This is a genomic window from Rhizobium sp. 01L410, assembly GCF_056400165.1.
In genome coordinates, this window is record NZ_JBFTST010000010.1 from 112,338 (window position 1) to 167,157 (window position 54,820).

Sequence of the window (54,820 nt, forward strand, 5' to 3'; positions counted from 1 at the left end):
GTGCTCATATATTCTTGAAGACCCGCGCTTTCCGAGCGCGGGTTTTTTCGTGCCCATTGCCTATGGCATCGCAAGCGATATGGTTGATTCCAGTCATACCGGAGGGCGTCGGGTGTTGGGTTCAAGGTTCGTGAGGGGGAGCCTCTGGGCTTGCCTGTTTTCGTTGACGATTTTTCTCGGCACTTCCGATGGCGCATACGCGCAGACCGCGCCGGCGCCACCCGCAGCCGATGCCGCCACGCCGCCCGACAAGGTGCGGCAGATGATGCAGCTGATGCAGGCGCCCGAGGTGCAGACATGGATGGCATCGCAGATGAAGATGGCGCCCGCGGCGGCGGCCGATGACGGCGGACAGATGTCGGTGCTGTCAGACCTGCTCGCCCATGCGCGCCACCATGTCGAGATGGTCTCGGATGCGGCCATGGAACTGCCAGAAGAGGTCGAGGCGGCCGATGGCATTGTCGATCGCGAGGTCGAGCCGACAGGGCCTGGCTGGATCGCCGTTCAGGGGCTGACACTGTTGCTGATCGGCACTTTGGCCGAACTGCTGTTTCGCGCCGCGACGCCGCGGCCGCGCGTCCGCCGCTCCGATGTTGAGGAGCCTGCCGCGCTGCATCACGCTGGCGCCAATCTCTTCTATCGCGTCATCCCGGCCATCGTGTTTGCCATGGCGACGATCGTGCCGCTGGTTGCCTTCAGCTGGCCGCCGGTGAGCCAGGCGATCGCGATTGCCGTTGCGATCGCGCTGATCGCGACCCGCTTCACCATTTCCATCGGCCGGATGCTGGTCGTGCTGGTGACGCTGCCGCGCGCCGACGGCGAGCGCGATATTTCCCGCGCCAAGGCGCTGTACTGGTTCCGGCGCTCGGCCATATTCGCCATCTACTTCGCCTTCGGCTGGGTGGTGATCCAGATCATGGAGCCGCTCGGCTTTTCAGTCGGTTCCCGCTTGTTCGTCGCCTACATCCTCGGGATCGGGCTTTTCCTGATCGCTGTCGAGGCGGTCTGGTCGCGCCCCAGCGATGGCATCAGGCACAGTACGGCAGCAGCCTGGTTTCTGACGATCTACTTCCTCGCGCTCTGGCTCCTGTGGGTTACCGGCTTCATGCTGCTGCTCTGGCTCGGCATCTATGCCCTGCTTCTGCCCAAGGTGCTGCGTGTCGCGACGGCTGCGGTCCGTTCGCTGCATCAGGCGGAAGCGGGTTTTCTCGCCAACCGCCGGATGGCGACCGTGCTGCTGGACCGCGGCGTTCGCGCCATCATCATCGCGGCAGCGGCGGTCTGGATGGGGCGGATCATGGGCTTTGCGGCAGACAGAATGGCGGCGGGCGACACCATGGTCGATCGCATCACTCGCGGCGCCATTGGCGGCATCGTCATCCTGCTTGCGGCCGATCTGCTCTGGCATATCGTCAAAGCCTATATCAACGGCAAGCTTATCGATTCGCCGCTCGACGCTTCGGCCTCGGACGAGGAGAAAGCCAGACGGGCCCGGCTGCAGACGTTGCTGCCGATCTTCCGCAATATCTTCGCGGTGGTCATCGCCGTTATTGCCGTTTTGATGGTCCTGTCCGGTCTGGGCATCGAGATCGGGCCGCTGATTGCCGGCGCCGGTGTCGTCGGTGTCGCGGTCGGCTTTGGCGCGCAGACCATCGTCAAGGACGTGATCAGCGGCATGTTCTATCTCTGGGACGATGCTTTCCGTGTCGGTGAATATATCGAGAGCGGCAGCCACAAGGGGGTGGTCGAGGCCTTCAGCCTGCGCTCCGTGAAGCTGCGCCATCACCGCGGACCGCTGACGACCGTTCCCTTCGGCGAGCTCGGCGCTGTCAAGAACCTCAACCGTGACTGGACGATCGATAAGATCAGCCTCAACGTCACCTATGACACCGATCTGGTGAAGGCCAAGAAGGTCGTCAAGCAGATCGGTCAGCAACTGCTCGACAATCCCGATTTCGGCCCGCACATCATCGAGACGCTGAAGATGAAGGGCGTCGAGCAGTTCGGAGAATTCGCGATCGAGATCCGGCTGTCGATGATGACCAAGCCGGGGGAGCAGTTCGTCATCCGTCGCAATGCGCTGGCGATGATCCGCAACGCCTTCAAGGAAAACGGCATCGAGTTCGCGGTGCCGACGGTGCAGGTTTCCGGCGACGGGCGGGACCATGAGGCGATGGCCGCTGCCGCACGCTATGCGGCCCAGGCACGGGCAGGCGGCGAACCTGCCGCCTGAGGGTGGAGCGGGTGCGACGGAATGCTACAAAAGCGCTGTGGAGGACTATGTCACCCAGCGCTAATTTTGCCCCAATTCAGGCCGATGAGGCGCGCTTGGCGGTAGCGGGGTAGCGCTGTCGGGGGCCGATAGAGCTTGCCTGCAGCATATGCTAGTTCTTTGCCGAACGACTCACGCCAAGCTGGCAGTCGGCAGGGGTAAAATGGCGAATCAAGGCAGTCTGGAAGAAATGGAAAGCGAGGAAGCCGGTGGCTTTCGGGGCTTTATCCGGCGTTACCGCACGCAGCTTGTCGCCGCAGCGACGCTTATCCTGTTTTGCATGGTCGGTTATGCGATCATGCAGCTTACCAACGAAGTCCGCTATGACGACGTCGTCCAGGCGCTTGCCGACACGCGCGTCAGCTCGATCCTGCTGGCCTTGCTCTTTACCGGCCTCAGCTTCTTCGCGCTGATCTTCTACGATCTCAATGCGATCGAATACATCGGCAAGAAGCTGCCCTTTCCGCATGTCGCACTGACGGCGTTCAGCGCCTATGCGGTCGGCAATACGGCGGGCTTCGGCGCGCTCAGCGGTGGCGCTATCCGCTACCGCGCCTATTCGCGCCTCGGCTTGACGCCCGAGGATATCGGCCGAGTCATCGCCTTCGTCACACTGTCCTTCGGTCTCGGTCTTGCCAGCGTCGCGGCGATCGCGCTGATGATCATCGCCGATGAAATCGGGCCGCTGATCAATACCAATGCGCTGCTGCTGCGGATCATCGCCGGGGCGATCCTGGCGGGTCTCGGCGTCATGGTCTATCTCGGGCGTGATGGCCGGGCGGTCGCTCTCGGCCCGATCGCCGTCCGCCTGCCGGATTCGCGTACCTGGTCGCGGCAGTTCCTAGTCACCGCCTTCGATATCGCCGCGTCGGCCACCGTGCTTTATGTGCTGCTGCCGCAGACGGCGATCAGCTGGCCGGTCTTCCTGGCGGTCTATGCGATTGCCGTCGGCCTCGGCGTTCTCAGCCATGTTCCGGCCGGTCTCGGCGTCTTTGAGACTGTCATCATCGCCTCGCTCGGTAGCGCGGTGAATATCGATGCAGTTCTTGGCTCGCTGGTCCTCTACCGACTGATCTATCACGTCCTGCCGCTGTTGATCGCCGTTCTGGCAGTGTCCTTGACCGAGCTTCGCCGGTTCGTCGACCATCCGGCCGCTTCCAGCATCCGCCGCATCGGTGGGCGTCTGACGCCACAGCTGTTGTCGGCCTTTGCGCTGATCCTCGGCGTCATGCTGATCTTCTCGAGCGTCACGCCGACGCCGGACGAGAATCTCGAATTCCTCGCCAATTATCTGCCGCTGCCGATCGTCGAAGGTGCCCACTTTCTGTCGAGCCTGCTCGGTCTGGCGCTCGTGGTTGCCGCTCGGGGTCTTGGCCAGCGTCTCGATGGCGCATGGTTGGTATCGGTGGTATCCGCCGTTCTGGCGCTCACCCTGTCGCTGCTGAAGGCGATTGCGCTGGTCGAAGCGATCTTCCTCGCGATCCTGATCTTTAGCCTGTTCGTCAGCCGCCGACTGTTCACGCGCCACGCCTCGCTCTTGAACCAGACGCTGACGGCCGCCTGGCTCATGGCGATTGCGGTCATCTGTGTCGGCGCCGTCGTTATCCTGCTCTTCGTCTATCGCGACGTCGAATACAGTAACGAGCTCTGGTGGCAGTTCGAATTCGCGGCTGAAGCACCGCGCGGTCTGCGCGCCGTGCTTGGGATCACCATCATCTCCTCGGCGATCGCCATTTTCAGCCTGCTGCGTCCGGCGGCCTTCCGCCCGGAACCGGCAAGCGACGAGGCGCTGCAGCGCGCCGTCGATATCGTCAAGGCGCAGGATTATGCCGACGCCAATCTGGTGCGCATGGCCGACAAGAGCATCATGTTCTCCGAGAAGGGCGATGCCTTCATCATGTATGGCCGCCAGGGGCGCTCATGGATCGCGCTGTTCGATCCGGTCGGCGAGCGGCATGCCATTCCGGAGCTCGTCTGGAGCTTCGTCGAGGCGGCGCGGGCTGCCGGATGCCGCGCGGTCTTCTACCAGATTTCGCCGGCGCTACTGTCCCATTGTGCCGACGCGGGTCTGCGCGCCTTCAAGCTGGGCGAGCTCGCCGTCGCCGATCTCGGCGCCTTCGAGATGAAGGGCGGCAAGTGGGCGAACCTGCGCCAGACGGCCAGCCGCGCCCAGCGCGATGGCCTGAGCTTCGAGGTCATACCCGCCGAAGACGTGCCTGCCATTCTCACCGATCTGGCCGCGGTTTCCAGCTCCTGGCTTGAAGACCATAATGCCAAGGAGAAGGGTTTCTCGCTCGGCGCCTTCGAGCCTGACTATGTCAATTCGCAGCCGGTCGGCGTGTTGAAGAAGGACGGCAAGATCGTCGCCTTCGCCAATATCCTCGTCACCGAAACTAAATCGGAAGGCACGATCGACCTGATGCGCTTCTCGCCAGAGGCACCAAAGGGGTCGATGGACTTTCTATTCGTGCAGATCATGGAATATCTGCGCGAGGAGGGATACCGCCACTTCAACCTCGGCATGGCACCGCTCTCGGGCATGTCGAAGCGCGAAACGGCGCCCGTCTGGGACCGCATCGGCAGCACCGTTTTCGAACACGGCGAGCGCTTCTACAATTTCAAAGGCCTTCGGGCATTCAAATCAAAGTTTCATCCGCACTGGCAACCGCGCTATCTTGCGGTTTCCGGAGGGGGCAATCCGATGATCGCGTTGATGGACGCGACCTTTCTCATCGGTGGCGGATTGAAGGGAGTCGTCAGGAAATGATCAGAAAATATATCCTCGCCGCAGCATGCGCCACGGCGCTTGCGTTTCCGGCCTATGCCGCCGACGAGAGCACGCAGGACTTCGAAACCGGGCTCATCCCATCTCCGCACATCTTTCTGCCGAAGGGTGATGTGAAGGGCGCGGTGATGCTGATTTCGGACGCCGCCGGCTGGGGCGACAACGAAAAGGCCGAGACGGATAAGCTGGTGGATGCCGGTGCCGTGGTGATCGGCGTCGACTTTCCGTCCTACATAGATGCTCTGCGCAAATACGATGCCAGTGACAATGACGGCTGCATCTACCTGGTCTCCGACATCGAGGCGTTGAGCCAGCAGGTTCAGCGCGCCGCCGGCAACAGCGCCTATCATCTGCCTATCATCGCCGGTGTCGGCGAGGGCGGCGCCCTGGCGCTGGCGATTGCCGCGCAGACGCCGGATGCGACGATCGGCCAGACGCTGGCGATCGATCCCGCGGCAGGCATTCCGCTGACGCAGCAGCTCTGCACGCCGGCCAGCAAGAAGACCGTTGGCGACCGGATGATCTATGGCCTGACCGAGGGCAATCTGCCGGATCCCGTCGTGGTGGCCCTGACGTCGAATGCACCGAAGGATGGGCGCGAGCATGTTGCGGAGCTGAAGAAGACGCATCCGGCGATCGATGTCCGCGATGCCGATGACGACGCGCAGACGACGCTGTCCGATACGCTCGACGACATGATCGACGCGTCCGGCAATGCCGACAATCCGCTCGGCCTGCCGCTTGCCGTGCTCGATGCCAAGCCGGCGATGGATACGATGGCGATCGTCTATTCCGGCGATGGCGGCTGGCGGGATATCGACAAGGAAGTTGGCAGCAAGCTGCAGAAGGAGGGGATTCCCGTCGTCGGCATCGACTCGCTGCATTACTTCTGGTCGGAACGGAAGCCGCAGGAGACCGCCGACGATCTCGGCAAGATCATCGACCTCTACCGGAAGCAGTGGAAGGTCAAGCATGTGCTTCTGATCGGCTACTCGTTCGGTGCCGACGTGGTGCCGGCAACCTACAAGCTGCTGAAACCGGCCGAGAAGGCGTCGATCGTCCAGATCTCGCTGCTGTCGCTGTCGCATGAGGTTGACTACGTGATCTCCGTCATGGGTTGGCTCGGCCAGAAGACCGACGGGGCCGGTGGCGATCCGGTCGCGGATCTGAAGGACGTCGATCCGAAGCTGATCCAGTGCATCTACGGCAAGGAAGACGATGATGAAGTCGCCTGCCCGGATCTCAAGCAGAGCGGCGCTGCCGTCGTTGAACTCGCCGGCGACCACCACTTCGACGAAAACTACGATCTGCTGACCAAGACCATCGTCGATGCGCTGAAGTCGCGCCTGAACGATTGAGCCCGGCTTTCAGCGCATCAGCTTTTCTTCGTTCCAGCCGAGGGCGGCGATCTCGCCGCCCCGGAAACGGGCATCGTCGTTGACAATGAATTCGTCGAGTTGCGGCGGGCGGACACTGGATTCCGCCAGCATCGCATGTACTTGGCCCCAGTGATGGGTCTGGTGCTGGAAGAGGTGATTGAGGATATCGTCCGCACGCTCCTCTTGAAACCGGCCGCCGCGATCCAGCCTGACGGTGGCCGCCAAGGTCTCCGGCGTCAGCGCTTCGCATAGCGCAACGAGGCGCGCATCGACAGTCCGCTGCTCGGGGATCAGCGCTTCGAGCGTATCGAACGGCTCTTCGATCTTCCATGCATCGGGTCCGAGGCTGCCGCCTTCCAGCCCATCCACGTAGAACCAGTCGACGGTGATGATGTGATTCAGCGTCATCTTGATCGAAGGGAAGAAGCTGGTGCGATGCGCTTCGAATTCGCCCGGCTGCAGCCGGAAGCAGGCATCGAGCAATCTGACATTGGCGAGCGCATTGTTGTAGGCGAGCTTGCGGAAAACCCGGCAGGGATCGAAAACCGTCATGTCATCTCCTGTCGGGCCGGTCATCGCCCATCAATGAACCTTCCTGATTTCCGAGTGGCTCTTCAAGACCTTGCCGCCATCTTCCTGCTCGATCAGATAGGCGGGTTCCTCGTTGGTCGCCTTCCGCTTGATGTCGGCGCCCTCGATGGTGCGCTCGACGTCTTCGGTGAAGCTCTCAGCGATCCTGCCCGTTCCCTTGCCTCTGCCCCATGTCCACTCGACGCTCGTGCCCGTCCTGTATTTCTGCATGGCGATGCTCCTTGTTCAGGATGCAATGCGCGGAGAAGGGGACAGTTCCCTCAATCGTCCCGGTCGAGGTCGCCGTCGCGCCAGACGACGTGGCGCGGTGCCGGAGGAAGCGCCTCGATCTCGTCAGCAATGAAATAGGGCGGAATATCGAGCGCCTTCAGCGCTTCGCGGGTGGCGGGCACCCATTTGAACTCTAGAATGCTCTTGCCGTCCTCGATCTGATGGACGATCTCGTTTGGCCGGAAAGGGAAGCTTTCGGGGACTTCCATCAGATAATAGAGCCCAAGTTCGTGCCAGTCGCGCTTCTCGAAATGAAAGAAATTCTCGACGATCCAGAGCAGGCGGCCGACCTCGACTGTCACACCGAGCTCTTCCACCATCTCGCGCCGCAGCGTTTCTTCCGAGGTCTCGCCAATCTCGGCGCGGCCACCCGGAAATGTCCAGAAAGGCTCATGGACGGCCCGGTGAACGAGGACATGGCCATCGCGGAAGCCGAGCCCGGCAATGCGGTAGTTGAAGCGTCCGGCACTGCCATCCAGCCGGATCATCGTTCTCTTCGGCATCGGCGCGCTCAGTCGTCTTGCTGGAAGAGCCGGAACTGTGCGGCTTCCAGGTCTTTCGGCGGCTGCATGCCGAGGTGCTTCCAGGCGGTTGCGGTGAGTACACGGCCGCGCGGCGTGCGCTGGATGAAGCCCTGCTGGATCATGTAGGGCTCGATGATGTCCTCGATCGCATCGCGCGGCTCGGAAAGGCCGGCGGCGATGGTCTCGATGCCGACAGGGCCGCCGCCGAAATTGACGGCAATCATGTTGAGGTAGCGCTTGTCGAGCTGGTCGAGGCCCATATTGTCGACGAGCAGCCGGGTCAGCGCCTCGTCTGCGATCTCGCGGGTGACGGCCTCGGCCCTAGCGACTTCGGCAAAATCACGGACGCGGCGCAGCAAGCGCCCGGCGATGCGCGGCGTGCCGCGGGCGCGGCGGGCGATTTCCTTGGCACCCTCGTCGGTCATCGGCAGGTTCATCAGCCGCGCGCCGCGGCGGACGATCAGCTCCAGTTCCTCGACGGTGTAGAAGGAGAGACGCACCGGAATGCCGAAGCGGTCGCGCAGCGGCGTGGTCAGCAGGCCAAGGCGGGTAGTGGCGGCGACGAGGGTGAATTTCGACAGGTCGATCTTCACAGAACGGGCGGCCGGGCCTTCGCCGATGATCAGGTCGAGCTGGAAGTCTTCCATCGCCGGATAGAGGATTTCCTCGACAGCCGGGCTCAGGCGGTGGATTTCGTCGATGAAGAGCACGTCACGTTCTTCGAGATTGGTGAGCAGCGCCGCAAGGTCGCCGGCCTTGGCGATAACGGGACCAGAGGTGGAGCGGAAATTGACGCCGAGTTCCTTCGCCATGATCTGCGCCAGCGTCGTCTTGCCGAGACCGGGCGGGCCGACGAACAGGACGTGATCCAGCGCCTCGCCACGGTTCTTGGCGGCCTCGATGAAGATCTTCAGGTTTGCGCGTGCTTCGGCCTGGCCGGTGAACTCATCCAGCGACTGTGGACGCAGCGTCGCATCAAAATCTTCGCCCTTCTTTTCCGGCGATATCAGGCGGGCGGGGTCGCTCATGTCAGTAGTTCCATTCCAGGGACGCCTCTGGCAGCTCGCTGATCGAAAGTTTTCGTAACAGAGCAGCCGGCATCTCGATTCCTAAGAGCTATGAAAACATCGGCAAATTCGGCTGTCGTTTGCGCCATCACATCAAGCGTCTCTTCAACGATGTTTTCGTCCTCCAGAATGAGGTCGGCGGCATCCAGCAGATCGGAAACTGCTTCCATGATCTCTTCACGCTTTAGCTTGATGCGCTGTCGCAGAAACCAAGTCACCTCCATCAGGGTAATACAGCTTATATAGCCCGGCCCTGCCTCAGGAAGCGACGCGAAAAGAAGCTCGACCTTCTTAGCCTGCTCTGCATCATCCTTGAGAAAAAGGCGCAGCAAAATATTTGTGTCGACGCCGATCATTTTGCCGCGGCGACCCTTTGCGCGATAGAGTCTCCGACAGCCTGATCCATGTCATCGAGCGAGAAGGTCGTGCGATATGGATCGTGAAACTTTCCCGCGAGATCGATCGCGCGCTTGTTCTTCGCCTTGATGAAAACCTTACCATCGCTGTGGATGTAGCGAATTTTATCGCCAGGCTTCAGGTGCAAGAGTTCGCGAACTTCTGCGGGAACAGTTGTCTGGCCCTTTGATGTCAATGTACCGTAATAGATATTCATCTAAACCTCCTTACGTTTTAAATATAGTAAGGAATAAGTGATTTCGCAAGGAAATCATCGCGCCAACTCCATCAGCCCCAGCCGGATCAGCTTGGCGCTATCGGCACCTTCGCCGGCGGTCTTCATGGCGGCGGCGACGGCGTTGGCGGCCTGATCACGGGAATAGCCGAGATTGGTCAGCGCCGAGACGGCATCGGCAACCGGGGCCGAAGCCACGCCTTCGCCGAGTTCCTGCTTGAGGCCGATATTCATCGCCTCGCCGGCGTAGGCGGGTGCCTTGTTCTTCAGTTCGGTGACGATACGGACCGCGACCTTCGGCCCAACCCCTTGAGCGCGTGAGACGACGGTCTTGTCCTGGAGGGCAATGGCATTGGCGAGTTCCGGCGGCGTCAGGGTCGAAAGCACGGCGAGCGCCACCTTGGCGCCGACGCCCTGAACGCTCTGCAGCAGGTTGAACCACTCGCGCTCAAGCACGCTCATGAAGCCGAAAAGCTTCAGCTGGTCCTCGCGGACATAGGTCTCGATGAAGAGGACGCAGGCCTCTCCGACGGAACCGAGCTTCGACAGGGTGCGGCCGGAGCAATGGGCGACGTAACAGACACCATGCACATCGACGAGCACATAGTCTTCGCCGATTTCCTCGATGGTGCCTTTGAGCTTGCCGATCATGATATGTCCGTCAGGGGTGGGTTTCGGGAGTGATGAGGTCGAGCGACGGGAAGTAGGCGCGGTAGCCCTTCACATCGCGTGTCAGCAGTGAATAGCCGCGTATGGCGGCATGCGCGCCGATCAGAAAATCCGGCAGCACACGTTCGCGCTGGCCGCCGGCCTTGCGATAGATGCGGAATGCGGCTGCGGCCGCAAAAGCCGCTGGCCAAGGGAGGTTTTCCCGGCGGAAGGCGTCTTCCGGCAGTGCGTCATCGACTTCATCGATATCGCGGTAGCGTACTGAAAACTCGGCATAGATGATCGGGTTGATGAGCACCGGCCCCTGATCGAACGCTTCGATCGTCCGTTGCCTTGACCAGCCATGCCAATTGGACGACGGGACGGCGAGATCGACCAGCACGTTGGTGTCAATCAAGGTCGCCATATCAGCGGTCACGTGTGATGGACATGAGCACGTCGGCATCGATCGCCTGATCACCGGTCCCTTCAAGCTTGGAGATCGCCCTGAGGACTTGATCAAGACGGTTTCGATCTTCGATGGCGCGACGACCAGCCTTCGGGGAGACAACCAGCTTGCCGCCTTCCATGGAGAACACGACTTCGCTGTTTGGCTCTATACCGGCCAGCTCGCGGAGATCGCGGGGAATCGTGACCTGACCTTTCGAGGTAACGCGCATGACTTGCTCCTTCAAAGTAAGAATAATCCCTACCTAGAGAACAAGTCAAGAACAAACTATCCCGCCAGCGCTGCCAGGCGCATGCGGTTGCTGCCGCGATTGTGGGCGTGGCAGATGGCGATCGCCAGCGCATCCGCGGCGTCGTCGCCCTTGAATTCCACCTTCGGCATCAGAATCTTCAGCATCATGTGGATCTGCTTCTTTTCCCCGTGGCCGACACCGATGACAGCTTTCTTGACAGCGTTCGGCGCATATTCGGAAACCTGCAGGCCGGCGCGGGCCGGAACCAGCATGGCGATGCCTCGGGCCTGGCCGAGCTTCAGTGTCGCGACCGCGTCCTTGTTGACGAAGGTCTGTTCGACGGCAGCTTCATCGGGTGTGTAGCTGTGGACGATCTCGGCAAGGCCGTCATGCAGCTGGCAGAGGCGGGAGGCAAGATCCATGTCACCGTCCGAGGTGACGGTCCCCGATGCGACGAAGCGCAGCGAATTGCCCAGCGTGTCGATGACGCCCCATCCCGTGCGGCGCAGGCCGGGATCGATGCCGATGATGCGAATCGTGTTTTGCATGGCTCACCATATTGCAGTTGCAAAATAACTGCCATTGATATGTGAACAAAACAAAAACATCCCTTGTTTTTGTGTCGCGCCGTTTACTGCGAATTAAATCAGTTGTCTGAAATCTAATCCATCAAATGTGAGAGGGGCTCCTTTTTCGGAAGGTTAAGGCCCCCAGTGTTCTGTTTTCGGTCAAGCCAGCTGCGAAAAGCCAGGCAAGCCGCTCCGGAAGGGTTCTAGTTTATGGCTCAGAGATTTCAGTCTCTATCGTTTAAAGTGATTGCGACTTTCATTCTGCTCACGGCACTTGCCGTCAGTACCATCAGCGTGCTCGGCTATTTCGCCAGCAGCCGCATTTCCGACGAGCAGGCGCTGAAGGCGAAGGAGAGCGTGCTCATCTTCCGCGGCGACATGCTGCAGGATCAGCTGGAGCAGCTTGAAAACCAGGCGAATTCGATTGCGCGTATCGAAGCGCTGCAGATGTCGATCACCAGCCTGAAGAGCGGCTGGAAGACCATCGAGAAATCCTCGGGCGATGCCCGTGCGGAACTGAAGAAGGTCTTCATCACCAACAATCCGAACCCGGCCGATCAGCGCGAAAAGCTGATGAAGCCGGAGGGGCCGAGCGGTTTCTACTATTCCAACCATGAGAAGACCCAGGGCGAGGTCGCCCGCGACCTCGAGAACACGGCCTTCAGCGATCTGCTGATCGCCGACATGGATGGTTTCGTCCTCTATTCCTACAAGAAGGACGACAATTTCGCCGAAAACCTGAAGGCCGATGCCTGGAAGGCGACCGGTGCCGGTCTCGCCTATGCGAAGGCTGTCGAGAACACCGCAAAGGCGACCGACGATTCCGCGCCGACAGGCTTCTCGGGTCTGCGCGTCGATGCGGGCAAGTCGGGGATCTTCTATGCCGTTCCGATCGTCAAGCTCGGTCTGGCGAAGGGCATCATTCTGTTCAAGGTTCGTGATGATATCGTCACCGGTATCCTGTCGAAGGGCATTGTCTCCGGCAGCACGGCGCAGGCGGCGATCATTTCCAGCGATGGTTCGGCGGTCGGTCTTGCAGACGGCAAGCTGGCGACGCTCGATACTGCGTCCTTCACTTTCATTCCGGATGCGCTCGCCAACAATCAGGGCATGACGGTCGATGACTTCGACCGCGCTGATGGCTCGGCCCGCGCCTATGTTCGCGGCATCGATTATCACGGCGACCGCTTTCTGGTGGTCGAGAGCGTCCGTCTCAGCGAGCTCAATGCCGGCTCGATCGAGATCGCCACGCTGCTGACGATGATCGGCCTCGGTGCACTCGTCGTTATGGCGATTGCTACCGGCCTGATCACCAAGCTCCTGTTCTCGCCGCTCGCCCGTCTTGCCGGCAACACCCGCGACGTGGCCGACGGCAAGCTCGATACCGAGATCGGCAGCCAGAACCGCCACGACGAAATCGGCACGATGGCCAAGGCTCTTGCCCGTTTCAAGCAGTCGCTGCTCGAAAGCCGCGAGCTCGAAGCCGCAAGTGCCGAGACCCGCACCCGCGCCGAGCGCGATCGCCAGGAAAACATGGCGCTGCGCGAAGCCGAGGCGAAGAGCCTGCAGGATGTCGTCCAGGCGCTCGACGAGGGTCTGCATCATCTGGCCAGCGGAAATCTCGCTTATCAGATCGAGACGCGCTTCCCGCGCGAGCTTGAGGGCCTACGCGTCAACTTCAACGAGGCGCTGGCAACGCTCAGCGAAACGATGACGGCGATCGGCGGAAACTCGATGGCCGTCCGTTCCGGCTCGGAAGAGATGCGCAACGGCGCCGACGATCTGGCCGGCCGCACCGAGCGTCAGGCCGCCTCGATCACCGAGACCGCCAATGCGATCGATGCCATTACGCAGTCGGTCCGTATCCAGATCGAGCGCGCCGAGCAGGCCGAGCGGATCGCCCGTGACGCGAAGAAAGAAACGGCGGGATCGAGCGATATCATGCGCGAGACGATCGCCGCGATGGAGGCGATCCAGTCGTCTTCGCGCCAGATCAACTCGATCATCTCGGTCATCGACGAAATCGCCTTCCAGACGAACCTGCTGGCGCTGAATGCCGGTGTCGAGGCAGCGCGTGCCGGTGAATCCGGCAAGGGCTTTGCCGTCGTCGCGATGGAAGTCCGTGAACTGGCACAGCGCTCCTCGAGCGCTGCCAAAGAAATCGCCAGTCTGCTGCAGAAGTCGACACATGAGGTTGAAAGCGGCGTGTCGCTAGTCGAGCGGGCAGGGGTTGCGCTGACCGGTATCGGCAGCCGCGTCGAAGCGATCAACGGCCAGATCCATGAGATCATGGAATCGACCCGCGAAGAGGCCGACACGCTGCGCCAGATCAACAGCGCGGTTTCCGAACTGGATTCGATGACGCAGCAGAACGCGGCGATGGTCGAGGAAAGCACGGCGGCGATCCACCGTCTCGCCAGCGAGGCGCTGGAGATGGACCGCCAGCTCGGCAACTTCACGCTGCCGCAGGGCCATCACCACCAAAGCGCGGAAGTGCATGTGCTCAGGCACCGCCGCGCTTCGTAACGCCTTCAAAGTGTCAGGCGACTCCGCCATCAGTTGGATCTGGAGTCGCTTGAAACAGCTGCCTCATCAGAGGCTCAGGTCCAGACCGAGCTTCCTGCTCAGCAGGAAGGCGGCAAGCCCCACGCCGAGTACCGCCAGCGCGAAGACGGCGGCCATCATGCCGCCCGATCGCAGTAGCGCTCGCCTGTCGCTTTTCTCGGCACGGTCATAATGCCACTTGATGGCGAAGAACATCGCTATTCCCAAGGCAAGAACCTTGAATGTAACGAAGACGACAGGGACCCAATCCATCTCAAACACTCTCGTATGCATAAGCTGCGCTCCTTATGATCCCATCGCGGGCAAGCGCCTACTTCTGATTATGCAACGCAGATATGTCATAGTAGGTGGTGGTTATTTAGCCCGTACTGCTGGCTCAGGAATGACCGCCTAGGGCCTGCGATGACAACGACATGCGGAATGCCGGAATTTGGTTTCCACATCTACGTTGATGGCAGGCGGCCGATCGGCCCTTTTTCTTTGCTCGGGGTTTGGATGCGGCGGCGTTACCACCTACATAGCCGGTAGCCCCACATTCCCGACCGGCAGGTTTTCATGATTCCCTTTTCCATCCTCGATCTTTCGCCCGTTCCAGAGGGCACGACCGTCAGCCAATCTCTCGCGGGTTCCGCGCGGATGGCGCAGAAGGCGGAAGAATATGGCTACAAGCGTTTCTGGCTTGCCGAGCATCACGGCATGCCGGGGATTGCCAGTGCCGCGACGGCGGTGGTTATCGGCCATGTTGGTGCGGCGACGAAGACGATCCGCATCGGATCGGGCGGCGTCATGCTGCCGAACCATTCGCCGCTTGTGATCGCCGAGCAGTTCGGCACGCTCGCCGCACTCTTCCCCGGCCGCGTCGATCTCGGTCTCGGCCGCGCGCCGGGAACGGATATGCGCACCGCCCAGGCGCTGCGCCGTAACCTTGATGCCGGCGCCCAGAGCTTCCCTCATGATGTCGTCGAACTGCAGCAGCTGCTCGGAGAGCCGGTCGAGAACCAGGCAATCCTCGCGGTGCCCGGCAACCGGACGCATGTGCCGATCTGGCTGCTTGGCTCCAGCCTCTACAGCGCCCAGCTCGCCGCCATGCTCGGTCTTCCCTATGCCTTCGCTTCGCATTTCGCGCCGGATTCGCTGCTCGATGCGATCGATATCTACCGCAGCAAGTTCCAGCCCTCCGCCGTCCTCGACCAGCCCTATGTGATGGCTGGTGTGATGGGGTCGGTGGCGCCGACCGATGAGGAGGCCGAGTATCACTTCACTTCGGCGCAGCAGCAGTTCGTCAATCTCCGGCGCAATGTTCGTGGCCAGTTCCCGAAGCCTGTGAAGGATATGGAGAGCTTCTGGTCTCCGATGGAAAAGCTCAATGTCGAGCATACGCTGCGCTATGCCGTCGTCGGCTCGCCGCAGACGGCTGAAGCCAAGCTCAAGGAGTTTCTGAAAGAGACGGAGGCCGACGAGCTGATCATCTCCATGCCGATCCACGATATCGAGGCGCGGCTGAAGTCGGTCGAGCTGTTCGCGGGGCTCGGCAGCTTTGTGAGCGCCGCCGCCTAATCGGCGATTGTCTCGCCGGGATAGACACCCCAGAGGGCCGATTGCTCGACGAAGCCGGTGAGGTTCTCGTGTGGCAGGCCGATGCTGCACCAGGCTCCGTCGCAGCTTCCGACATGGACGAGGACGCGGGCCATCAACGCCGCCGAGATAGCCGCACTTTCCCGGGCTCCGGTGTGAAGTGCGGCGGGCTCTCTCAGCCAGGGGCCGATCACCGCGGTCCGGCGCGAGGAGAGCAGGGCGCGATGCATCCAGCCGGTGATGCCATCGCTATCGCGCACCTGACGCCAATTGTCGTATTCGGCGGTGATCTCCAGCGGCAGGCCTGATTTCACGTAAATCCACTTGGTCCCGTAATCCAGCGACGGGCCGATGCGCATCCGTGCGTTGGCCGATTTGAGCGAGACGAAACGGGGAACCGGCAGACCGGTTTCCCGGCCTTTTGGTGCGCTTGTCTCAACCGGGATTGCCGATGCCGGGCTGGCCAGGCAGGCGGCAAACAGGCCGCAGAGGGCAAGCAGCCCCATCGTCCGGCGCAGAAGAGAAAAACGGCGCATGTCAGCTACAGCTGGTGACCTGTTTCAAGGCGGCGGTGATGCCATCGAGCGAATAGGTGTAGCTGGTATCCGTCCCCCGGCTGGAGGTCGCCTCGATCACCATCTCGCTGCCACCGCGCATGGCGCGGATCATTTCCGGTTCACGCTCCTCATGCTGCATCCAGGCGGCGTTCTCGCGGGTGAACATCCAGAAAGTCTGGTCGCCGATGCGCACCTTCACGCGCGATCCCTGCTTCAACTCGTAGCCCATTCGCGCCTGTGGTTCGTATTTCGCAGAGGCGCCGGGGCCGACCATGAAGAAATTCTTGCCGTGATCGACGCTGGCCGGCGTCTGGCCTGTCGGTACGGTCAGCAGATAGCAGACCGTCTGGCCATCGGCCTTGTAGGAATAGACGCCCCAATCGTTGAAGCGCTTGACCATTGTGGGCTGTGCTTGGGCGGCGAAGGCGTAAAGCAGCGAAATGGAGAGAGTGAGAGCAAGTTTCTTCATGGCATTTTCCCCGCCGATGGTGTGAGAGACGCTGGCCTGAGACAGACCGGCTGGAGGCAGGGACATTGAAGGGTTGCAGCGTTACCGCTTTCTTAAAATCAGGCTGCGGCTCACGGAGCTGTGAACCGCTTTGATCCAGATCATCGCGGAAGTTAGAAGAGGGCAGCCACCGGCGCCGGGACGATGCGCTTCAGGACCGCATCGACAGATAGCGATCCGGCACCCGAGATCGCCAGCACAAACATGCCGCCGGCGATCGCAAGGTCCTTCTCGAAATGCAGCAGTTCGTTCTGGCTGGTGAAATCGGTGTGGAAGAGCAGGGCCGTCATCAGGCAAAAGATGCCGAGTGCAACAGCGCCCAGCCGTGTGGCCATGCCTGCCGCGACCGAGAAGCCCGCCGCAAGCTGCAGCAGGATGACGCCGACAGCGACCGGCAGTTCGAGACCGAGCCTTTCGAAGGCCGCTGCCGTGGCGTTGAAGTTCAGCGCCAGCGTTGCGCCTTCATGCAGGAAGATGGCCGAGAGCAGCAGACGTCCGGCGAGAAGTGCTGCATTGCTGCCGGCGGATCGGATAGGGGAATGTTCCATGATCATCTCCAATGGGTGAGCAGGGCGAGCGGCATCTGCCGCCCGCCCCGGGGCAATCACCGTCAGTTGCCGCCCCGTGCGGCGATCGCCTCTTGTAGGTCTTCCAGCTCCTCGCAGCCTGCAGGGCACAGCTGCTTCAGCGAAGCGAGCTGCTCGTTTGCCTTGTCGGGCTTGCCGGTCTGCAGATAGAGCTCGCCGAGATATTCATGGGCCGCCTTGTGATCGGGCTGCAGTTCGAGAGCCTTGGTGTAGTAGGTCAGCGACGTGTCGTAGTCGCCGGTCATGCGCAGCGTGTAGCCGAGCAGGTTGTAGACATCGGCCTGCTGGTTATCCTCGGCGAGGCCGCGCAATTCCTCGAGTGCGCCCTGATAGTCCTTGGCGGCGATCTTGGCGCGGACGGAAGTGAGGTCCGGGCCGTCGCCGGTTTCCATGTTGTCGACGGCAAAGGCCGGCATCGCTGTCAGCGCCGAGATGGCCGAGCCGCCTGCCGACAGCGCGCAGAAGCTGATGACGCCGAGAACGGCGTAGCGGGTGAATGATCTTTTCATGGTAATTGTCTCCTAAGGCGTCAGACCTGGCTGGTAGGCGTGAAGGCATAGGCATTTCCGTCCTTGACGAAGCTGCCGGAGCCGGGGAAGGGGAAGTGCGAGCCGCAGATGGCGATCTTGTCCGATATGACGCGATCGATCAGCTTGCGGCGGCTGGTGATGGCAAGCGGTCCGTCCTGATCGTAGCTGCCCTGCCATTCCGGGTGCGGCGCCAGCAGCGCCGGGACGTACATGATGTCGGCCGAAACCAGCAGCTGGCTTTTTCCGGAGTTGACCAGATAGGTCGAATGACCCGGCGTATGGCCTGGCGCCGAAATCAGCTCGATGCCGGGCGCCACCTGCGCACCGTCCTCCACCAGTTTCCAGTTCTTCCATTTCGGGAAGACTTCAGCAATGCGCTTTCCGGCAGGCTTGCGGCCCTCGGCGAGTTTCGAGAGGCGGCCGGGGTCGGTCCACCAGTTGTATTCGGCCGAATGGACGATAAGTTCGGCATTCGGGAAGACAGGCGCATTGGTGCCCTTTTCCATTAGGCCCCAGACGTGGTCAGGGTGGAAATGCGAGATCATGACCGTGTCGATCTTGCGGTAGTCGATGCCGGCGGCTGCCATGTTGCCGGGAAGGTTGGTTGCATTGGCCTGCCACTGGCCGACGCCGGAGCCGGCATCCATCATGATCAGCCGTCCGCCGACCTTGAGGACGACCACCGTCAGCGGGATCGGCATGAAATCGGTCGGCAGATGCGCCTTGGCGAGCGCATCCTTGGTCTCGTCGACCGTGGCGTTCTTGATGAAGGCGGGATCGTGCGGCTTGCGCCAGATGCCGTCATAGATTGCTGTCACTTCGATATCGCCGACATTGTAGCGGTAGAAGCCGGTTGCCGGTTCGTCCGGCGATGCGGCGAAGGCCGGGGGTACGAATTCGAGCTTCGATGCGAGGCCGAATGCGGCTGCCGCGGCGGCCGAACCAAGCAGTGTACGGCGTGACATTTCAAACATTGGGATGCCTCTTCTGGCTTGTCCTGTGTCTCAGCGGAGACGGGATGGGTTCGACGCCGCCGCTGAATAACTAGACCGGAGAGGCCTGCTGCTTATTCCGAGCCTGTCGTAATTTTCCATGCAAGTCATTGAGAATGAACGGCTAATTTTTTCACCCCGGCAAAGCGGTCAAAAAAATCTCAGTCGGCAGGGAATAAAACCGGGCGCTTGGCGATCTAGGCAATAAAGGGTCGCATTGCGCTAACGGCGGCCCGAGGACTAGAGTCGGCTGCGCTGCAGCCGCAGAGGGTGCGATGACCGAAGCCTGTATTGCTTTCCCCACATCGTTCGACGACCAGCTGGCCGAGGCTGTGCTGCGCTGGCACCGCCGCACGCGATCGTTTTCGCAGCTCGCAAGCAACTTTCTTACCGAGGCAGCGTCCATCCTTGTCGGCTACATGGAAATGGCACGGGCGAAGGGTGGACAGCAGGCCTCTGCCGCCTTCGAGCAGCCTGATCACACGCTGCGTTTTCAGCAGAACATTCTTCCACACATGGATGCCGCTTATAACTTTGCGCGCTTTCTCAGCCGCGATCAGGATGCGGCGCAGGATATCGTCCAGGACGCCTTCCTGCGCGCCTATCGCAGCTTCGAGACCTATCGCGGCTGCGATTCACGGGCCTGGATTTTTGCCATCGTCCGGAACTGCTATCTCGCCTGGCAGCAGCAGGGACGGCGTAAGGCACGTTTCGAAACGCCGCTGGATGCCGATGCCGGAAGCGACAGTCCGGCGCATGAGATCGCATCGGATGACGAGACAGCGGAGACAGCGATGATCCGCGAGAGCGAGACATCGCGCGTACGCCATGTCATCGGCCTGCTTCCGGAGGCGATGCGGGAAATTCTGGTACTGCGCGAACTCGAGGAGCTTTCCTATAAACAGATCGCCGAGGTCATCGATGTGCCAATCGGTACCGTGATGTCGCGCATCGCCCGGGCGCGGCGCGAATTCGGCGAAGCCTGGGATGCGTTTGAGAATGGCGGGGTACGGGTATGACCGAGGCGCCGAAGCAGGGCTGCAACCAGTGGGGGCCGGTGGTGCATGCCTTCATCGACGGCGAGCTGGATCTGGTGCGCGCGGCCGAGCTGGAAAGTCATCTGGCGGGGTGCCCGGATTGCCGGGCGGAGATCGAAAGGGTGCGCGGGGTGCGGCAACGGATCGGACAGGACGGCGTGCGCTTCAAGCTTCCGGACGAGGTCCGGTCGCAGGTTCTTTCCGCGCTGTCGCGCGAGCAGGCCATCTCCTCATCCGCTCTTCAGCTGCGCCAGAAGCCTGCTTCGCCGTGGGACCGTTTCTTTCGTTTCGTTCGCGACTGGAGCTTCGTGCCGTCACTGGCGGCGCTGGCGGCGAGCGCAATGCTGTTCGCCACCGCGCCGGTGCCGGATCTCGGCATCGAGGACCAGCTGCTGGCGAGCCATGTCCATTCGATGCTCGCCGATCACCTCGTCGATGTGCAGACCTCGAACCAGCATACGGTAAAGCCCTGGTTCAACGGCCGCATCGATTTCTCGCCGCCCGTCAACGATCTCGCCAAGGATGGTTTCCCGCTGGTCGGCGGCCGGGTCGATTATATCGGCGGCCGGGTGGTGGCGGCACTCGTCTACCGGCGCAACGGTCACGTCATCAACCTGTTCATCTGGCCGCAGACGGCCGGCCGGCAGGCGACGCGAGAGCATGACGGCTACAACATGACGGACTGGTCGTCCGATGGACTGGTCTTCTGGGCGGTCTCCGATGTCAGTGCTGGCGATCTCGCCGCCTTCCGCGACAGCTTCATCCGGGCGGCCGCACCCTGATCCAACGAAAAAGGCGGGCATCAAGCCCGCCTTTGAAAACGGTTCCGGAAGAGGCGATCAGGCCGAAAGCTTGGCCATCACTTCTTCGGAGACTTCGAAGTTCGAATAGACGTTCTGGACGTCGTCATCGTCTTCGAGGTTGTCGATCATCTTCAGCAGCGACTGAGCCTTTTCCTCGTCAACCGGCACGTTGTTCTGGGCGCGCCAGACGGCCTTGACGGTTTCGGCTTCGCCGAGCGTCGCTTCGAGCGCCTTGGCGACTTCGCCGAGCGATTCAAAAGCGCAGGTGACGTAGTGGCCGTCTTCGTCGGTCTCGACATCGTCGGCACCGGCTTCGATGGCGGCTTCCATCATCTTGTCGGCATCACCGGCTGCGAGCTTGTAGGTGATTTCTCCCACGTGATCGAAAGAGAAGGATACCGAGCCGGTTTCACCGAGTGCACCGCCGGCCTTGGTGAAGATCGAGCGGACATTCGAGGCGGTACGGTTGCGGTTGTCGGTCAGCGCCTCGACGATGACGGCTGTGCCGCCCGGGCCATAGCCTTCGTAGCGGATCTGCTCGTAGTTCTCGCCATCGCTGCCGGCTGCCTTCTTGATGGCGCGGTCGATATTGTCCTTCGGCATGGACTGGGCCTTGGCGTTCTGGATGGCCAGGCGCAGGCTCGCGTTCATCGACGGGTCGGGCAGACCGGCCTTGGCGGCGACAGTGATTTCGCGCGCGAGCTTGGAGAACATTTTCGATCGCACGGCGTCCTGACGGCCCTTGCGATGCATGATGTTTTTAAACTGTGAATGGCCAGCCATGGCACCCCTGTTCACGTCTCATTATTCGGAATGGGCCGCCTTATAAGAGCGAAACGGGCCGTATTCAAGCGGAAAGCGCCTTTTCACGCAGGCGGTTGGCTTGTGCAGCGCGGGGGAACAAAGGCGGCAGACCTGACGTTTTGAACCGGAAACTGAAAACGGAAGGGAATGGCCATGGCAAGCTTCAGCGAAGCCCGCGAACATCCGGCGCAGCAGCTCTGGGATCAGGTGAACGGCATTCATGCCGGCATGCTCGGTGTCGATGGCGCCGACATGCATATGCAGCCCATGGCGCCGCATGCCGATCCGAAGACCAACACGATCTGGTTCTACACCAAATCGGACGCGGATATCGTTCGCGCCGTGAAACCGGGAACACGCGCGCATTTCTGCGTGGTCGGCAAGGATCACGACTATCACGCCTGCCTGGCGGGCAAGATCGAGCTGAAAGCCGATCCGTCGAAGATCGAAGAATACTGGAACTCGGTGGTTGCTGCCTGGTACGAGAACGGCAAGAAGGACCCGAAGCTGACGATGCTCGCCATGCATGTCGATGATGCCGAAATCTGGGTCTCGACTGGCAGCAAGCTGAAATTCGGCTGGGAGATCGCCAAGGCCAATCTCGATGACGACAAGATGCCGGATGTGGGGATAAAGCGGCATTTGCAGTTTGCTTGAACAGATTCCCGTTTTACCGCGCGGCCCCCTCATCCGGCCCGTTGGGCCACCTTCTCCCCGCTGGGGAGAAGGGATGCTGGAGCCGCGGCGTTTACTTCCCCTCTCCCCCTCGGGGAGAGGGTAGGGTGAGGGGGCTACGGGCACAGAGCACGCGCTACTGCACGTCCCTCATCACATAAATTTGCGGCTTCCTTGGCAGCGTCCGCAGCGACACTGTCAACGTGTTATTCTGCGCCATCTGAATATCGAATTCCTTGCCGATCATCGACAGGAAGCGTTCCACCGGCGGTCCGCGGCGGTGCATCGGCAGGACTATGGAGGCGCGCAGGCGCTTGATCACCCGGCTCATGCTGTCGGGGCCCATCGTCAGCCCTCCATCGACGGGAACCATCACAACGTCGAGGCGGCCGATCTCCGTGTAATGCGCATCCGTCAGTTCGTAATGCAGGTGGCCGAGATGGCCGATGCAGAGGCCGGCGATCTCGAAGATGAAGATCGAATTGCCGTCCTGCTGCGATCCGCCGAGGCCGTAGCTGAAGCGGATGTCCGTCGTGACGTTGCGGATATAGGCGTCGCCGACGACGAGATCGACCTTGGCCTTTTCACCGGGGATATCGCTCCAGCCGTGCAGCACATGCTTGATCGCCGGATCGGGCCTCAGCGTGTAGTGCGTCTGGTGCGCCTTGTTCATGGTGACGACATCGGGCGTCACTGATGGTTGGTAGATGCCGTTGTAATCGGTGGCGATGACGATGCCGCCGGGCGTGTCGATCTCGAAGGTGGAGTGGCCGAGAAAGGTGAAGGTGACGTCCTCGCCTTCCGACACCGCGGGAATCGCGGGTGCGGTGGGCGAGAAGCTGGCGAACTGCGCTTTCGGAATGCCTTGGGCAATTGCCTGGCACTGGCTGACGTTCTTGCGCTGCTCCTGGGCGCTCGCGGCCTGCGGCAGAGCGAGGGAGGCAACGCATGCGATAGCGAGGACAAGCAATTGCGGCTTCATGCCACCCCTCCGGCGCTTTCACGAAGCCGGGAGGATGCGGCAAGGCGCCGCAGGGGTCCAGATGCGGGGCGCTCACAAATGCGTGTTGGGGTAGGTTTAGGTTGGTGGGTGTCAGCCCCCCCCTCTGCCCTGCCGGGCATCTCCCCCACAGGTGGGGAGATTACAAGTGGTGGGCTCCCCGCTTTAAATTAAGACTGCGGTTTGTAGGACGGTATTTGTGAGGCAAGCGGGCGCGCCCAGCCAATCTCCCCACCTGTGGGGGAGATGCCCGGCAGGGCAGAGGGGGGCTGACGCCCGCCGAACTTACTTCCAGAACTCCGGAATCGTCTCCGCCAGTCTCGGCCCCAGCCGCAATGGCGCAATCTTCTCCGCCAAGCCCGTCGCGTCCGAAATTTCAACCCCGACGCCGCAGATCGTCGCGGGCCCGGTCGCCGCTTCCATCCGGCCCTTCGGCATCTTGGAGATGAACCGGTTGAGCGGCTCTTCCTTGTCCATGCCGAGGGACGAGTCGTAGTCTCCGCACATCCCGGCGTCCGACATATAGGCGGTGCCACCGTTCAGGATCTGGTGGTCGGCGGTCGGCACATGCGTGTGGGTGCCGACGACGAAGCTGGCGCGGCCGTCGACGAAATGGCCGAAGCACTGCTTTTCGCTGGTCGCCTCGGCGTGGAAGTCGAAGATGATCGCGTCGGCCTGTTCCTTCAGCGGGCAGGCGGAAAGGATCGCCTCGGCCGACTTGAAGGGGTCGTCCAGCTCCGGATGCATGAAGACGCGGCCCATGATGTTGGCGACCAGAACGCGGGCGCCGTTGCGGGCGTAAAACAGGCCGGAGCCGCGGCCGGGCGTGCCCTGCGGATAATTGGCCGGGCGGAGGAACTGGTCGTGGCGGCCGGCGAAAGCGACGGCGTCCTTCTGGTCCCAGACGTGATTGCCTGTCGTCACGACATCGGCGCCGGCATTGATCGTCTCGAGGAAGATGTCTTCGGTGATGCCGAAGCCGCCAGCAGCGTTTTCGCCGTTGACGATGACGAAGTCGAGTTTCAGGTCGGAGACCAGTCCGGGCAGGCGATCCCAAACCGCGGTGCGTCCCGTCTTGCCGACCATGTCACCCAGAAAAAGCAGTCGCATTCACTATCCAATCCACGAGGCAAAAAAGCGAAGGCCGCTTTCTGTCAGGATGGCATCCAGGCTTATGTCATGCGGCTCGTCGGGCACATGTGCCACTTCCTGGCAGTCGAATGCAATGCCGATGAGCTTCGGTTTCAGGCCTTTTTGCCGCAAAAGGCTAATGGCACGGTCATAATAGCCGGCGCCGTAGCCAATCCGGTGGCCACGGGCGTCGAAGGCCGAGAGCGGTACCAGCATGATATCGGGGTCGAGAACAGGTGCATCCGGCCCAGGGCCCGACGTGCCGAAACCCGTCGCGATCAATGGCGCGCCGCGCACCAGCTCGCGAAACACGATCGTCTGCTTGTCGATAATGGCGGGCACGCAAAGGCGGGCGCCGCGGGCTTGAAACCTTGCCATCAGCGGCCGCAGATCGGCCTCCGAGCGGATCGGCAGGAAGCCTGAAATGACGGTGCCGGGATCGAAGGCGACGGCGTCGCCTGCGTGGTCGGCCATGGCAAGCGCCATGTCGATGCGCGCTTCTGGGGCGATCGCATCGCGAAGGGCGAGCCGTTCGGTTCGCAGATCCGCCTTGAGTTGCTTGAAATCGGTCAGCATGCCGCAAACCATAAACCGCTGACGGGCCAATGCAATGCGTGAAAGCGGCGTTCGCTTTGCCGATCGGCTAGATGACGATGCTCGACGGAATGCCCGACGAACCGGTTGAAAGCGGCATGGCCTGTGTGTAGTCGCCGCCGGTCTTGCCGTTTCTCACTTCATCCATCGCCTTTTCGAGGATCTGACGGACCTCGCGCAGAAGCGACTGCAGCTTTTCCAGAGATACGCGGTCTTCGTTCGACACGCCTGATGCCTGCTGCTCGCCATCGGCGGCCGTGTCTTGGTAGGCCTTGCGTGCCCGCGCGGTATCGACAGGCTCGGTTTCTCCGGCGGCCGGATCGGCGGGTGTTTCGCCCAAGGCGGAATCTGCGGAAGCAGAACCGGCTGTTGTTCCGGCGGTGCCCGCTTCGGCGGAGGCAGTCGCAACAACGCCTGGCGTGGCGCCCGCGCCAGCGATGGAAGAGGCAAATTGCGCTGCGGCCGAGGCAATCTTCTGTGACAGCTGTGCGGCGAGCCGCGCCGTGGCTTCGGGCGAGAGCCCGCCGCTCTTTAGCATCTCCACCTGCTGCTGCAGTTCGGCAAGTTTGCGCGCGGCGCGTTCCTTGGCGATATCGGAAGACGATTTCTTGTCCTGCTGCAGAGCGGCGAGGGCCTGATCGGCGCGTTCGGCCAGCCGGACCTGCGGATCGCTGCTCGGTGTTGCGGAGGCCGCAATCGTCTGTTGTGGTGTGCTGCGCAGTATGTTCAGCGCATTCGACTGTGCGACCTGCATCATATCCCCCGACATCGTCAGGGATGGTTTCTGCAACTTCAGGCTTGCGCGGGCCTTGGCAGTAAACGCCGGGCGAGCGTCTTTTGTGTCTCGCAGTGATGCAGCGCGGCAGGGTGACGGATGCAGCCCTCTCTGCAATCCTCGCCGCATTGCCTCCGGCTTGCTCATCCACTATCGGGGGAGACGGAGAACGATGACGACTTGGCAGGCATGCCCATCTGGAGACGGCTATGGTGGATGAGAGTTTTTCGATTTCGGGCAAGCTGACGGACGAGGGCCACAAGCTGGTCCAGCGCGTCTATTATGAAGACACCGATTTCTCCGGCCTCGTCTATCACGCCCGCTACCTGCATTTCCTCGAGCGCGGACGCACCGACTACCTGCGTTGCCTCGGCGTCGAACAGCGCGAGCTCATCACCGCCGACGAGGAGGGACTGGTTTTCGTCGTCCATCGCATGGAGATCGACTTCAAGAGCCCGGCGCGGATGGATGATATCCTGACAATCGTGACGCGGACCGAAAAGGCGGGCGGCGCCAAGATGATTCTGTCGCAGGAAATCCGCCGCGGCGAAACGCCGCTGATCGCGGCAAAGGTCATCATCGCTGTCATTAACGCCAGGGGCCGGCCGCGCCGCCTGCCGGAGGGCTTGGCGAAGCAGATGCTGATTGCGGCTGACGCAGGCTAAAAGGAAGCGTTTTATGCCGTAGAACGGCTGTAAACCGGCTCTTGCAAAAACATGAGTTTCATGTGAAGGAATTTCCGCACTGCAGGAAATGCGCGGTGCTCCGCCGCCGGACCAGCTCAGATCAGTTCTGACCGGCTAGAAAAACCCAGCTGAATTAAAGCTTTCAGTCGCACTCCGACACTAACGATGTGTTAACCATAATGGTGTCTTACTCTGAATGTCAGAGTTTGTGCGGTGCACGCCTTCCTTTGACCAAATTTGACGGCAAGGAAGGCGGAAGAAAAGCTTCAAGCTTGACCAGGGCTTAGGGCGGCGGTCGCCAGACATTTCTTGCGAGATCACTTTTGTGCCGCCCGGTCAAGCACCGGGCGTTTGGATTCGGGGATTTTGGATCAATGGAACAAGCAGGATTGGCAGCAGCAACGGCCGACGTCAGCCTCTGGTCGCTGTTCATGCAGGCAGGCATCGTCGTCAAGCTCGTCATGCTCGGGCTTCTCGCGGCCTCCGTCTGGACGTGGGCGATCGTCATCGACAAGTATCTGGCTTATGGCCGTGCGCGGCGCCAGTTCGACAAGTTCGAACAGGTGTTCTGGTCGGGCCAGTCGCTGGAAGAACTCTACAGGACGCTCTCCGAGCGCAACAACACCGGCCTCGCGGCGATCTTCGTTGCGGCGATGCGCGAATGGAAAAAGTCCTTCGAGCGCGGTGCGCGCTCGCCGATCGGTCTGCAGATGCGTATCGACCGTGCCATGGACGTGACGCTGTCGCGTGAATCTGAAACACTTTCGTCCCGCTTGGGCTCGCTTGCGACGATCGGTTCGGCCGGTCCGTTCATCGGTCTCTTCGGCACGGTCGTCGGTATCATGACCTCGTTCCAGGCTATCGCCGGCTCGAAGTCGACCAACCTCGCGGTTGTGGCGCCGGGTATCGCCGAAGCGCTTCTTGCGACGGCTATCGGCCTCGTCGCCGCTATTCCGGCGGTTATCGCCTATAACAAGTTCTCCGCCGATGCCGGCAAGCTTTCGGCTCGCATGGAAGGCTTCGCGGACGAATTCTCCGCCATCCTTTCGCGCCAGATCGATGAAAAGCTGCAGCCGCGCCAGGCCGCGCAGTAACGGAACGGCGGGAGTACGACCATGGGTATGGCTGTTGGAGGCAATTCCGGGAGCGGTGGCGGACGCCGCCGCCGCGGTGGCCGGAACAAGAACGTAATTTCCGAAATCAACGTGACGCCGCTCGTCGACGTCATGCTGGTGTTGTTGATCATCTTCATGGTCGCAGCACCGATGATGACGGTCGGCGTGCCGATCGACCTGCCGGAAACGCAGGCCAAGGCGCTGAATTCCGAGACCCAGCCGATCACCATCTCCGTCAAGAACGACGGTCAGGTGTATCTGCAGGAAACGACGATCCCGGCTGAAGAGATTGCCGCGAAGCTCGAGGCGATTGCGACGACGGGTTACAACGAACGTATCTTCGTGCGCGGCGACGCGACGGCGCCTTACGGCGTGATCGCTGATGTGATGGCGCGCATCCAGGGTGCGGGCTTCAAGAATATCGGCCTCGTCACGCAGCAGAAGAAGGACCAGTAGAAAGCAAGATGAAGACCAGCGTCGTCACATCTGCTGTTCTGCATGGACTGGTGCTCGCTGCAGCGCTGGTGACCATTGGCTCGCCCGAGCATTTCAAGGTTGATGATTTCGAAGCGATGCCAGTCGATCTGGTGCCGGTCGAATCGATCACCCAGATGCAGCAGGGCGACAAGAAGGCGCCGATGAAGGAAACGTCGGCGCCGAAGCCGACGACGCGGCCGCCGACCCCTGATCAGGGCGAGAATGTCGGCGACAACAAGGTTGATCTCAAGACACCGCCGGTGCCGAACGCCAAGCCGAGCAATACGGATGCGGCGGCTGCCAATTCGAGCGAGAAGCCGGCGCAGAAGATCGATCCTATCCCGAACGAAGTGAAGGAAATCAACAAGGAAGAGACCGAGGTCGAGCAGCCGAAGGAAGTCGCTTCCATTCCGCAGACCAAGCCTGACGTCGCGCCGACCCCGCCGAAGCCGGAGGAAAAGCCGGTCGAGGAAGCAAAGCCCGAGGAAGCGCCGAAGCCCGATGCCGAAGCGCTGCCGGACAAGGTCCCGACCCCGGTTGCCAAGCCGCAGGTGAAGCCGCCTGAGGAAAAGCAGGCCGAGAAGCCGCCGGAAAAGCCCCAGGACCAGCCGAAGACCGCTGAAAAGCCGACCGATAAGAACAAGGACGACCAGAAGCGCGACGTGGCGAAATCCGCATCGTCGATGAAGAGCGACTTCAACGCCGACGACATTTCTGCGCTCCTGAACAAGACCGATCCTTCGGCCGGCGGCACGAAACACTCGACACAGGAAGCCTCGCTTGGCGCCAAGAAGGCGACGCAGGGTGCTTCGAAGCTGTCGATGAGCGAGATGGATGCGCTGAAGAGCGCGATCGCCGGCAACTGGAACGTCATTCCGGGCATGGAAGGCATGGGCGACGTGCGCATCAAGGTGCATATGAAGCTCGACGAAGACGGCAACATCATCGGCCAGCCCGAAGTCGAAGCAAGCGGCGGCGACAACGATTCGACCCGCCGCGCGCTTGCGGGCGGTGCCTATCGCGCGATCATGAAGTCCGCGCCGTTCTCCACGCTTCCAAAAGATAAATACGATGCCTGGAACGAAGTCGTCGTGAACTTCGATCCCAGCGATCTAGGGATTTAAATGCTGAAAGGCCTCTGTCATATGAGAAAGTCTTCCCTTTTCCGCGCCCTGATGATGGTGGCGGGTCTCGTCACCGCGGGTGCGTTTACGACGCCTGCGAACGCGCTCGTCGAAATCAACATCAACAAGGGTAACGTCCAGCCGCTGCCGATCGCCGTCACCGACTTCCTGCAGGGCGATATGGGCGCGCAGGTTTCTCAGGTGATCGCCGCCGACCTGCAGCGCTCGGGCCTTTTCGCGCCCGTCAACAAGAATGCCTTCATCGAGAAGATCTCCAATCCCGATGCCGCTCCGCGCTTTGAGGACTGGAAGGTCATCAATGCGCAGGCGCTGGTGACCGGCCGCGTGACGCAGGAGGCCGACGGCCGTCTGCGCGCCGAGTTCCGCCTTTGGGATACGTTTGCCGGCCAGCAGATGACCGGTCAGCAGTTCTACACGCAGCCGGAAAACTGGCGCCGCGTGGCCCACATCATCGCCGACGCGATCTACAAGCAGATCACCGGCGAAGAAGGCTATTTCGATACCCGCGTCGTCTTCGTCTCGGAATCCGGCACGAAGCAGCAGCGCAAGCGCCAGCTCGCCATCATGGACCAGGACGGCTTCAACGTCCGTACCCTGACCGACGGCAGCGACCTGGTTCTGACGCCGCGCTTCTCGCCGAACCGCCAGGAAGTCACCTACATGTCCTTCGCCAACCAGCAGCCGCGCGTCTACCTGCTGCAGCTGGAAACCGGACAGCGCGAAGTGGTCGGCAACTTCCCGGGCATGACCTTCTCGCCGCGCTTCTCGCCTGATGGCCAGAAGGTGGTGATGAGCCTCCAGCAGGAAGGCAACGCCAATATCTACACGATGGACCTGCGTTCGCGCACCACGACGCGCCTGACCTCGACGGCGGCGATCGATACGTCCCCGTCCTATGCGCCGGATGGCGGCCGTATCGTCTTCGAAAGCGACCGCGGCGGCCACCAGCAGATCTACGTGATGAATGCCGATGGCTCTGGCCAGACGCGTATCTCCTTCGGCGACGGCAACTATTCGACGCCGGTCTGGTCTCCGCGTGGCGATCTGATCGCCTTCACCAAGCAGTCGGGCGGCAAGTTCTCGATCGGCGTGATGAAGCCTGATGGTTCGGGCGAGCGCATCCTGACGACGGGCTTCCATAACGAAGGCCCGACCTGGGCTCCGAACGGCCGCGTGCTGATGTTCTTCCGTCAGGCCGCGGGTGCCGGTGGTCCGCAGCTCTACTCGATCGACCTGACGGGCTATAACGAACAGCTCATCAAGACTCCGAACTACGCTTCCGACCCGGCATGGTCGCCGCTGCTGGAGTAGTGGACGGCCCGGAATACGCCTTCATGTCGCCGCAAAGTCCTGAAAATGGGCAATGTAGGGACAAATCAGTAAATCATTAACCATACTTCTTGAGCGCCGATTAACCTCGTACGGTTACAGTCCGGCAACCCTGATGAAGTCGCAAGGAGACCCGGCCATGAGCCGAATTCATACCCCGGCAATGAGCCGCATGCAGAGCCTCGCCCGCAACCCCGTCATGATCGCGCTCGTCGCTGGCCTCGCTCTCGCAGGCTGCGCCAACAAGAAGAACATGGCCAACAGCGCTGGCGATCTCGGCCTTGGCGCCGGTGCAGCAACGCCGGGTTCGGCTCAGGACTTCACTGTTAACGTCGGCGACCGCATCTTCTTCGACACCGACTCCACGTCGATCCGCGCAGACGCTGCCCAGACGCTCGACCGTCAGGCACAGTGGCTCGCCCGCTACCCGAACTACGCAATCACCGTCGAAGGCCATGCCGACGAACGCGGTACGCGCGAATACAACCTGGCTCTCGGTGCCCGCCGTGCGGCTGCCACCAAGGACTACCTCGCTTCGCGCGGCGTTCCGGCTCAGCGCCTGAAGACGATCTCCTACGGTAAGGAACGTCCGGTTGCTGTCTGCGACGATATTTCCTGCTGGTCGCAGAACCGCCGCGCCGTCACCGTTCTCGGTGGCGCAGGCATGTAATCTGCGGAAATCGCATTACATTTTGGAAAGGCGGTCCGTTCGCGGGCCGCCTTTTCTTTTTGAACACACTTTGGCCAGACTCCGTTGCTTTTTGAAAGCAATTGGCAAAATCTCCTGTTCGTGCCATCGGGGCGCGAAGAATCACTGGGACAGGACGATACCTATGAAGAAATATGTCGTGGCAGGGGTGCTCTGCCTCGCGGCTGTGACGGGGACCGAGCGAGCGGCGTATTCCGCCTCGTTTCTCGGTCTGAACCTTGGCGGCAAGCCGGTGCAGACGCAGGCGCAGCCTCCCGTCGTCAACGTGCAGAGCAGCGGCACGGAAATGCGCGTCCAGCAGCTGGAAGATCAGCTGCGCCAGCTGAACGGCCGCATCGAAGAGATGAGCTATCAGATCCTGCAGATGCAGGAATCGCTGCGCAAGACTCAGGAAGACAACGAGTTCCGTTTCCAGCAGCTTGAAAAGGGCGGTGGCGGCGCAGGCGGCGGTTCGACCGGCGGCAGCACCAAGGGCACCAAAAAGAGCGAAGCCGACGTTCCCCCCGCATCGACGAACCAGGCGCAGGCCGGTTCTCAAGGGCAGGGCGGCGATGATGTTGCGACCATTATCGAAGCACCGCAGGGAGCCGAAACGGCTCCCTCCAACGACGTGCCGTCGAACAGCGGTCTCGGCCAGCCGCCGCAGCAGCTGGGTTCGATGGACTTCGACCAGAACGGCAATCCGATCGGCGGCACGGTCAATCCGGGCGCCGAGGTCGGCTCCGCGCCGCTGCCACCTCCGGGCTCCGGCGCTTCGCCGCAGCAGACGGCATCGCTCGGCAGCGAGGCCGACCAGTACAAAGCTGCCTACGGCCATGTTCTCTCAGGCGACTACGGCACGGCGGAGCAGGAATTCACCCAGTACATCGCGCAGTATCCGGGCAGTGCCCGGGCGGCGGATGCAAATTTCTGGCTGGGCGAAGCCCTCTATTCGCAGGGCAAGTTCAATGAAGCGGCCAAGACCTTCCTGAACGCGCATCAGAAATATGGCTCGTCTGAGAAGGCGCCGGAGATGCTCTTGAAGCTCGGCATGTCGCTGGCAGCGCTCGACAACACCGATACGGCCTGCGCCACGCTCAAGGAAGTCTCGAAGCGTTATCCGAAGGCATCGCGCGCCGTCATAAGCAAGGTCGCGAGCGAACAGAAGCGTCTCGCCTGCTAAGGGTTTCCGGTTTGTCTCCGGAAGCCATCCTGCCGCCCGAGGCTGCGGTCCACCGCTTCCTCCAATCGCTTGTCGAGCCCACGCGCATTCTCGTCGCGATTTCAGGGGGCAGCGATTCCACCGGCCTTCTCGTCGCGCTCAATGAAGCCATCAATTTCCAATCGAAATTCTCGCTCTGCGCCGCCACCGTCGATCACGATCTGCGTGCTGGCTCTGCGGATGAAGCGCGCGCTGCCGCTGCTCTCTGCCATTCGCTTTCCATAGATCACCTAATCTGCCGCTGGACAGGTCCGAAGCCGAAGACCGGCATCATGACCGCTGCGCGCGAGGCCCGCTATCAGTTGCTCGCCGGTGCCGCCCGGGAATTCGGCGCAAATCTTGTTGTCACCGCCCACACGCTCGACGATCAGATCGAAACGCTCGCGATGCGCGCCGGCCGTGGCGCCACGTCCGCAGCCGAGACCGGGATTGCCGACGCCATGCTGTTCGATCGCAGCATCTGGATCGCCCGCCCTCTGCTTGCCTCCAGCCGAGCGGACATTCGCACACTGCTCACCGCCAGCCATATCGGCTGGTCGGATGATCCGAGTAACGAGGACATGAAATACGAGCGCGTTCGAACACGCGCGGCCCTTGCTGCGCAAAACGCCGACCGTCTCGACATGCCTTCCATGGAAACGAGAGCGGCGCTTGCGGAGAGTGCTGCAGACTGGCTCGACCGGCATTTCGCTCTCGTTGCACCCGGTCTGGGGCTCGTCTCGCCTGAGGGGGTCGAAGTTGGCGATCCGGCCTCTTGCTATGCGCTCGGCCGTCTGGCAGCGGTTTTCGGCGGGCAGGCGTTTCCGCTCTCGTCTTCGTCGCTCGAACGGGTGCTTGCATTTCTCGGAACCGGCGAGCCGGGGAGGGTGACGGCTGGCCGCGTGGTCTTCGACAGGCGGCGTGACGGTCTTTACCTGACGCGCGAGGACCGCGGCATCTTGCCACTCGCGCTTGCGCAGGGCGCCTCCGCCATATGGGACGGGCGGTTTGTGATCGCCAACCATTCCGGCTCGGAAATCCGTGTCGAAAAGCGGGGTGCCAAGCCAGACCAATACGGCGTTGACGATCGCCTGCCGCGATCAGCTCGCAAGCGCGCGCAGGCTGCTGCTCCGGCGGTGTTTGTGGGAGATGACGCAAATGTGTCCGGAGCATTTTCCGGGGGCGTGGAGGTCATCCCCTATTTTGCGCCATTCGACCGCTTTTTGACACGATTCGACTTCAAGTTCGCCGAATGCCTCGCGGCGGCTTTTGGAACACGCCCCTATCCAAGGCCACCTTTAGGTCTTATTGACGGAAAAACCATCTGACGGACCGGATCGCCTTGGCAATGACACGGCGCAACCCTATGTTAGAGTTCAAATAAGACGGCCGCCATGAGGCGGCTGTTCCAGTGCTGGGGAGTTCGATGAACCCTAACTTACGTAATTTCGCCTTGTGGGCGATCATAGCTCTGCTGCTGATCGCTCTTTTCAGCATGTTCCAGACGACGCCGGCACAGACCAGCTCGCGCGAAATCCCTTACTCGCAGTTCCTGCGTGAGGTTGATGCGGGCCGTGTGAAGGAAGTCGTGGTCACGGGCAACCGTGTCTCGGGCAGCTATGTTGAAAATGGCACCACCTTCCAGACCTATTCTCCTGTGATCGATGACAACCTGCTCGATCGCCTGCAGCAGAAGAACGTCCTGGTTTCGGCCCGCCCGGAGACCGACGGTTCTTCCGGCTTCCTGAGCTATCTCGGCACGCTGTTGCCGATGCTGCTGATCCTCGGCGTCTGGCTGTTTTTCATGCGGCAGATGCAGGGCGGCTCGCGCGGCGCGATGGGCTTCGGCAAATCCAAGGCCAAGCTTCTCACCGAAGCGCATGGCCGCGTGACGTTTGAAGACGTCGCCGGTGTCGATGAAGCCAAGCAGGACCTCGAAGAAATCGTCGAATTCCTGCGCGATCCGCAGAAGTTCCAGCGTCTCGGCGGCAAGATCCCGCGCGGCGTGCTGCTCGTTGGCCCTCCGGGCACGGGTAAGACGCTGCTCGCCCGCTCGGTTGCCGGCGAAGCCAACGTGCCGTTCTTCACGATCTCGGGTTCCGACTTCGTCGAAATGTTCGTCGGTGTCGGCGCAAGCCGCGTCCGTGACATGTTCGAACAGGCCAAGAAGAATGCGCCCTGTATCATCTTCATCGACGAAATCGACGCCGTCGGCCGCCATCGTGGTGCCGGTCTCGGCGGCGGTAACGATGAACGCGAGCAGACGCTGAACCAGCTGCTTGTCGAGATGGACGGCTTCGAAGCAAACGAAGGCATCATCCTGATCGCAGCGACCAACCGTCCTGACGTTCTCGACCCCGCACTTCTGCGTCCGGGCCGTTTCGACCGTCAGGTCGTGGTTCCGAACCCCGATATCGTCGGACGCGAGCGTATCCTCAAAGTTCACGCCCGTAACGTGCCGCTGGCACCGAACGTCGATCTCAAGGTTCTGGCCCGCGGTACGCCCGGTTTCTCCGGTGCCGATCTGATGAACCTCGTCAACGAAGCTGCCCTGATGGCCGCACGCCGCAACAAGCGTGTTGTCACTATGGCGGAGTTCGAAGACGCCAAGGACAAGATCATGATGGGTGCCGAGCGCCGCTCGTCCGCCATGACCGAAGCCGAAAAGAAGCTGACCGCCTATCACGAGGCCGGTCACGCCATCACGGCGCTGAAGGTTGCCGTCGCAGACCCATTGCACAAGGCAACGATCATTCCGCGCGGCCGTGCTCTCGGCATGGTCATGCAGCTCCCCGAGGGCGACCGCTACTCGATGAGCTACAAGTGGATGGTCTCGCGCCTGACGATCATGATGGGTGGCCGTATCGCTGAGGAACTGACCTTCGGCAAGGAGAACATCACCTCCGGTGCGTCCTCCGACATCGAGCAGGCCACCAAGCTTGCCCGCGCCATGGTCACCCAGTGGGGCTTCTCCGACGTGCTTGGTCAGGTCGCTTACGGCGAGAACCAGCAGGAAGTGTTCCTGGGTCATTCTGTTTCTCAGTCGAAGAACGTCTCGGAATCGACGGCTCAGAAGATCGACAGCGAAGTGCGCCGCCTGATCGAGGAAGCCTATGCCGAGGCACGTCAGATCCTGACTGACAATCACAACGAGTTCGTTGCGATTGCTGAAGGTCTGCTCGAGTACGAAACGCTGACCGGTGAAGAGATCAAGGCCCTGATCCGCGGCGAAAAGCCGGCGCGCGATCTCGGCGACGATTCACCGCCGAGCCGCGGTTCGGCTGTTCCGAAGGCGGGCGCACGCCCGGCATCGAAGGGCGATGAAACGGAAGGTGGCCTCGAGCCGCAGCCGCATTGACCGAAAGTACGAAAGCCTAAGCTTAAGAGAGGCCGGGTTTCCCCAGGAAATCCGGCCTTCTCGTATCGGTAACGCGATATAATCGGTTTTCGCGGTAATTGACGTGATGGCGCCTGCGTTTTGTGGCATGCCGCTATTATGAGCAGGCCGCGTTAGAGACATCGAACGAATTGATTCGTTCTTGCGGCCAGGATTTGCTTGGCACATGGCGCCGCCTGCTTGGCGCGCCGGAAGCATAGGGGTACATATGAAGAGACGTTACTTCGGCACGGACGGCATTCGCGGCCAGTCGAACATTTTCCCGATGACGCCGGATCTGGCGATGCGGGTGGGCATCGCGGTCGGTACCATCTTCCGCCGCGGCAATCACCGCCACCGCGTGGTCATCGGCAAGGACACGCGCCTGTCCGGTTATATGCTCGAAAACGCCATGGTTGCGGGTTTTACGGCTGCCGGCGTCGATGCCTTCGTTCTCGGCCCGATCCCGACACCGGCCGTCGCCATGCTGACGCGCTCGCTGCGCGCCGATATCGGCGTGATGATCTCGGCCTCGCACAATCCTTACGAAGACAACGGCATCAAGCTTTTTGGCCCGGATGGCTACAAGCTTTCCGATGATATCGAGCAGCAGATCGAGGACCTTCTTGAAAGAGACCTGTCCAGTCAGCTCGCCAAGTCCGACGATATCGGCCGCGCCAAGCGCGTCGATGGCGTCCATGACCGCTATATCGAGCATGCCAAGCGCACACTGCCGCGCGACGTGACGCTTCAGGGCCTGAGGATCGCGATCGACTGCGCCAATGGCGCTGCATACAAGGTTGCGCCCGCCGCTCTCTGGGAGCTCGGCGCCGAGGTTGTCACCATCGGCAACGAGCCGAATGGCACCAACATTAACCTGAATTGCGGCTCGACCAGCCCGGTTGCCCTGCAGAAGAAGGTGGATGAAGTCCGGGCCGATATCGGCATCGCGCTCGATGGCGACGCGGACCGCGTGATCATCGTCGATGAGAACGGTGCCGTCGTCGATGGCGACCAGCTCATGGCTGTGATTGCCGAGAGCTGGGCCGAAAGCCAGCAGCTGCGCGGCAATGGCATTGTCGCAACCGTGATGTCGAACCTCGGCCTGGAACGCTTCCTTGAGGACAAGGGCATGACGCTGGCACGCACCAAGGTCGGCGACCGCTATGTGGTCGAACATATGCGCCAGAACAATTTCAACGTCGGCGGCGAACAGTCCGGCCATATCGTCATGTCCGACTACGGCACGACGGGTGATGGCCTCGTGGCGGCGCTGCAGATCCTGGCTGCCGTCAAGCGCACTGGCAAGACCGTCAGCGAGATTTGCCGCCGCTTCGAGCCTGTGCCGCAGCTGCTGCGCAATGTGCGTATCTCCGGCGGCAAGCCGCTTGAGGATATCCAGGTTCAGAAGGCGATTGCCGATGCCGAAGCCGAGCTTTCGAAGAACGGCCGCCTCGTTATTCGCCCGTCGGGCACCGAGCCGCTGATCCGCGTCATGGCTGAGGGCGACGACCGCGCCCAGATCGAGCGCATCGTCAACGACCTGATCGGCACGATCTCGAACGTCCGCAGCGCGGCGTAAGATCCTCCCGATGTCTTGCATTGAACCGGCGCCACAAGCGCCGGTTTTTTGTTGCGGCAAGAATTATGGTGTCCGCTCTATGAACAAACACGGTAAATATTCGTAGTTAAGCGGGTTTTAACGTTTCCCGTTCATTATCCAGACAAAGCGTATCAGATTGGCAGGCTCGCGCTCGGCCAATGTAACTTCTTTGGAGTGGATCATGAAAAAAGGCTTGGCCGGCATCTTCGCCGCACTGCTTATGACCTCGAATGCACTGGCAGCCGATCTCGCTCCTGTCGAGCCGGTTCCGGAAATGCCGCCTGAGGTGACTGTTACCGAAGCGACCGGCTGGTACCTGCGCGGCGATGTCGGTTATGGCTTCAATGATCTGCGCGGTGCCAAGTTCTATCAGGGCGGAAGCTCCGCTGACGAAGTGGACTTCACAACCTCGGATCTGCGTGACAGCTTCACTGTCGGCGGCGGTGTTGGTTATCAGGTCAACAGCTACCTCCGTACCGACTTGACCCTCGACTATCTCGGCAAGAGCGACTTCCACGGCTCGACGACCGGCGGCGGTTCTGCCTTTGGTGCCTGCCAGGTCACCTGCTCTTCGACCGATCTGTCTTCCCTGACGGCATGGACGCTGATGGCAAATGCCTATGTGGATCTTGGCACCTACGGCGTCTTCACGCCTTATGTCGGTGCCGGTATCGGTGGTTCCTACGTTAAGTGGAAAGATCTGCGCAACACGTCTTGCGACACCAGCGGCAGCGGTTTTGGTTGCGACGATACCGTCACGCATAACGGCAAGGGCGACTGGCGCTTCAGCTACGCTCTGATGGCCGGTGCATCGATCGACGTTACCTGCAACGTCAAGGCTGATGTCGGTTACCGCTTCCTGCATGTCGATGGCGGCAACATGTTCGGCTATGCTGAAAACGGCGGCCCGGGCCGCGACAAGGGCTTCAACGTCCACGAAGTCCGCGCCGGTGCACGCTACCTCTTCGGCGGTTGCGAGCAGCCCGTCGCTTACGAGCCCCAGCCGGAAATTCCGCTGCAGCAGCCTGTCTACAAGTAATCGGATCTCTATCGATCTTGCGAAAGCCGCCTTCGGGCGGCTTTTTGCTTTTCAGGCCTCGCGTCGCACCTGCGTCAAAAAATCCCCAGTGTGCGACACTTCTCCGTTGACCATGACGGGCGAGGTCTGTATTTACGGCGGCGGGACACCTCTCCCCAACGAGAGGCTAATTACCTGGAAGGGTATACATATGGCCGCTGCCACCGCAAAGCCGGACGTCCGTCCGAACAACACTCATTTCTCTTCTGGCCCTTGCTCGAAGCGCCCCGGTTGGTCGCTCGATGCTCTCTCCGACGCGCCGCTTGGCCGTTCGCACCGCGCGAAAGTCGGGAAGACGAAGCTGAAGCAGGCCATCGATCTTACCCGTGAAATTCTGGAAGTGCCGGCGGATTACCGCATCGGCATCGTTCCTGCCTCCGATACCGGCGCCGTCGAAATGGCGCTCTGGTCGCTGCTCGGCGAGCGCGGCGTCGACATGGTCGCCTGGGAAAGCTTCGGCGCTGGCTGGGTCACCGATGTCGTCAAGCAGCTGAAGCTGAAAGACGTCCGCAAGATCGAAGCCGGTTATGGCGAGCTGCCGGATCTTTCGACCATCGATTTCGACCGCGACGTCGTCTTCACCTGGAACGGCACCACCTCGGGTGTCCGTGTTCCCAACGCCGATTTCATTCCTGCCGACCGCAAGGGCCTGACGATCTGCGACGCGACGTCCTCTGCCTTTGCGCAGGACATGGACTTTGCCAAGCTCGACGTCGTCACCTTCTCCTGGCAAAAGGTTCTCGGCGGCGAGGGCGCACATGGCGTCATCATCCTGTCGCCGCGCGCTGTCGAACGCCTGACGACCTATGCACCGGCCTGGCCGCTACCGAAGATCTTCCGCATGACCTCGGGCGGCAAGCTGATCGAGGGCATCTTCACTGGCGAAACCATTAACACGCCGTCGATGCTCTGCGTCGAGGACTATATCGATGCGCTGCTCTGGGCCCAGAAGCTCGGCGGCCTGAAGGCGCTGATGGCGCGCGCCGATGCGAATACCAAGGTCATCGCCGACTTCATCGTTGCCAACGACTGGATCGCCAACCTGGCCGTCAAGGCCGAAACGGCTTCCAACACCTCCATCTGCCTGAAGATCGTCGATAAGGATGTCACCGCTCTCGATGCCGATGGCCAGGCAAATTTCGCCAAGGGTCTCGTCGCTCTCCTCGAGAAGGAAGGCGTTGCCTATGACATCGGCGCTTACCGCGACGCCCCGTCGGGCCTGCGCATATGGGCTGGTGCCACCATCGAAGCTTCCGACATGCAGAAGCTCATGCCATGGCTCTCCTGGGCGTTCGAAACGCAGAAGGCCACGCTTTCCCAGGCTGCTGCCTGAGTTGATCGCATAAGGCTCCGCCGGAATGGCGGAGCCCAGCATCCCTGATTTCATCCATCGCTGAACACTTTTGAAGGAAGCCCACAATGGCACCTCGCGTTCTCGTATCCGACGAACTGTCGGAAACCGCCGTCCAGATTTTCCGCGACCGCGGCGTCGAAGTCGATTTCCAGCCGCAGCTCGGCAAGGACAAGGACAAGCTCGCCGAGATCATCGGCAACTATGATGGCCTCGCCATCCGCTCGGCCACCAAGGCGACCGAGAAGCTGATCGCTTCGGCGACCAATCTCAAGGTCATCGGCCGCGCTGGTATCGGCGTCGACAATGTCGATATTCCGGCTGCCTCGCGCCGCGGTATCATCGTTATGAACACGCCCTTCGGCAACTCGATCACCACCGCCGAGCACGCCATCGCGCTGATGTTTGCCGTTGCCCGCCAGCTGCCGCAGGCCGATGCCTCGACGCAGGCCGGCAAGTGGGAAAAGTCGAAGTTCATGGGTGTCGAAATCACCGGCAAGACGCTCGGCGTCATCGGCGCCGGCAATATCGGCGGCATCGTCTGCAAGAAGGCGATCGGCCTCGGCATGCATGTCCTGGCCTACGACCCCTTCCTGTCGGCCGAGCGCGCCCAGGAAATGGGCGTCACCAAGGTCGAGCTCGACGAGCTGCTGGCTCAGGCCGACTTCATCACCCTGCACGTTCCGATGACCGACAAGACCCGCGGTATTCTCGGCAAGGACAACCTTGCCAAGACCAAGCCCGGCGTTCGTATCATCAACTGCGCCCGTGGCGGTCTGGTCGATGAAGCCGCACTCGCCGAAGCCATCAAATCAGGCCATGTCGCCGGTGCCGGTTTCGACGTCTTCGAAGTCGAGCCTGCCAAGGAAAGCCCGCTCTTCGGCCTGCCGAACGTCGTCTGCACGCCGCATCTGGGTGCGTCGACCACCGAAGCCCAGGAAAACGTTGCTTTGCAGGTTGCCGAGCAGATGTCGGATTACCTCGTCAAGGGTGCGGTTTCCAACGCCATCAACATGCCATCGATCACCGCCGAGGAAGCACCGCTTCTGAAGCCGTTCATCAAGCTGGCTGATGTTCTCGGCGCCTTCGTCGGTCAGGTCACCGACGAGCCGATCAAGGAAATCGAGATCCTCTATGACGGAGTGACCGCCGGCATGAACACCCGTGCGCTGACCTCGGCAACGCTCGCCGGTCTGATCCGCAGCCAGGTGGCGGACGTCAACATGGTTTCGGCACCGGTGATGATCAAGGAAAAGGGCATCGTGCTCTCCGAGGTCAAGCGCGACAAGACCGGTGTCTACGACGGTTACATCAAGCTGACGGTCAAGACCGACACCATGACCCGCTCGATCGCCGGTACCGTGTTCTCGGACGGCAAGCCGCGCTTCATCCAGATCAAGGGTATCAACCTTGACGCCGATGTCGGCTCACACATGGTCTATATCACCAACACCGACGTCCCCGGCATGATCGGCTTCATCGGCACGACGCTCGGCTCGGCCGGCGTCAATATCGCCAACTTCCAGCTCGGCCGTGACAAGCAGGGCGGCGATGCGATCGCGCTGCTCTATGTCGATGGACCGCTGAACGACGAAGTTCTTGCCAAGCTGACCGCCAATGCGGCGATCCGCCAGGCCAAGCCGCTGGTCTTCGCCGTCGATTGATTTTCCTCCCAGGAAGACAAGAAAAGCCCGGCGCGGGAAACTGCGCCGGGCTTTTTCCGTTTCGAGCGATCAGGCGCTGATGCTGCCTGCGTCCGGCACGCGGCCTTGCGGCGTCAGCCCATCGACCGCCTGCGGTAGGGTCTTGGAAAGGCGGGCGAGAAGGTCGTCCTTGTTGAGGCCGGTCGCCTTGGCGAGCTCGTCGAGAATATCGGGGCCGAGGGCCTGGGAGAGCTGGCCGTTGTCGATCGGCTTGTTCTCGCCAGATGAAACCCAGGAATTCGCCGTGTCGCCGAAGCCGTTCTGCTGGAAGTGATCGAGCAGGCCGCCAAGGCCGCCGCTCAATATGCCGCCGGCCGAGCCGCCTTTCAGCAGGTCGCCAAGGCCGCCTGCACCGGCAAGGCCGCCGAGAAGGCCACCCAAACCGCCGAGGCCGCCGGTTTGTGTTGCACCGCCGCCATCTTGCCCGCCGCCGAGAATGCCACCAAGGAGACCGCCCAGGCCTCCACCATCCGCTTGCGGCGCGGCTCCGCCAGGCTGGGTGCCCGAGGCTTGCGGCTGTGCGCCGCCCGTTAGTTCGCGAAGCGTGGCTGCAATCTTGTCGCGGTTCTGGTAGCCCGCAACGGCCAATATACCCAGCAATGCCGTAAGATTCCTGCGATCCATGGTGTCCTCCCGCTGAAATCGCCAGGGCGCAATCCGCCCGGATGCCTCAATGCACGAGACGGCAAAATGTTCCGCAGCGCCGGTGTTTTCAGCCGCGCGGCTTGAGCAGGCGAAGCGCGTTCATCGTCACCAGCACCGTTGCGCCGGTATCGGCCAGGATTGCAGGCCACAGACCGGTGACACCAATGATCGTCGTGACCAGGAAAACCGCCTTGAGACCGAGCGCGATCGTGATGTTCTGGAAGATGTTGCGCATCGTTCGCTGCGACAGTGCGATCATCTCTGCGACATCGCCGACGCGTCCGTGAAGGATCGCCGCATCCGCAGTTTCGAGCGCGACATCGGTCCCACCACCCATGGCGATGCCGATATCGGCGGCGGCAAGTGCCGGGGCGTCGTTGATGCCGTCACCCACCTTGGCAACGGTGAAGCCCTCGCGCTTCAATTCGCCGACGATGCGCTGCTTGTCCTCGGGCATCAGCTCGGCGCGCACATCGATACCGAGCTGCTTGCCGATCGTCTGGGCGGTGCGGGCATTGTCGCCCGTCAGCATGACGATCTTGACGCCGCGGGCCTTGAGAGCGTCGAGGCCGGCCCGCGCGTCGTCTCGCGCTTCGTCGCGCATGGCGATTAGACCGGCAATCGTATCATTGACGAGAAGGATCGAGACTGTCTTGCCGTCGTCGTTCAGTGTCTGGATCGCTTCGCCCTGCTCGGCCGTCAGCTGCTCACGCACGGCGGCGGGGGAAAAGAGGTCGAGCTTCTCGCCACCGGCACGGCCGCTCATTCCCTTGCCTGCAATAGCCGAGGCTTCAAGGGCAGGCGGGACTGGCAGCTTGTCGGCCGTTGCCCTGTTGAGGATTGCCAAGGCTAACGGGTGGCTGGAGTTGCGCTCGAGCACGGCAGCACGCGATAGGATCTGCGGCTGGGTTAATGCGCCGAAGGAGACTATGTCAGTAACCTTCGGTTTGCCTTCGGTCAGCGTGCCGGTCTTGTCCAGCGCCACGGCGTTGATCTTGCCGAGGCCCTCCAGCACGGCGCCGCCCTTCAGCAGCAGCCCGCGGCGCGCACCTGCCGAGAGCGAGGCGGCGATGGCGGCGGGCGTCGAGATCACCAGCGCGCATGGGCAGCCGATCAGCAGGATCGCCAGACCCTTGTAGATCCATTCATCCCAGGCGCCGCCTGCGACAAGAGGCGGCAGGATCGCGACCAGTGCGGCAACTGCCACGACACCGGGCGTATAGTAGCGCGAGAAGCGGTCGATGAAACGCTCGGTCGGCGCCTTCGATTCCTGCGCTTCCTCGACGAGCTTGACGACGCGGGCGATGGTGTTGTCGGCCGATGCCGCGGTGACGCGGACGCGCAATGCGCCATCGCCATTCACCGTTCCGGCAAAGACGATGTCATCAGGCGTCTTGCGAACCGGAACGCTCTCGCCTGTAACGGGCGCTTCGTCGATCGCACTTTCTCCGGAAACAATGATGCCGTCAGCCGAAATCCGGTCGCCGGGGCGCACCAGAATGATGGCGCCGACGGCAAGCGTCTCGGCCGGGACTTCGCGGGTTGCGCCGTTTTCCTCAAGCAATGCGCTTTTCGGGACGAGCGCGGTCAGCGACTGGATGCTTGCCCGGGCTCTGCCCGCCGCAACGCCTTCCAGCAACTCGCCGACAAGGAAGAGGAAGACGACGGCTGCGGCCTCTTCCGCCGCGTTGATGGCGACGGCGCCGACGGCGGCGATGGTCATCAGCATCTCGATCGAAAACGGCGTGCCGGCCAGCGCCGCCATCACCGCCCGCCTTGCGATCGGCACCAGACCGATCAGCATCGCGACCATGAATGCGTAAGGCGCGATCGCCGGGATAAGGTGACCCGCCGCATAGGCTATGACGAAGGCCGCGCCAGACAGGATGGTGAGCCTTCCCTTGCTGCTTTTCCACCAGGGACCGGTGGACGGCGCGTGATCATGACCATGCAGGCCGGGGATTTCGGCCTCATCGTGCGAATGCCCGGCATGATCATGACCGGCCTTCTCCGGCGATGCTTCGGCAGCCTTGCCGCCCGCCGCCATCGGCACGACGGAATAGCCAAGGCCGGTGACGCGTTTCTCGATTGTGCCGAGATCGCTGCTGCCGTCGTGGCGCACCGTCATCGTGCCGGCAGTCACGGAGACCGAGACATCCTCGACGCCAGGCACGCGGCGCACCGCCGTGTCGATCTTTGCCGCGCAGGAGGCGCAGTCAATGCCGCCGACGCGGTATTTTGCCTGGGATGCTTCGGCCATGATCCGGTTCCTTGTCTTGTACCGGTTTTCTTCCTACATCCTCTAGTCACTAGAGGTGCAAGAGGCGATCATGAAAAAAATCACCATTGGAGATGCCGCGCGCCAGAGTGGTGTCAAGGTGCCGACGATCCGCTATTACGAAAGCATCGGATTGCTGGCCGCGCCAAGCCGCAGCGAGGGCAACCAGCGCTCTTATGAAGTGTCGGATATCCGGCGGCTGGCCTTCGTGCGGCACGCGCGCGAGCTCGGTTTCGAGGTCGATGCCATCCGGGCGCTGCTGACGCTGCAGGACGACCCGCATCAATCCTGCGCTTCCGCCGATGCCATCGCCAAGGCCCGCCTCATCGAGGTCGAGCAGCGTATCCGCAGCCTGACGGCGCTGAAGGCGGAACTGGAGAGCATGGTAGAGGGCTGCTGCCACGGGCGCGTCGACCAGTGCCGGGTCATCGAGATCCTCGCCGATCACGGCCAATGCATGCACGACCATCATTGAACTTAAAACCGCCGTGGCCGTTTCTTCGACTGGACAATGGAGGAGCCAGTCATGACGAAGATGAGCCTTGCGGATATTTCCAAGAAGATGCGCGATATCGATGTCGCGATGCTATCGACCCATACCGACGGCGGCGCGATCGCCGGCCGGCCGATGAGCAACAACCGGGAGGTCGATTACGATGGCGACTCCTACTATTTCACATGGTCGGATTCGCGCATGGTCTCCGATATCGAGCGTAACCCGAAGGTCTCGCTGACATTCCAGGGGAAGCAGTTCTTCTCGATCGCCGTCGAGGGTAAGGCCGAGGTCGTGCGCGACAAGAAGGCCTTTGAGGAACATTGGACCAAGGACCTCGACGACTGGTTCAAGGATGGTATCGACACCAAGGGCGTGGCGATGATCAAGGTTCGTGCCGATCGCATCCACTACTGGAGTGGCGAAGAGGACGGCGAGGTCAAACTGAAGAACTAAGCCATGCGGCGCCGGTGGCAAAAGAATAGTCACTGGCGCTCTGACGGGAAGCACTTGCCGGAATTTAACGGCACGACGATGCCTAATCATCGGGCTTTCGCCTAAAGTTTAGGCGGCTATGATTCTGATTTTATTTAGCTTTTTCATTTATAAGAGCAGAGTTCCGTTTCAATTTCCGATAAGATTCATGGCCTCCACTACGACGAATCCAGATGATTTCCACGCCCCGAACGATGACTTCCGTTCGCTGTTCGAGACCCATCCGTCGCCGATGTGGGTCTATGATCCCGTCACCCTGCGGTTCCTGATCGTCAACGATGCGGCCCATGATCTCTACGGCTATTCCGCCGAGGCCTTCGCGCGGATGACGGTGCTCGACATCCGGCCCGCGACCGAGCGCGAGCGGATGGTCAGCGCCGTTCAGGGCCGGACCGATATCGAGCGGGCCGAGCGCTGGACGCATCTGAAGGCCAGCGGCGAGCCCTTCGAAGTGCTGACCTACGGGCGCGAGGTGCGCTTCGACGGCGGAAACGCGATTCTTGCCATCGTTCAGGACCGAACCGAGGTCAACGCCGCCAGACGGCAGGTCACCGATGCCCGTTCACTGCTTGACAGCATCGTCGATAACCTGCCGGTCGGTGTCTTCGTCAAGGATATGGAAGACGACGGGCGTTATGTGCTGTTCAACCGCCAGAGCGCCACGATTGCCGAAATGCCCGGCCGCGAGATCGTCGGCAAGACCGACCGCGTAGTGTTTCGGGACAAGACCCGGTTTTTCCGCGAGCAGGACAAGCGGGTGCTGGAAGAAGACATCACGATCACCTTCGAGGAAGTCATTGCCAAGAAGGGTGGCGGCCACCGTCTGCTGAAGACGGTGAAGCGTGCGCTTCCAGCATCTGAGGGCCGTCAGCGCCGTTATCTTCTCGGCATCTCGCAGGACGTGACCGAGGAGCGCGCTTTCGAAGCGCGCCTTGCGCATCTTGCCATGCACGATGCCCTCACCGGGCTGCCGAACCGCGCGGCTTTTGCCGATCATATCGAGAGCCATGCCGCGGCGGCGACGGCGCAGACGCCGATCGCGCTGCTGTACCTCGATGTCGATCACTTCAAGCTGATCAACGACAGCAAGGGTCACGCGGCCGGCGACGCGCTGCTCTGTCAGGTGGCGCGGCGGCTGAAGATGCTCCTAGAGGAGGGGGATCTCGTGGCGCGCCTGGGCGGCGACGAGTTTGCGATCGTGTTGAAATCCGGCGATTGCGGCCGGACTGGACGCTTTGCCGAGCAGCTGCTCGCGGTGCTCAGCGCGCCTTTCGATCTCGACGGCAGCAACGAGCACGTGACCTGCAGCATCGGTGTCGCCTTGGCGCCGGATCATGCCGGCGATGCCGACGTGCTGATGCGGCATGCCGATCTGGCGCTCTACGCCGCCAAGGAAAGCGGCCGGTCCACATACCGTTTCTACGAGACCGAGATGCGCCTCGAAGTGGAGCGGCGTCATCAGCTCATCGCCGAATTGCGCGACGCCGTCGAGAAGCGGCAGTTCGAGCTTCACTACCAGCCGATCGTGCAGGCGGCGAGCGGCGAACTCGCCGGCTTCGAAGCGCTGATCCGCTGGCATCACCCGAGCCGAGGACTTGTGGCGCCGATGGAATTCATTCCGCTCGCCGAAGAAACCGGGCTGATCGTGCCGATCGGCGAATGGGTGCTGCGCGAAGCCTGCCGCGTTGCCGCCGGCTGGCCCGAACATCTAAAGATCGCCGTCAATCTTTCGGTTTGCCAGTTCCGCCACAACACGCTGCTCGCCACCGTCGTTTCGGCGCTCGGCGACAGCGGATTGCAGGCGCAGCGGCTGGAGATCGAAATAACCGAGTCCGTCTTCCTCGCCGATGTCGAACAGAGCCTGCCGCTGCTTCGGGCCCTGAAGGAGCTCGGCCTGCGCATCGCCATCGACGATTTCGGCACGGGCTATTCGTCTTTCAGCTATCTGAGGGCCTTTGCCTTCGACAAGATCAAGCTCGACCGCAGTTTCGTCGCCGGTATGGAGAGCGACCCCGGCAATCTAGCAATCATCCGCGCCGTTGCCGGCATCGGCTCGGGGTTCAATGCGGTGACGCTTGCCGAAGGCATAGAGACGGAAGAGCAGCTGCAGAGGCTGCGGCGGGAGGGCTTTGCGGAAGTGCAGGGTTATCTGCTCGGCAAGCCGATGCCGCAGGCCGCCGCCGAGCGGATGATCGAAGGCGATGTGCCGTTAAGGCGCGCCGGTAATTGGTGAGATCATCGCGTCGAAGGCGTCTTAGCTCTATCCAGGGCGATCTTCTCAAAAGCTTTCGCCGCGTTCGAGTTATAGCGATCAGGGTTGCGGATCAGGAAGTAGGGTCGTGGAAGGGGCGCTATAGTTGTCTGTACCGCGCGTCCCGACAGTATCGAGGTTTCGGCGGCACTTTTCGATATCAACGTGGCTCCTAATCCCTGCTCGACCGCGCCTACCACGGCCGAGTTGTCGGGTAGCTCCATCACCACGTCGATGGATGCTGCCGGTGTAGCGTGAAGTTCCAGAAGGCTCTTGAAGGCGAATCTGGTTCCGGAGCCCAACTCCCTCAGCACCCAGGACGTTTCACTCAGATTGTCGATAGGACGGGTTCTCGAGGCCCATGGATGATCCGGCGAGACGATCACTACCATTTCATCCTCGTCCAGCTGCATCGCCGCAACATCAGGGTCGTCGGTCGGCCATTCGATGAGTCCGATCTCCGCAACGCCCGCCTTCACGGCGGCGGTCACTTCACTGGTGTTGCCCATGCTCGTGCGGAGCTTGATGCCCGGATATTGCCGCCGGAAGGCCGCCAGGCGCTTGGGCAGCCAGTGTGAAACGATGGTGTTGCTTGCCATGATCGACAGGTCGCCAACTTGAAGGTTGCCGAGGTCGATGAGCGCCGCTTCAGCCGCCGCCGCACTTGCCAGCACCTTCAATGCTTCCGGCAGAAAGTTTCGCCCGGCCGGGTTCAGCACGATCGATCGTCCAACTCGATCGAAGAGCTCGATGTCGTAACGGGTCTCGAGGGCTTTTATGGCTGCGCTGACGGCCGATTGGCTGAGGTTGAGTTTCTCGGCGCCCCTGGTGATGTGCTCGACGGACGCTACCGCCGCGAAAATTCGAAGCTGATCAAGGGTCATGTCAATCCTTGTGCCGATGCGCAGAGGTAGGGTGCCTGCAGTCCGACTATCACGGTAGACAGGGATTTTCTAGCGATCGCCGCCGTCAGGCTGATCCTTCCAATGCGCGAAACGCCGGCATCAAGCCGTCCCTGACTGCGGCAGTAGTTGGCCCTTGGTCCAACTATACTTCAATCTGCGGATGGATCCATACGAACGCGCGATACAGACCTCCAATACGTTCTACGATTGGATGTTCCGGCACATCTACCTGCTTGTGCCGGCCCAGGCAGGCGTGGCGGAATTCCTGTCATCGTTCAAAGAGTTTCCGCCCCGGCAGAAGTCTGCGAGCTTCAGCCTGGATCAGGTGCTCGAAAAGATGACGGATGCATCGGCCAGCGGTGGGCATTGAAGCTCTGACGCCTGGCTGTATAGCGCTGGAGAGATGAAGAAAGAGTGCCTCGGCTAACTAGGCCGGGGCATTTATTTTAGCATAGGTTCATCGATTGAATCGAACGGTTTGACAATTACAATTCGTTGGAAGCGATTAATTCAAGGGTCTATTGGTGACGCCGAAAGATGAGGCGAGCGGCGATGACCATTTTGATGAAAACCGGTGCCGGTGATGTTCCCAGCGACGGGCTGCGGCTTGTCCGGCATTTCACGCCCAACTGGTTTGCAGCGACCATGGGTACCGGGATGTTCGCCGTCTGCCTGGCGCAGTTTCCATCGGCACCGGCGCTCTACAGCCTCGGTGAAACCCTGTGGGTGGCGAATATCCTGCTCTTCATTGCACTTTCGCTGATCTATGCGGCGAAGTGGATCATTTATCCTGGCGATGCGCGCCGGATCTTCGATCATCCGGTGCTTTCGATGTTCTTTGGCTGCATTCCGATGGGACTCGCCACCATCATCAACGGCTTCGTGATCTTCGGGCAGCCGCTGGTCGGGGATCTCGCGATCGATATCGCGCAATCGCTCTGGTGGTTCGATGCGGCGCTGGCGATCCTTGCCGGTCTTTCCATTCCGCTTGCGATGTTCACCCGGCAGGAGCACGCGATCCATCAGATGACCGCGGTCTGGCTGCTGCCTATCGTCGCCTCCGAGGTGACCGCCGGCAGCGGCGCGATGCTGATGGCGCACCTGCCGTCCGGTGCGCCGCAATTCACCATGCTGTTCGCGAGCTATGTCCTCTGGGCCTGCTCAGTGCCGCTGGCGCTCGGCATTCTGGTGATCCTCTTCCTGCGCATGGCGCTGCACAAGCTGCCGCCTGCCAATATGAGCGCGACGAGCTTTCTGGCGCTCGGCCCGATCGGCACCGGTGCTTTCGGCCTGGCTCTGTTTGCCGCCAATAGCGGCAGCGTGCTGGAGGCAAAAGGGCTCGGAGAACTGGCGACGGCGATGGCTGGCGCTAGCCTGCTCGGCGCCGTTCTGCTCTGGGGTTACGGGCTCTGGTGGCTGGCGATCGCCATCGCGACGACGGTCAGCCATGCGCGCGAGGGGCTGCCGTTCAATCTCGGCTGGTGGGCCTTCACCTTTCCGATCGGCGTCTATGCGGTGACGACGCTGCGGCTGGGCCAGCTGCTCGACTTTCCGCTGCTGACAAGTTTCGGCGGCGTGCTGGTGGCGGCGCTTGCGATGATCTGGCTGGTCGTGGTCGGCAAGACGCTCTCCGGCGCGCTGAAAGGTTTTCTTTTTGCCGATCCCTGCTTGGAGAACTGAATTCTGCGCGGCATAGGCCGTTCACTCGCCGGGACGGCGGCCGAATTCCGGCCGTGGCGGCTGCCCCTTGCGTGGGCGGCCAATCCTTTCTATATCCAGCGGCACGGAAAGCCCGGCGGACGAGCCCGCCGGAGGCATTGAAACCGGCCGTATTTGCAGCGCAAAGCATGCCGGTCGCATCAATCGCGGAACTCGCGCAGAATTTGGCAGTCGGACGTGAATACACTGGATTTTGACAAGAAGCCGGAAGACACCCGCGTCGTCGTTGCCATGTCGGGCGGCGTCGACAGCTCCGTCGTGGCCGGGATTCTGAAACGCCAGGGCTATGACGTTCTCGGCATCACCCTGCAGCTTTACGATCACGGCGCTGCCGTTCACCGTGCCGGTTCTTGCTGCGCCGGTCAGGATATCGACGATGCGCGCCGCGTCTGCGAGACGCTCGGCATTCCCCATTACGTGCTCGATTATGAAAAGCGCTTTCGCGATACGGTGATCAACCCGTTCATGGAAAGCTATGTGGCCGGTGAAACGCCGATCCCCTGCGTGTCCTGCAACCAGACCGTCAAGTTCGCCGATTTGCTGGAAACCGCCAAGGAGCTCGGGGCCGATGCCTTGGCCACCGGCCATTACATCCGTTCGCGACCCAATCCTGCAAGCGGCGCGCCGGGACGCCGGGCCCTCTATCGCCCAGCCGATGCCGATCGCGACCAGAGCTACTTCCTGTTCGCGACGACGCAGGAGCAGATCGATTATCTGCGCTTTCCGCTGGGCGGCCTGCCGAAGTCGGAAACGCGCAAGCTCGCCGAAGAGATGGGCCTCGTCGTCGCCAAGAAGGCCGATAGCCAGGACATCTGTTTCGTGCCACAGGGCAAGTATTCTGATGTCATCAACAAGCTGAAGCCAAATGCGGCACTGGCGGGCGAGATCGTTCATCTCGACGGCCGCGTGCTCGGCCGTCATGACGGTATCCTGCATTATACGATCGGCCAGCGCCGCGGCATCGGCGTCGCCACTGGCGACCCGCTCTATGTCGTCTATCTCGACGCGCGCTCGCGCCGCGTCATCGTCGGCCCCAAGGAAGCGCTGGAAACCCACCGCGTCTATCTGCGCGACGTCAACTGGCTGGGCGACGAACCGCTGCTGCAGGCTGCTGCCGGTGAAGGCTTCGCCTGCTATGCCAAGGTCCGCTCCACCCGTGTGCCGGAACCGGCGGTGCTGCGCGCCGACGCATCGGGCATCTATGTCGATCTGACCGTCGGCGAAGCCGGTATCGCGCCGGGCCAGGCCTGTGCGCTCTATTCGGCGCCGGGCGACGACGCCCGCGTTTTCGGCGGCGGCTTCATCGAACGCTCGGAACGTGAGCCTGCAGCGGAAGCCTCGCTGAAAGCGCTTCTGAGCCAGCCGGTGGCTGCGTGAAATTGTTGGGAAAAGCCATGCTGCAGCGCTCCCTTTTTCTCCTTCACGTGCTTGACACAAAGCCGAGACGCTCTTAATAACCCGCTCATCCGACGGGCTGCCGCTTTGTGAAGGGCTTGTCTGGATGGTGTGGCTGGGTAGCTCAGTTGGTGAGAGCGCAGGATTCATAACCCTGAGGTCGGCGGTTCAATTCCGCCCCCCGCTACCACTTTTATAACCGACAGATCTGAATTGATCAGGCTGGACAAATAGCCCTTCAATCGCACGTTATAAGCCTCTCCCACTGGGGTAGACTCGATAATCACGGCCGCTACGAGCTGCCGGAACGGTGCGACAAGCTCCGGCGACGGCTCTCCTCCCTTCTCCGACACGATCTGCGCCAGGCTCTCGATGTTTTCCCTGAACCGGCGCACTGCCTTTGGCTGAAGCTCGATCACGTTCGGCGGTTCGTCCACCGATTCTAGAATTTCCTTTTGCCGATCGCGCTGAGCTCGAAGCGGCGCGAGCATTCCTGGCAGCTCTTCCTCCGAGATAAAGCCGTTCGCGCACAACCTGGCGATCCGGTTAATCTCGGAGACCGCCTCTTCGAGCAGTCGAGACGCGCTTGCCCGATCGCGCAACGCTGTCGATCGAATGCGCTTCTGCTCTTCCTGGTAGGCAGAGACATAGGCCTCGATGATGCTGGTGTCCGCGAACTGCGACTGCAGGCGGCTGAGGACAAGTGCTTCGATGCGTTCGAGGTAATAGCGACGGCTGTTGACGCATGCACCGCTTTCCCTGTGCTTGCTGCACTGAATGCGCTTTCCGCTCCGGTCGAAGCCTACAATAGCCATTCCCCCGCCGCACGCGCCACAGCGCAACAGCCCTGACAGGATGCGCTTCGAGCGCGGCCCTTTCGGCCCCAGCTTTGTCCTGTCCTCTTTTCGAGCCTGAACAGCTGCAAACAGTTCATCAGATACGATGCGCAGGTGAGGGGCGTCGATGGTCTCATATTCGGACGCGTCGTTCACGCGTGAGATACGGCGGCCGGTGGATGGGTCTTTCACCATTCGCACCCGGTTCCAGATCAGCTTTCCGACATAGACGGGATTGCGCAAGAGGCCATTGCCTCGCTGGCCGCTCCCATTGAGCGTCGAGGCATTCCATTGCTTGCCTCGCGGTGCCTCAATGCCGTCCTCATTCAGCGAGCGGGCGATTGTCCGCGGCGAGACGCCGGCTTCGTACATCGTGAAGATCCGCCGAACAGCTTCAGCCTCAGCTTCCACGATTTCTAATTCGCCCGGCTTTCCGGTGATCGGCCTGTAGCCGTAGGCCTTGCCGCCAGCGCTGCGACCGGATCGGATCACGCCGACCATTCCGCGCTTTGTCTTTTTTGCACCTTCCTCGCGCTGCATCTGGCCGATCACCCCGAACATGCCGACCTGAACGGTGTCGATCTGACCGCCGTTGACGCAGTGGATGGTGATTTCGCGGAACTTGAGCGTCTTGTGGACATGGGCGAGGTCGGCGATATCGCGTGAAATGCGGTCAGGGGATTCGGAGAGAAGGATTTCGAACTCGCTCCGCTCTGCCGCCAGCATCAGGTCCGCCAAGCCTGGGCGGCCGAACATCGATGCGCCCGACTTGGCCCGGTCGTAGAACTCGCCAACGACCGTGGCGCCGATCCTGGCGGCGTGCTCGCGGCAAAGCCGGATTTGATCCTCGACCGATCTGTCGTTCTGCAGATCAGACGAATATCGGGCATAAATCGCGGCACGCATTACGGCTTCCTCGTAGGCTCTTTGTCTTGAAGGTTTTGATTAGCGGGTGGAGGAAGGGCGGCGTCAAGCCGCGCCTGACGCCGCGCGAGCGCCTTCACGAAGGCGATGAGGGGGCTTTCGGTCTCCATGGCCTACTTCTCCCCGTTATCCACAGTCCCAAATGCCTCTGGGTGCCGCTTGCGGGCGATCGAGACGAACCTGTCCATCGCCTCGCCGCCGAGCTCGTCCTCGATGACCTTCAGGATGTACTGGCGACGGTGTTCTCTGCCGTCACCGTTCTCTTTGGCGAGATTGATCGCGTGCTCGCGGATTGCCCTAATGATCCGCTTCTTCCAGCGCATTGCGTTCTGCGCTTTGGAGCGCCAGCCAGCCGGGACAGACAGAGGGTTGGCTTCGGCGCGGGCAATTTGCGTGCCGATCGCGCTCATGTCGTTCTCGACCTTCACCATAGCGCGGTTGCATTCCGCTGGCGTGCAGAGCTGCCGCACCTTGAACCCCGGCTCGATTTCCATATCGAGCGGGTCAAGGCTGTTGACGATGTGTTCGGGGGAAAGACGCTGAAACTTGCTCACGGCGCTTCTCCCTTCATCGATCGAAGAAAGGGTTCGAGGCGCCACTTTTTGCCGTCACCCTCTATCTTAAAGCAGTTGCGTATGGTGTCGCTTAGGCCGTTGTCAGAGATGATGAGGTCGGCTTTCAGGGCGACGTCCGCCATGGACTTGCAGGGGAAAGACAACAATGCGTCTTCGGCAACTTCGTAGGCGTCCCACTCAGGTGATGTGCCCGCTGTGTCGGTGTCGGCTTCTTCACGCACCTGGTATGCCGCACGAGCAGACTTGAAGGTATAGATACGGCGCTGCAGCTCGGGGTTGGCGCAACTGTCCGACTGCCAGCTAACTGGGCCATCGAAGATGGAGGCCATATCGCGGATCTCCGCAGCATCACGGTGCGCGATACGGTGAAGGCTGGCGACGGTATCCAGTTCGTCGATACGGCTTCCGTCCTGGCGGGCGTAGTCCATATCGTGCAAGATGTCATGGATCGCCTGCATTAGCCGTTCGAGGTCGTTCAGCCGGTAGAAGATATCGGAAGGGTGGAAATCTGGTGCAGACTTCATGACCGCGCCTCCACTTGATCGTAGGCCGCAATCATATTGACGGCCTGATCGTAGGTGAGGTCGGCGTCCACTGCTTTGAATTGAAGGACTGCTTTCAACCGGACATGGTCGCCATCGTCGCGCTCTGTATTGGTCGCGGCAGCTGCCGCTTTCATGATCCGGCGCCGCTCGAACAAAAGAAAATCTTCGATCTTCTCAAGATATTCGCCCGCGGCCGAAAGGTTTTCCCCGCTGTTGCAGCGCGGCTGGCTGATTATGCCGCTTATCGTCTCAATCGACGCCGTCAGGGCATCAAAGATGGCGGCGAAGCCGTCGCCGACGATCGCTTCTACAGCTGGAAAACTCTGCACCATGGTTACGGCACTTAGAAGGGCGTCAGGCCCATTTTTGAGCTTTTCGCTCTTGGCGTCCGCGCCGATGTGAAAGGTGTGAAGACCATACTCGTTCACGGCGATGCG

55 protein-coding genes and 1 tRNA gene (1 of these 56 running past the window's edge) are annotated in these 54,820 nt (G+C 61.5%); 28 read left to right on the plus strand and 28 right to left on the minus strand.

From position 1 onward, the window contains the following. Positions 1-79: 79 nt before the first annotated feature. The 3 genes from AC1DV9_RS21375 to AC1DV9_RS21385 all read left to right on the plus strand — a co-directional run bounded on the left by AC1DV9_RS21375 (position 80) and on the right by AC1DV9_RS21385 (position 6,415). Entirely contained in the window at positions 80-2,233 is a 2,154-nt protein-coding gene (locus AC1DV9_RS21375) for a mechanosensitive ion channel family protein (RefSeq protein ID WP_477950040.1), read from the plus strand. A gap of 202 nt (positions 2,234-2,435) precedes the next feature. Continuing rightward, entirely contained in the window at positions 2,436-5,039 is a 2,604-nt protein-coding gene (mprF, locus tag AC1DV9_RS21380) for a bifunctional lysylphosphatidylglycerol flippase/synthetase MprF (protein WP_477949943.1), read from the plus strand. Then, positions 5,036-6,415 carry a virulence factor family protein gene (locus tag AC1DV9_RS21385; protein ID WP_477949944.1) on the plus strand — a complete coding sequence of 460 codons (1,380 nt, stop codon included), beginning with the start codon at positions 5,036-5,038 and terminating at the stop codon, positions 6,413-6,415. Before mprF ends, AC1DV9_RS21385 begins: the two co-directional genes overlap by 4 nt. A gap of 9 nt (positions 6,416-6,424) precedes the next feature. Here AC1DV9_RS21385 and AC1DV9_RS21390 read toward each other — a convergent pair whose 3' ends face one another. Genes AC1DV9_RS21390 through ruvC form a run of 10 tightly spaced genes read right to left on the minus strand, consistent with a single transcriptional unit; the run spans position 6,425 to position 11,416 of the window. Beyond that, on the minus strand, positions 6,425-6,988 hold the full coding sequence (locus AC1DV9_RS21390) for a DinB family protein (RefSeq protein WP_477949945.1): 564 nt from the start codon (positions 6,986-6,988) through the stop codon (positions 6,425-6,427). 30 nt (positions 6,989-7,018) lie between these two features. After that, the gene (locus AC1DV9_RS21395; RefSeq protein WP_477949946.1) at positions 7,019-7,237 is read right to left on the minus strand and encodes a hypervirulence associated TUDOR domain-containing protein; all 219 of its coding nucleotides are present in this window, start codon (positions 7,235-7,237) and stop codon (positions 7,019-7,021) included. A 50-nt stretch (positions 7,238-7,287) separates the two neighbouring features. Beyond that, positions 7,288-7,800, minus strand: coding sequence for an NUDIX hydrolase (locus tag AC1DV9_RS21400; protein WP_477949947.1), 513 nt, complete (start codon positions 7,798-7,800; stop codon positions 7,288-7,290). 8 nt (positions 7,801-7,808) lie between these two features. Further along, positions 7,809-8,849 carry a Holliday junction branch migration DNA helicase RuvB gene (ruvB, locus tag AC1DV9_RS21405; RefSeq protein ID WP_112385455.1) on the minus strand — a complete coding sequence of 347 codons (1,041 nt, stop codon included), beginning with the start codon at positions 8,847-8,849 and terminating at the stop codon, positions 7,809-7,811. Next, positions 8,846-9,244, minus strand: a complete 399-nt coding sequence (locus tag AC1DV9_RS21410; RefSeq protein WP_310297344.1) for a PIN domain-containing protein — start codon at positions 9,242-9,244, stop codon at positions 8,846-8,848. The genes ruvB and AC1DV9_RS21410 overlap by 4 nt, the downstream gene beginning before the upstream one ends. Beyond that, positions 9,241-9,501 (minus strand): AbrB/MazE/SpoVT family DNA-binding domain-containing protein, encoded by a 261-nt coding sequence (locus AC1DV9_RS21415; RefSeq protein WP_477949948.1) that lies wholly within the window; start codon positions 9,499-9,501, stop codon positions 9,241-9,243. Before AC1DV9_RS21415 ends, AC1DV9_RS21410 begins: the two co-directional genes overlap by 4 nt. Before the next feature lie 54 nt (positions 9,502-9,555). Next, complete coding sequence (gene ruvA / locus AC1DV9_RS21420; RefSeq protein WP_477949949.1) at positions 9,556-10,170, minus strand: Holliday junction branch migration protein RuvA; 615 nt, start codon at positions 10,168-10,170, stop codon at positions 9,556-9,558. Positions 10,171-10,180: 10 nt separating this feature from the next. Beyond that, complete coding sequence (locus tag AC1DV9_RS21425; protein WP_477949950.1) at positions 10,181-10,594, minus strand: type II toxin-antitoxin system VapC family toxin; 414 nt, start codon at positions 10,592-10,594, stop codon at positions 10,181-10,183. Between the two features lies 1 nt (position 10,595). After that, entirely contained in the window at positions 10,596-10,847 is a 252-nt protein-coding gene (locus tag AC1DV9_RS21430) for an AbrB/MazE/SpoVT family DNA-binding domain-containing protein (protein WP_477949951.1), read from the minus strand. Between the two features lie 56 nt (positions 10,848-10,903). Beyond that, the gene (ruvC, locus tag AC1DV9_RS21435; protein WP_112385449.1) at positions 10,904-11,416 is read right to left on the minus strand and encodes a crossover junction endodeoxyribonuclease RuvC; all 513 of its coding nucleotides are present in this window, start codon (positions 11,414-11,416) and stop codon (positions 10,904-10,906) included. Positions 11,417-11,647: 231 nt separating this feature from the next. Between ruvC and AC1DV9_RS21440 the strand changes: the two genes are divergently transcribed. Beyond that, the gene (locus AC1DV9_RS21440) at positions 11,648-13,963 is read left to right on the plus strand and encodes a methyl-accepting chemotaxis protein (protein ID WP_477949952.1); all 2,316 of its coding nucleotides are present in this window, start codon (positions 11,648-11,650) and stop codon (positions 13,961-13,963) included. 66 nt (positions 13,964-14,029) lie between these two features. Here the strand turns inward: AC1DV9_RS21440 and AC1DV9_RS21445 are convergent, their stop codons facing one another. Next, on the minus strand, positions 14,030-14,275 hold the full coding sequence (locus tag AC1DV9_RS21445; protein WP_112518021.1) for a hypothetical protein: 246 nt from the start codon (positions 14,273-14,275) through the stop codon (positions 14,030-14,032). A gap of 282 nt (positions 14,276-14,557) precedes the next feature. Between AC1DV9_RS21445 and AC1DV9_RS21450 the strand changes: the two genes are divergently transcribed. After that, on the plus strand, positions 14,558-15,559 hold the full coding sequence (locus tag AC1DV9_RS21450) for an LLM class flavin-dependent oxidoreductase (RefSeq protein ID WP_477949953.1): 1,002 nt from the start codon (positions 14,558-14,560) through the stop codon (positions 15,557-15,559). Here the strand turns inward: AC1DV9_RS21450 and AC1DV9_RS21455 are convergent. The 5 genes from AC1DV9_RS21455 to AC1DV9_RS21475 form a co-directional block, all read right to left on the minus strand. Further along, complete coding sequence (locus AC1DV9_RS21455; RefSeq protein ID WP_477949954.1) at positions 15,556-16,113, minus strand: SH3 domain-containing protein; 558 nt, start codon at positions 16,111-16,113, stop codon at positions 15,556-15,558. The two genes, AC1DV9_RS21450 and AC1DV9_RS21455, sit on opposite strands and share 4 nt — an antisense overlap. A 1-nt stretch (position 16,114) precedes the next feature. Beyond that, positions 16,115-16,603, minus strand: a complete 489-nt coding sequence (locus tag AC1DV9_RS21460; RefSeq protein WP_477949955.1) for an invasion associated locus B family protein — start codon at positions 16,601-16,603, stop codon at positions 16,115-16,117. 152 nt (positions 16,604-16,755) lie between these two features. Continuing rightward, a complete protein-coding gene (locus AC1DV9_RS21465) occupies positions 16,756-17,190 on the minus strand; it encodes a DoxX family protein (RefSeq protein ID WP_477949956.1) in 435 nt (144 codons plus the stop codon). Between the two features lie 62 nt (positions 17,191-17,252). After that, on the minus strand, positions 17,253-17,738 hold the full coding sequence (locus AC1DV9_RS21470) for a tetratricopeptide repeat protein (RefSeq protein WP_112538713.1): 486 nt from the start codon (positions 17,736-17,738) through the stop codon (positions 17,253-17,255). A gap of 20 nt (positions 17,739-17,758) precedes the next feature. After that, positions 17,759-18,733 (minus strand): MBL fold metallo-hydrolase, encoded by a 975-nt coding sequence (locus tag AC1DV9_RS21475; protein ID WP_477949957.1) that lies wholly within the window; start codon positions 18,731-18,733, stop codon positions 17,759-17,761. Between the two features lie 293 nt (positions 18,734-19,026). Between AC1DV9_RS21475 and AC1DV9_RS21480 the strand changes: the two genes are divergently transcribed. Together AC1DV9_RS21480 and AC1DV9_RS21485 are read left to right on the plus strand one after the other, a co-directional pair. Beyond that, on the plus strand, positions 19,027-19,770 hold the full coding sequence (locus AC1DV9_RS21480) for a sigma-70 family RNA polymerase sigma factor (protein WP_477949958.1): 744 nt from the start codon (positions 19,027-19,029) through the stop codon (positions 19,768-19,770). Further along, positions 19,767-20,570, plus strand: coding sequence for an anti-sigma factor family protein (locus AC1DV9_RS21485; protein ID WP_477949959.1), 804 nt, complete (start codon positions 19,767-19,769; stop codon positions 20,568-20,570). Before AC1DV9_RS21480 ends, AC1DV9_RS21485 begins: the two co-directional genes overlap by 4 nt. A 57-nt stretch (positions 20,571-20,627) precedes the next feature. Here AC1DV9_RS21485 and AC1DV9_RS21490 read toward each other — a convergent pair whose 3' ends face one another. Then, positions 20,628-21,374, minus strand: a complete 747-nt coding sequence (locus tag AC1DV9_RS21490; protein ID WP_477949960.1) for a YebC/PmpR family DNA-binding transcriptional regulator — start codon at positions 21,372-21,374, stop codon at positions 20,628-20,630. A 174-nt stretch (positions 21,375-21,548) separates the two neighbouring features. On the opposite strand from AC1DV9_RS21490, the gene AC1DV9_RS21495 reads away from it, so the two are divergent. Further along, positions 21,549-22,052: a pyridoxamine 5'-phosphate oxidase family protein gene (locus AC1DV9_RS21495; protein ID WP_112385703.1), complete on the plus strand. Its 504-nt coding sequence runs from the start codon at positions 21,549-21,551 to the stop codon at positions 22,050-22,052. A 154-nt stretch (positions 22,053-22,206) separates the two neighbouring features. On the opposite strand, the gene AC1DV9_RS21500 is transcribed toward AC1DV9_RS21495, so the two are convergent. The 4 genes from AC1DV9_RS21500 to AC1DV9_RS21515 form a co-directional block, all read right to left on the minus strand. Beyond that, positions 22,207-23,052, minus strand: a complete 846-nt coding sequence (locus AC1DV9_RS21500) for an MBL fold metallo-hydrolase (RefSeq protein ID WP_477949961.1) — start codon at positions 23,050-23,052, stop codon at positions 22,207-22,209. Between the two features lie 303 nt (positions 23,053-23,355). Continuing rightward, a complete protein-coding gene (locus tag AC1DV9_RS21505) occupies positions 23,356-24,180 on the minus strand; it encodes a TIGR00282 family metallophosphoesterase (protein ID WP_477949962.1) in 825 nt (274 codons plus the stop codon). Between the two features lie 3 nt (positions 24,181-24,183). Then, on the minus strand, positions 24,184-24,777 hold the full coding sequence (locus tag AC1DV9_RS21510; protein WP_477949963.1) for a 5-formyltetrahydrofolate cyclo-ligase: 594 nt from the start codon (positions 24,775-24,777) through the stop codon (positions 24,184-24,186). 67 nt (positions 24,778-24,844) lie between these two features. Next, positions 24,845-25,552, minus strand: coding sequence for a hypothetical protein (locus tag AC1DV9_RS21515; protein ID WP_477949964.1), 708 nt, complete (start codon positions 25,550-25,552; stop codon positions 24,845-24,847). Between the two features lie 227 nt (positions 25,553-25,779). On the opposite strand from AC1DV9_RS21515, the gene ybgC reads away from it, so the two are divergent. The 13 genes from ybgC (at position 25,780) to serA (ending at position 41,283) form a co-directional block, all read left to right on the plus strand. Next, on the plus strand, positions 25,780-26,235 hold the full coding sequence (gene ybgC, locus AC1DV9_RS21520) for a tol-pal system-associated acyl-CoA thioesterase (protein WP_477949965.1): 456 nt from the start codon (positions 25,780-25,782) through the stop codon (positions 26,233-26,235). A 395-nt stretch (positions 26,236-26,630) separates the two neighbouring features. Continuing rightward, positions 26,631-27,350 (plus strand): protein TolQ, encoded by a 720-nt coding sequence (tolQ, locus tag AC1DV9_RS21525; protein WP_112385434.1) that lies wholly within the window; start codon positions 26,631-26,633, stop codon positions 27,348-27,350. Between the two features lie 21 nt (positions 27,351-27,371). Next, entirely contained in the window at positions 27,372-27,827 is a 456-nt protein-coding gene (gene tolR, locus AC1DV9_RS21530; protein ID WP_112385433.1) for a protein TolR, read from the plus strand. 8 nt (positions 27,828-27,835) lie between these two features. Then, a complete protein-coding gene (locus tag AC1DV9_RS21535) occupies positions 27,836-28,972 on the plus strand; it encodes a hypothetical protein (protein ID WP_477949966.1) in 1,137 nt (378 codons plus the stop codon). Positions 28,973-28,993: 21 nt separating this feature from the next. Continuing rightward, positions 28,994-30,304: a Tol-Pal system beta propeller repeat protein TolB gene (gene tolB / locus AC1DV9_RS21540; RefSeq protein WP_477949967.1), complete on the plus strand. Its 1,311-nt coding sequence runs from the start codon at positions 28,994-28,996 to the stop codon at positions 30,302-30,304. Between the two features lie 157 nt (positions 30,305-30,461). Further along, positions 30,462-30,992, plus strand: a complete 531-nt coding sequence (gene pal / locus AC1DV9_RS21545) for a peptidoglycan-associated lipoprotein Pal (RefSeq protein ID WP_112385430.1) — start codon at positions 30,462-30,464, stop codon at positions 30,990-30,992. A gap of 163 nt (positions 30,993-31,155) precedes the next feature. Beyond that, positions 31,156-32,193 carry a tol-pal system protein YbgF gene (gene ybgF, locus AC1DV9_RS21550; RefSeq protein WP_112385429.1) on the plus strand — a complete coding sequence of 346 codons (1,038 nt, stop codon included), beginning with the start codon at positions 31,156-31,158 and terminating at the stop codon, positions 32,191-32,193. An 11-nt stretch (positions 32,194-32,204) separates the two neighbouring features. Beyond that, entirely contained in the window at positions 32,205-33,539 is a 1,335-nt protein-coding gene (gene tilS / locus AC1DV9_RS21555) for a tRNA lysidine(34) synthetase TilS (protein ID WP_477949968.1), read from the plus strand. A 98-nt stretch (positions 33,540-33,637) separates the two neighbouring features. Next, positions 33,638-35,569 (plus strand): ATP-dependent zinc metalloprotease FtsH, encoded by a 1,932-nt coding sequence (ftsH, locus tag AC1DV9_RS21560; protein ID WP_112385427.1) that lies wholly within the window; start codon positions 33,638-33,640, stop codon positions 35,567-35,569. 247 nt (positions 35,570-35,816) lie between these two features. Continuing rightward, a complete protein-coding gene (glmM, locus tag AC1DV9_RS21565; RefSeq protein ID WP_112518006.1) occupies positions 35,817-37,169 on the plus strand; it encodes a phosphoglucosamine mutase in 1,353 nt (450 codons plus the stop codon). Positions 37,170-37,371: 202 nt separating this feature from the next. After that, a complete protein-coding gene (locus AC1DV9_RS21570) occupies positions 37,372-38,229 on the plus strand; it encodes an outer membrane protein (RefSeq protein WP_112385425.1) in 858 nt (285 codons plus the stop codon). Between the two features lie 190 nt (positions 38,230-38,419). Further along, positions 38,420-39,601 (plus strand): phosphoserine transaminase, encoded by a 1,182-nt coding sequence (locus AC1DV9_RS21575; RefSeq protein WP_477949969.1) that lies wholly within the window; start codon positions 38,420-38,422, stop codon positions 39,599-39,601. Positions 39,602-39,687: 86 nt separating this feature from the next. Further along, a complete protein-coding gene (gene serA, locus AC1DV9_RS21580; RefSeq protein WP_112385423.1) occupies positions 39,688-41,283 on the plus strand; it encodes a phosphoglycerate dehydrogenase in 1,596 nt (531 codons plus the stop codon). A 69-nt stretch (positions 41,284-41,352) separates the two neighbouring features. Here serA and AC1DV9_RS21585 read toward each other — a convergent pair whose 3' ends face one another. After that, positions 41,353-41,946, minus strand: coding sequence for a YidB family protein (locus tag AC1DV9_RS21585; protein WP_112385422.1), 594 nt, complete (start codon positions 41,944-41,946; stop codon positions 41,353-41,355). 88 nt (positions 41,947-42,034) lie between these two features. Further along, positions 42,035-44,227: a heavy metal translocating P-type ATPase gene (locus AC1DV9_RS21590; protein WP_477949970.1), complete on the minus strand. Its 2,193-nt coding sequence runs from the start codon at positions 44,225-44,227 to the stop codon at positions 42,035-42,037. Positions 44,228-44,297: 70 nt separating this feature from the next. Between AC1DV9_RS21590 and AC1DV9_RS21595 the strand changes: the two genes are divergently transcribed. From AC1DV9_RS21595 to AC1DV9_RS21605, 3 genes are all read left to right on the plus strand, one after another. Beyond that, on the plus strand, positions 44,298-44,720 hold the full coding sequence (locus tag AC1DV9_RS21595) for a MerR family transcriptional regulator (RefSeq protein WP_112518096.1): 423 nt from the start codon (positions 44,298-44,300) through the stop codon (positions 44,718-44,720). A 51-nt stretch (positions 44,721-44,771) separates the two neighbouring features. Continuing rightward, the gene (locus AC1DV9_RS21600) at positions 44,772-45,194 is read left to right on the plus strand and encodes a pyridoxamine 5'-phosphate oxidase family protein (RefSeq protein WP_112518095.1); all 423 of its coding nucleotides are present in this window, start codon (positions 44,772-44,774) and stop codon (positions 45,192-45,194) included. A gap of 187 nt (positions 45,195-45,381) precedes the next feature. After that, positions 45,382-47,466, plus strand: coding sequence for a putative bifunctional diguanylate cyclase/phosphodiesterase (locus tag AC1DV9_RS21605; RefSeq protein WP_477949971.1), 2,085 nt, complete (start codon positions 45,382-45,384; stop codon positions 47,464-47,466). Positions 47,467-47,468: 2 nt separating this feature from the next. Here the strand turns inward: AC1DV9_RS21605 and AC1DV9_RS21610 are convergent, their stop codons facing one another. Continuing rightward, positions 47,469-48,368, minus strand: coding sequence for a LysR family transcriptional regulator (locus AC1DV9_RS21610; RefSeq protein ID WP_477949972.1), 900 nt, complete (start codon positions 48,366-48,368; stop codon positions 47,469-47,471). Between the two features lie 181 nt (positions 48,369-48,549). Between AC1DV9_RS21610 and AC1DV9_RS21615 the strand changes: the two genes are divergently transcribed. The 4 genes from AC1DV9_RS21615 to AC1DV9_RS21630 all read left to right on the plus strand — a co-directional run bounded on the left by AC1DV9_RS21615 (position 48,550) and on the right by AC1DV9_RS21630 (position 51,693). After that, a complete protein-coding gene (locus AC1DV9_RS21615; RefSeq protein ID WP_310297433.1) occupies positions 48,550-48,759 on the plus strand; it encodes a hypothetical protein in 210 nt (69 codons plus the stop codon). A 182-nt stretch (positions 48,760-48,941) separates the two neighbouring features. Continuing rightward, positions 48,942-50,069 (plus strand): TDT family transporter, encoded by a 1,128-nt coding sequence (locus AC1DV9_RS21620; protein WP_477949973.1) that lies wholly within the window; start codon positions 48,942-48,944, stop codon positions 50,067-50,069. Between the two features lie 216 nt (positions 50,070-50,285). Beyond that, complete coding sequence (mnmA, locus tag AC1DV9_RS21625; RefSeq protein ID WP_112385415.1) at positions 50,286-51,485, plus strand: tRNA 2-thiouridine(34) synthase MnmA; 1,200 nt, start codon at positions 50,286-50,288, stop codon at positions 51,483-51,485. Positions 51,486-51,616: 131 nt separating this feature from the next. After that, positions 51,617-51,693: transfer RNA gene (locus AC1DV9_RS21630), tRNA-Met, on the plus strand. Here the strand turns inward: AC1DV9_RS21630 and AC1DV9_RS21635 are convergent. The 4 genes from AC1DV9_RS21635 to AC1DV9_RS21650 all read right to left on the minus strand — a co-directional run. Then, positions 51,650-53,245 (minus strand): recombinase family protein, encoded by a 1,596-nt coding sequence (locus AC1DV9_RS21635; protein WP_477950041.1) that lies wholly within the window; start codon positions 53,243-53,245, stop codon positions 51,650-51,652. The genes AC1DV9_RS21630 and AC1DV9_RS21635 overlap by 44 nt on opposite strands. A 131-nt stretch (positions 53,246-53,376) precedes the next feature. Then, positions 53,377-53,817 (minus strand): hypothetical protein, encoded by a 441-nt coding sequence (locus AC1DV9_RS21640; RefSeq protein ID WP_477949974.1) that lies wholly within the window; start codon positions 53,815-53,817, stop codon positions 53,377-53,379. Next, positions 53,814-54,362 (minus strand): hypothetical protein, encoded by a 549-nt coding sequence (locus tag AC1DV9_RS21645; protein WP_477949975.1) that lies wholly within the window; start codon positions 54,360-54,362, stop codon positions 53,814-53,816. Before AC1DV9_RS21645 ends, AC1DV9_RS21640 begins: the two co-directional genes overlap by 4 nt. Next, positions 54,359-54,820, minus strand: partial view of a hypothetical protein gene (locus AC1DV9_RS21650; protein WP_477949976.1) — the 3' portion only. 102 nt of this gene lie beyond the right edge of the window; the window shows 462 of its 564 coding nt (coding positions 103-564); the start codon falls outside the window, past its right edge; its stop codon occupies positions 54,359-54,361. Before AC1DV9_RS21650 ends, AC1DV9_RS21645 begins: the two co-directional genes overlap by 4 nt.

Coding starts and splice junctions, on each gene's coding strand:
- AC1DV9_RS21450 (WP_477949953.1), top strand. CDS start 14,558: ATGATTCCCTTTTCCATCCTCGATCTTTCGCCCGTTCCAGAGGGCACG.
- AC1DV9_RS21610 (WP_477949972.1), bottom strand. CDS start 48,368: ATGACCCTTGATCAGCTTCGAATTTTCGCGGCGGTAGCGTCCGTCGAG.
- AC1DV9_RS21495 (WP_112385703.1), top strand. CDS start 21,549: ATGGCAAGCTTCAGCGAAGCCCGCGAACATCCGGCGCAGCAGCTCTGG.
- serA (WP_112385423.1), top strand. CDS start 39,688: ATGGCACCTCGCGTTCTCGTATCCGACGAACTGTCGGAAACCGCCGTC.
- ruvB (WP_112385455.1), bottom strand. CDS start 8,849: ATGAGCGACCCCGCCCGCCTGATATCGCCGGAAAAGAAGGGCGAAGAT.
- tolQ (WP_112385434.1), top strand. CDS start 26,631: ATGGAACAAGCAGGATTGGCAGCAGCAACGGCCGACGTCAGCCTCTGG.
- AC1DV9_RS21505 (WP_477949962.1), bottom strand. CDS start 24,180: ATGCGACTGCTTTTTCTGGGTGACATGGTCGGCAAGACGGGACGCACC.
- AC1DV9_RS21575 (WP_477949969.1), top strand. CDS start 38,420: ATGGCCGCTGCCACCGCAAAGCCGGACGTCCGTCCGAACAACACTCAT.
- AC1DV9_RS21395 (WP_477949946.1), bottom strand. CDS start 7,237: ATGCAGAAATACAGGACGGGCACGAGCGTCGAGTGGACATGGGGCAGA.
- AC1DV9_RS21600 (WP_112518095.1), top strand. CDS start 44,772: ATGACGAAGATGAGCCTTGCGGATATTTCCAAGAAGATGCGCGATATC.
- AC1DV9_RS21515 (WP_477949964.1), bottom strand. CDS start 25,552: ATGATGCAGGTCGCACAGTCGAATGCGCTGAACATACTGCGCAGCACA.
- AC1DV9_RS21455 (WP_477949954.1), bottom strand. CDS start 16,113: ATGCGCCGTTTTTCTCTTCTGCGCCGGACGATGGGGCTGCTTGCCCTC.
- AC1DV9_RS21485 (WP_477949959.1), top strand. CDS start 19,767: ATGACCGAGGCGCCGAAGCAGGGCTGCAACCAGTGGGGGCCGGTGGTG.
- AC1DV9_RS21585 (WP_112385422.1), bottom strand. CDS start 41,946: ATGGATCGCAGGAATCTTACGGCATTGCTGGGTATATTGGCCGTTGCG.
- AC1DV9_RS21385 (WP_477949944.1), top strand. CDS start 5,036: ATGATCAGAAAATATATCCTCGCCGCAGCATGCGCCACGGCGCTTGCG.
- AC1DV9_RS21390 (WP_477949945.1), bottom strand. CDS start 6,988: ATGACGGTTTTCGATCCCTGCCGGGTTTTCCGCAAGCTCGCCTACAAC.
- tolR (WP_112385433.1), top strand. CDS start 27,372: ATGGGTATGGCTGTTGGAGGCAATTCCGGGAGCGGTGGCGGACGCCGC.
- AC1DV9_RS21400 (WP_477949947.1), bottom strand. CDS start 7,800: ATGCCGAAGAGAACGATGATCCGGCTGGATGGCAGTGCCGGACGCTTC.
- AC1DV9_RS21445 (WP_112518021.1), bottom strand. CDS start 14,275: ATGCATACGAGAGTGTTTGAGATGGATTGGGTCCCTGTCGTCTTCGTT.
- AC1DV9_RS21410 (WP_310297344.1), bottom strand. CDS start 9,244: ATGATCGGCGTCGACACAAATATTTTGCTGCGCCTTTTTCTCAAGGAT.
- AC1DV9_RS21535 (WP_477949966.1), top strand. CDS start 27,836: ATGAAGACCAGCGTCGTCACATCTGCTGTTCTGCATGGACTGGTGCTC.
- AC1DV9_RS21460 (WP_477949955.1), bottom strand. CDS start 16,603: ATGAAGAAACTTGCTCTCACTCTCTCCATTTCGCTGCTTTACGCCTTC.
- AC1DV9_RS21465 (WP_477949956.1), bottom strand. CDS start 17,190: ATGGAACATTCCCCTATCCGATCCGCCGGCAGCAATGCAGCACTTCTC.
- AC1DV9_RS21470 (WP_112538713.1), bottom strand. CDS start 17,738: ATGAAAAGATCATTCACCCGCTACGCCGTTCTCGGCGTCATCAGCTTC.
- ybgC (WP_477949965.1), top strand. CDS start 25,780: ATGGTGGATGAGAGTTTTTCGATTTCGGGCAAGCTGACGGACGAGGGC.
- AC1DV9_RS21590 (WP_477949970.1), bottom strand. CDS start 44,227: ATGGCCGAAGCATCCCAGGCAAAATACCGCGTCGGCGGCATTGACTGC.
- tolB (WP_477949967.1), top strand. CDS start 28,994: ATGAGAAAGTCTTCCCTTTTCCGCGCCCTGATGATGGTGGCGGGTCTC.
- pal (WP_112385430.1), top strand. CDS start 30,462: ATGAGCCGAATTCATACCCCGGCAATGAGCCGCATGCAGAGCCTCGCC.
- AC1DV9_RS21605 (WP_477949971.1), top strand. CDS start 45,382: ATGGCCTCCACTACGACGAATCCAGATGATTTCCACGCCCCGAACGAT.
- ruvA (WP_477949949.1), bottom strand. CDS start 10,170: ATGATCGGCAAGCTCAAAGGCACCATCGAGGAAATCGGCGAAGACTAT.
- AC1DV9_RS21440 (WP_477949952.1), top strand. CDS start 11,648: ATGGCTCAGAGATTTCAGTCTCTATCGTTTAAAGTGATTGCGACTTTC.
- glmM (WP_112518006.1), top strand. CDS start 35,817: ATGAAGAGACGTTACTTCGGCACGGACGGCATTCGCGGCCAGTCGAAC.
- AC1DV9_RS21425 (WP_477949950.1), bottom strand. CDS start 10,594: ATGGCGACCTTGATTGACACCAACGTGCTGGTCGATCTCGCCGTCCCG.
- ruvC (WP_112385449.1), bottom strand. CDS start 11,416: ATGCAAAACACGATTCGCATCATCGGCATCGATCCCGGCCTGCGCCGC.
- AC1DV9_RS21570 (WP_112385425.1), top strand. CDS start 37,372: ATGAAAAAAGGCTTGGCCGGCATCTTCGCCGCACTGCTTATGACCTCG.
- AC1DV9_RS21615 (WP_310297433.1), top strand. CDS start 48,550: ATGGATCCATACGAACGCGCGATACAGACCTCCAATACGTTCTACGAT.
- AC1DV9_RS21480 (WP_477949958.1), top strand. CDS start 19,027: ATGACCGAAGCCTGTATTGCTTTCCCCACATCGTTCGACGACCAGCTG.
- AC1DV9_RS21475 (WP_477949957.1), bottom strand. CDS start 18,733: ATGTTTGAAATGTCACGCCGTACACTGCTTGGTTCGGCCGCCGCGGCA.
- AC1DV9_RS21635 (WP_477950041.1), bottom strand. CDS start 53,245: ATGCGTGCCGCGATTTATGCCCGATATTCGTCTGATCTGCAGAACGAC.
- AC1DV9_RS21375 (WP_477950040.1), top strand. CDS start 80: ATGGTTGATTCCAGTCATACCGGAGGGCGTCGGGTGTTGGGTTCAAGG.
- AC1DV9_RS21620 (WP_477949973.1), top strand. CDS start 48,942: ATGACCATTTTGATGAAAACCGGTGCCGGTGATGTTCCCAGCGACGGG.
- AC1DV9_RS21500 (WP_477949961.1), bottom strand. CDS start 23,052: ATGAAGCCGCAATTGCTTGTCCTCGCTATCGCATGCGTTGCCTCCCTC.
- AC1DV9_RS21430 (WP_477949951.1), bottom strand. CDS start 10,847: ATGCGCGTTACCTCGAAAGGTCAGGTCACGATTCCCCGCGATCTCCGC.
- AC1DV9_RS21595 (WP_112518096.1), top strand. CDS start 44,298: ATGAAAAAAATCACCATTGGAGATGCCGCGCGCCAGAGTGGTGTCAAG.
- AC1DV9_RS21415 (WP_477949948.1), bottom strand. CDS start 9,501: ATGAATATCTATTACGGTACATTGACATCAAAGGGCCAGACAACTGTT.
- AC1DV9_RS21645 (WP_477949975.1), bottom strand. CDS start 54,362: ATGAAGTCTGCACCAGATTTCCACCCTTCCGATATCTTCTACCGGCTG.
- ftsH (WP_112385427.1), top strand. CDS start 33,638: ATGAACCCTAACTTACGTAATTTCGCCTTGTGGGCGATCATAGCTCTG.
- mprF (WP_477949943.1), top strand. CDS start 2,436: ATGGCGAATCAAGGCAGTCTGGAAGAAATGGAAAGCGAGGAAGCCGGT.
- ybgF (WP_112385429.1), top strand. CDS start 31,156: ATGAAGAAATATGTCGTGGCAGGGGTGCTCTGCCTCGCGGCTGTGACG.
- AC1DV9_RS21510 (WP_477949963.1), bottom strand. CDS start 24,777: ATGCTGACCGATTTCAAGCAACTCAAGGCGGATCTGCGAACCGAACGG.
- AC1DV9_RS21490 (WP_477949960.1), bottom strand. CDS start 21,374: ATGGCTGGCCATTCACAGTTTAAAAACATCATGCATCGCAAGGGCCGT.